Genomic DNA, 56844 nt, shown 5'->3' on the forward strand with positions numbered 1-56844 from the left:
TCGACATGTCCAATTCCGACATGGTTCCCGACATTGACGCGTACGCTTCGGGCGTTTGCAAGTCATCGGTCGTTGGCATCAGGTCCGGGTGGGCCCAGACCGCCTCGCGCCCCTCGACGCCGTGTTGTTCGGTCATGGTCTCCCATAGTTTGGTCGCCGAGCGCAAGGTGGCGGGCTGCATTTGTAGCCCCACCAGCGCTTCGAATGTTTTCTCGGCGGGGCCACCGGAGGCGCGGCGGCGGTGAGCGGACTCCATGAGCTGGCTCAGCGTCGGCAGTCGGTCGGCCACGGCGTTGGTGACGACGACGTTGACCCAGCCGGTGATGAGCGCCAGCGCCGTCTCCAGCCGTTGCAGCGTGAGTTTTTGCTGTTCGGTGTCCTCGGGACGGAAGAGTTTGCCCAGGTCCATCGTCTGCATGGCTTCGGGGTCGGACGGGTCGAGGCCGCTCATGGCCTCTTCGACCGCATCGGAGTCGATCCGAATTTCGCGTGCGTATGCCTGAAGCAGGGTGATGACGTGTGAGCGTAGCCATGGCGCATGTGTGAAGAGGCGATGGTGGGCGGCCTCGCGCAGCGCCACGAACAGACGAACTTCTTCCACTGGTAGTTGCAGACCCTGCGCGTATTCGGCGACATTGGCCGGCAGCAAGGCGGCGCGGCCGATTTTGCCCAAGGGCAATCCGACCTCGGTGGAACTGAGGACTTCGGCGGCTAGCTTGGAGAGTGCTTGACCCATCTGCGCGCCGAACAGTGCCGAGCCGACTCCTTTCATGAGGTCGGCCATGGGGCCTAGCAGGCCCTCCATACCCTCGGGCACGAGAGTTCCCATCGCGGAGCCCATTTGGCTGGCCAGCGGTTCGGCCATCTGCTTCCAGGAGTCTTCGGTGTAGCTAATCCACTGCTTACGGGTCCAGGCGTCGGGTTGCGTGACCCCCGATGGCCAAGCGGAGGCGGAGTCGAGCCACAGGTCGGCCAGGCGCAGTGCCTCGGCGACCTCTGATTGCTCGGCTGGACCCACGACCGGTTCACCGGCCAGCTCTCCCTCGGCCAGTTGCTGTGCTAGCTCCCAGTTGACTGGGCCAGCCGATGCCATTGACTGCGACATCATCTGCTGCAGTTGTTGCATCATCTGTTGCATACGTGGATCGTTCGGGTCCGGCATACCACCAGGTAGGTTGCCGAAGCCAAAAGGAATATCGGAGCCCATAGGTATAAGGTACGTCAACTTTGCGGACAATGCCTGAGTGAGTGGCACTCAATCACTTCGCTCATTGCGAAAAACTTCCGCTTCGGGGTGAGTTGGCATGGCGCGCCGGTAGGTTTCGGACCCGGTGAAGCTGGTTGGCCCCTCGCCGTCAGCGGTGGGGAACCGTTGAGGACGCGTGCTCGTGTGGTCGGGCCTGACCGCCTCTTCCGCGTTCTCTCACCGCCACCGAGTAGGCTTTCGAACATGAAAAGGCGCGGACTCACAGTACTGCTCGGCATCGTCATGGTGGCTGTCCTGTCGGCGGTCACCCTGTCCATGTCAGTGGCCTATGTCGCACTTGGCCCGGGTCCAACCAGTGATCTGCTCGGCACGGCCGAGGACGCCGAGGGTAACGAGCGTCCCATCATCACCGCTGATGTCGACCACGAGGGCGATGGTCAAATCCACCTCACAACGGTGCGGGTGCGTCAAAGCGTCAACCTTGGTGAGGCCCTGCGCTATTGGTGGGACGACAGTTATTCGGTGCTGCCCCGCGAGTTGATCTATCCTCCCGACCAGACTCCCGAGGAGATCGAGGAACGCCAGGCTCGCCAGTGGAGTGAGTCCCAGACCAACGCCGAGACTGCCGCCTTGGGTTACTTGGGGGAGCCCGCTCAAGCTCAGGTCATGGTCGATGTGGCCCAACTGCAAGCCGGTGATGTGATTGTGTCGATCGATGGCACCGACATCGCCGACGCAGCGGATTTCACCGATTTCGCTCAAAGCGAACAAGACTCTCCGACGTACTCCATCACAGTCACGCGCGACGGTGACCAACTCGTTCTCGACCTCGATGACCTGGACGACCTGGACGTTGTCACCACCCGGGAAGATCCTTACAACATTGCCATCGACACCGAAGCCCTCAACATCGGCGGCCCCTCGGCGGGGCTCATGTTCACCCTTGCCATTATCGACCGCGTATCACCCCAAGACATCACCGGCGGCGTTAATATCGCTGGTACAGGCGAAATCGATGTGCTTGGAAACGTCGGCGCCATCGGTGGCGTGCAACAAAAAGTAGTCGGCGCGAAGGCCGCGGGAGCCGAGTATTTCTTTGCCCCCACCGCCAACTGCGCCGACGCGGTCGCAGCCGCACCGGAGGGCTTGGATATCGTCGGGGTTGACACTCTCGATGATGCAATGTCGGCCCTGGCATCGATTGCGGCGAATGAGCCCGTTTCCGGTTGCTGAGGCTCTTTCATGATGCGCGGCAAAAACGCATCGAAGAAAGCCTGAGTCTGTGACCGAATCTATATAGTTCGGTTACTACTCTGGGCTGACACCCTTCTCGCATACCCGCACGGATATACGAAGGAGCTGCTTAACTGTGGCGACCCGGACTCCCGTCCCGCCGCGCATGAGTAAACGAGGCCGCTATGTCCTGGTTCTACTTGTTGGCGCAATAGCCCTACTATCCATGGCCGGCTGGCTGATCAGCCTGCGTGCCGAATACCTGTGGTACGAATCGGTCGAGTTCACCTCGGTCTTCACCACCATGGTCTGGACGAAGATCATCTTGTTCTTCGCCGCTCTACTGGCCATGGCCGCCTGGGTTGGCATCAACCTGTTCGTCGCCTGGAAACTGCGACCAGACACTACTCCCTATACGCCAGAACAACAAGGGCTGGAAAAGTACCGCGAGTTCCTCAACCCCAAGATCGGCCTGTGGATCGCACTGGTCGCTGTGGTGGTCGGAGTCTTCGCCGGTATGTCCGCCCAGTCGCGTTGGCAAGACTGGCTGCTATTCCGCGAAGGCGGAACGTTTGGGTGGTCCGACCCTGAATTTGGCCGTGACGCCGGATTCTATGTCTTCCAGCTGCCGTTTATCACCTTCATGCTCAGCTTCGGCTTCGCCGCGATCGTGGTGGGTCTGCTAGCCGCTCTGGGGGCGCACTACCTATATGGTGCGGTCCGTATGTCCGGCGACGGCGAGCGCATGACCAACGCCGCCCGCGTGCACCTGTCGGTACTGGTCGCGCTGTTCTTGCTGATGAAGGCCGTGGCCTACTACTTCGACCGGTTCGCGTTCACCACGCAACATAACGAAGTCACGGGCATCACCGGTGGTGGTTACACCGAGATGAACGCGCTGATGAACGCGAAGGTGGCCCTGATCTGGGTGTCGGTCATCGCCGCCGTTGTCATCGTGGTCTTCTCATGGGGCTTCACGCGCTCCCTCCTTCTTCCCGGTGCCGCCTTGGGTTTGGTGGTCGTGACAGCGATCGCCGCTGGCGGTATCTACCCGACCGTGGTGCGCAGCGTCGACGTTGAGCCCAACCGTCCACAGCGCGAAGGCGAGTACGCCGAACGCACTATCGAAGGCACGTACTTCGCCTACGGCATGGACACCGTCGAGACCGAGCAACTGAGGCTGTCCGGGAACCCCAACGCGGAAAACCTGGACGAGGACACCGGAACCATTCCGTTCATTCGTCTCATCGACCCGTACATCGTCTCGGACGCCTTCACACAGCGCCAGCAGCCGCGTGGTTTCTACGACTTCAACCAGAAGCTCGACATCGACCGCTACACCTACGAAAACGACGAGGGTGAGACGATCACCGAAGACTTCGTGGTGGGTGTGCGTGAGCTGAACCCAGACCGGCTGACATCCGAACAGCAGGACTGGACGGTGCGGCACAACGTCTACACGCACGGTTGGGGATTCGTCTCCGCCCCGACGAACGTCAACTGCGAGGGCGGACCGTACTTCATGTCCGGTTCCATGCGCACCTCGGGCGACGACGACGGTTCGTGTCAAGACGATGTCGACTTCATCGAAGTGGAGCGGCCGCAGATCTACTTCGGCCTTTTGAACAACGACTACGCGATTGTGGGCGCGCCTGACGGCGAGAACCCGCGCGAGTACGACCGGCCCACTGACGTCGAGGTCACCATCGAGGAAGAGGAAGACGAGGACGAGGCCGTTGAAGAGGGCTCGGACCGTTACACCACATTCCAGGGTGACACCGGGGTCGATGTCTCCAGCCTGTCGCGCCGGATGCTCTACGCCTGGGAGTTCCAGGAGATCCGCTTCCTGCTGTCGGACATGTTCAACGAGAACTCTCAACTGCTGTATCACCGCAATGTGCGTGACCGCGTCGAACTGGCGGCCCCGTTCCTCAATGTGGACACTGACCCATACCCGGCAGTCGTAGACGGCCAGGTCGTATGGATCATGGCCGGTTACACCACCTCGGCGGACTTCCCGTACGCCGACCACGTGAACCTCGCCGCCGCGACCGAGGACACCTACACCGGCAACGGTGTGGCCCAGCAGCCGCAGGAGAACATCAACTACATGCGTACGGCCGTCAAGGCCGTCGTCAACGCCTACGACGGTGAAGTGACGCTCTACGAGTTCGACGAGAACGACCCGATCCTGGGGGCGTGGAACAACATCTACGGCGGTGACTTGGTGGTGCCAAAGGAGGAGACTCCCGAAGCCCTCGAAGCGCACTTCCGTTACCCGGGCGACCACTTCAAGGTGCAACGCGAAATGTTGCAGCGCTACCACGTCAAGGAATCGCGTGCCTTCATCGAGGGCTCGGAAGCCTGGCAGGTGCCCAACGACCCGACCTCTGGCGCGTCGTTGAAGCAGCCGCCCTACTACGTGATGGCGACCTACCCGGGCCAGGAAGAGCCGAAGTTCCAGTTGACCAGCACCTACACGCCGCGAAACCGTGAGAACGCGATGGCGTCGATGATTTCGGGTTGGTACGACAACGGATCACCGCAGCTGACGATCTATGACATCGCCACCGGTGACGCCGAGTCGCCCGACCAGATTCACCGCATCATCACCTCCACCGACCAGGTGGCGCGAGACTTGCGTCTGTTCCAGCAACAGGACCAGACGGTCGAGTGGGGCAACTTGCTGGCACTGCCGATCGGTAACGGCATCATGTACATGGAGCCGATGTACCTGCGGCGAGAAAGCGCAGGTAGCGCGGTTTCGCTGCCGGTGCTGCGGAAGGTCGCGATCAACTACGGGCCGTATGTCGGCTACGAGGACACGTTCGAGGACGCGCTCGAGTCGGTCGTCGAGCAGTACATCACGGGGGCTCCGCCCGCCAGTGACGACTTCCTCGATGAGGACTTCGACGATGAAGACGCGGCCGAGTTGCCTGACGACGAGGACCCGATTGACCCGCCGCCAGCGGTGGACGAGACGGTCTACAACGACCCGGCCGTGCAGTCGGCCATGGAAGATGTGCGTAGCGCGATGAGCGACTACAACTCGGCCGTCTCCAGTGGCGACCATGCTGCTATGGGTCAGGCCTTGGCCGACCTAGACGCGGCGTTGCAGGAGTTCGACGACGCGATTGCCGCGGCCTCGGACTAGCCAGTCACGGGCAACTGAATATTTACATGTGGGGTGGGACCCGAAAACCAGGTCCCACCCCACAATCGTGTGTCAACGGCTCAACGCCTACTGCTTCCAGGCTCCGGACTTGGCGGCCCGTCGAGCCCAATCAGCGAACGTGACCGCTTCGCGGTCGAGAACACGCCCGACTCCGTCGGCGACATCGCTGATGAGTCCCTTGCGCATCACCTCATACATATCGTTGAGGAAGTCGGCCAACTCTTCTGACTCGCCTGCGGCCAGCACAGCGGCGTGATAGGTCTGCGGGTCTACATCCACATAGGTCACTGGGGAGCCGATTTCGGACTGAAGTATCTGGGCGACCTGTGCAAACGAGATAGCTTCGGGCCCGGACAGCTCATAGGTGATTCCCTCATGACCCGGTTGGGAGAGCACCGCTGCGGCGACCTCACCGAGATCCTCCAGCGCGATGAAGGGCTCTGGTGTGTCACCGACAGTTGCGTAGATGGTGCCCTCCAAGACCTCGTCGCGATAGATTCCCTCTGAGAAATTCTCGTTGAAGTTGTTTGCCTCCAGCATTGTCCACGGAAGGCCGGATGCCTTGACGTGAGCGGCCAGCAGGCTGGAGGGCGCCTTGGGCAGCAGGTGCTGACGGCGTCCGGCGAGGCCGACCAGCTTGCGAACCCCGCAGCGGGTGGCGTGGTCGATAAACTCCTCCACCTCAATGTGTTCATCCGGGATGGCGACGAAAACGGTGTCGATGCCTTCCAAGGCGGGCCCCCAGGTTTGGGGCTGATGCCAGTCGAAAGCCGGGTCATTGCGGCGGCTGCCGAGGCGGGGCTCGATCCCGCGTTGGCGCAGCGCGGACACCGTGCGCCGGCCGGTCTTTCCTGTGCCGGTGAGGACGAGGACGTGTGGTGATCTCTGGTTCATATGCCAATCCAAGCCCGGCCAACGTCGACTTCCAATGATGTGGGAGCTCGATTTCATGTGTTAGCGTCTAATGCTCTAGGTGGAGTGTGGATATGGATGTTTTCGGAGACCTACTCAGCAGTATCCGAAGCGAAGGGGCGGTGCTGTCGCAACAAGAACTGAGGCCACCCTCGCACTTGCGAATCGAGGACGTGACTTCTCTGCTGCTGATGACGGTGGTTCGAGGCGAGGGGCGTCTGTTGCTGGACGAGGGTTCAGCCTGGGACTTGTGCAAAGGTGACTCGGTAATTGTCAAGGAGGGGTATCCGTTTACCTTTACGGGCTCCACCTCTCCAGAGGGGAACATCGACGGGACCTCGGTTGTCATCGGCCGCTATGCGGCCTCCGGAATCCGGCATCGGCGGCTGCTGCGGGCGCTACCGCCGGTGGCGCAGATTACCGAGGACGACGATGCTTGCCGCATGATGGAGAACGCGGTTGCTGACTGCGTGCGGAAGCGTCCTGGCTCCCAAATCGTGCTAGACCGGTTCCTTGACTGGGGCCTGGCCTGCACATTGCGTACCTGGTTTGACGAGGCAAAATCCGCGGCACCGGATTGGTATCGCGGGATCAGTGATGATGTCGTAGGTCCTGCCTTGCGTGCCATGCACGAGCGCCCGCACGAGAGGTGGACGGTCAAGCGGCTCGCTGCCGTCAGCGGTGTATCGCGCGCCTCGCTGGCGAAGCGCTTCCGCGAGGTCATGACGCAGCCACCGCTGGCCTACTTGCGCGACTGGCGGCTGACCCTGGCCGAGGAACTTCTTAGCGAGACTGACCAGCCGCTTTCTGTTATTGCGCGCAGCATCGGCTACGCGGACGCGTTTAGCTTTAGCGCTGCCTTCAAACGTGCCTATGGATGTAGTCCGAGCCGGTTCCGCGCTGGCCTACCCATCGCGCCACCAGTGGCCGCCGGGCTTTGAGCACCGCACGAGCAGCGCGTGGTTGGCTATCGAGGGCCAGCGTCGCGGCCGAGCGCGACCAGACTGCGCGGGCGGAGGACCTTTGCCGTACCGGCAGCGCAGTCGAGCCCTGGATCTAAAGGCCTAACAGTCGTCCTCGTCCTCAGCGCGTTTCACGGTGACCGAGACTGACGTGTCCTCATCGACTTCGGTTCCGGGGCGCGGATACTGAGTGACGACTGAGCACTTGACGTCCCCTTCGCCCCGGTAGTGCACACGCGGGTTCAAGGCGGCTTCCTCAATGCGCTGACGAGCTTCGCTCTCGGAGCGGTCGACGACGTCGGGCACTGTCGTGGTCGGGTCTGGTTCCTCACTGGGCGTGGGTGAGGGGGTCGGAGAGCTGGTGTCGCTATTGGAGGGTGTGGGCGACAAGTCAGGGCTGGTGGTGGGACTGCTTTCGTCACTGGGCGTGGGTGAGGGAGTTTCCGTCGGGTCGTCTCCGGCGATTTCCTCGACGCTATCGGTGGCGACGGGAGGCTGTGGGTTTTCCTCCACCGAGGCCGGGTCCCCTTCGGTGTTCTCTCCGGTCTCCCCGCTGGGTTCGACTTCGGTTCGTAGTGGACGTTCCCACGGTGCGATGGCCGCTATGGTTCCAGCGCCCCCCAACAGCGCGATAATGATGAGGACTATCAGCCACAGTCGCCTTTTGGGCGGTGGGGCTTCTTCGTCCTCCTCGTCGTCGCGAGGAGTGGTGACCGGGTCGGCGAGTGTGGACAGAGTCTCGGTGGGACCGCTGGGAAACGCGGTGGTGGTGCGACCGGCGGCAGCCACCGGCACCGCCTTCGAAACCTCGGTGAGACTGGGGCTGGCTCCCGTGACGTCCAGCGGAGTCTCACCGGTCTCCCATGCCGGTGAGCCAGTGGGCGGGGGCGAGGGATAAGGCGGGTTGAATAGTGGGACGTTGCCGGTGGCGGGCCCTCTGCCGCCGTAACCATCGAGATGAGCGTTGCTGGGCGGGGCGGAGGGATTGAAACTGGGCTGACTGTGGTGGGGGAGGCTGTGGGCAAGTACGCCGCTAGCTGGCGAATTGTGGCCGCCAAGGGCGTGGCTGGATGGGGATGCGCTGGCTGGAGTGGAGTCGTGGTCGGTCAACGGCCCGCTTGGAAGACCTCCATAGGGCGCGTCGATGGGCACGTTGGGGGCGGAGTGATAGCCGCTGAGATCGCGGGCGTGACGACCGGGCGACGCCAGGTGAGACGGGGCGCTGGGGTGGCCTTCAGGCAAGTCGCTGTGCATACCGGAGTGGCCACGGCCATGGGGGGCCGATGGCGCGTAGCCGCTCACCTGCGGTGTGTTCGTTGCGGGTGTGGGCATCGAGCTACTTGAGCCCAAGTGCGCCAAAGTCATCTGTGGGCCGTTCAGCGCGGCAACGGCGTCGGACATGACGGCGCGGCAGGCGGCGGCGAAAGAGGCGGCGTCGGGCCAGCGGTTGCTTGGCTCCTTCATGAGCGAGCGGCGGATCACGGTACCGACCTGAGTTGGTACGTCTGCGGGCAGCGCGGGCGGCTCGTTACGCAGGTGGGCCGACAACACACCCAGCGGCGTGTCGGCGCGGAAGGGAGGCGAGCCCGCGAGGCACTGGTGGGCCACGACCCCCAGCGAGTAAATGTCGGAGTGGGGGGTGAGGTTTTCGCCGGCGGCCTGTTCGGGGGACATGTAGGTGACGGTGCCCAGGACGACACCTGTCGTGGTGAGGGTGAGATTTTCGGTGGAGCGGGCGATACCGAAGTCGACCAAGACGACGCTGCCGTCGTCGCGCACGAGAATGTTGCCGGGTTTGACATCGCGGTGCACGATTCCGGATTCATGGGCGGTGTGGAGGGCGTCGGCGACTCCGGCGATGATCGGCAACGCTTGGGATTCGGGGAGTCGTCCCCACATGCTGAGCAAACGTGACAGCGGTTTGCCGTCAATGTATTGCATGATGAGGTAGGCGATAGTGGAGTCTTCGGTCTCGATTTCCCCGTAGTCATAGACTTCGACGATGCCCGGGCCCTGCAAGATGGCGATCGCGCGGGCCTCGCGGCGGAATCGTTCCCGGAAACCGGAGTCGTCGGCGAGGCTGGCCAAGAGGACTTTAATGGCAACGGTGCGCCCCAGGAGGGTGTCGACACCCTCCCAGACATTGCCCATCCCGCCGCCTCCGATGCGACGTTCTATGCGATAGCGTCCGTCAAGGACGTCGCCGACTTTCACACTCCCCGAGCCCGGCATGATTACTTATGACCCCCCAAGCCGCGTAGTTCGGCTTGACATTTCGCCGCCAAAAGATACGGCCGGGCTGACCGCAGTGGACCCGGCGTATGTTCAACGAGCCTGGAGTTGATCGGCTACGCCCTGCAAGGGGGAAAGTTGCGGAATTTTGCCAGCGTTGTGACTAGGCAACGCCTGCATATGAGGCGAATTCATTTCTTCGCTTCGGTGTTCGCCTTCTTCTGCGGTGCTAACTGAATCGGGCTATGCGCGGTATTGCCCGACAGCCGAAAGCCCTGCGTGACCTAGCGGCCACTGGTTGTGGCCGTCGTTCGCGCAGGGCTGTATCCTTCGCACCGACAGTGTCGGTTCTGGGTTAGACGACTTCGAGTTGCCGCTCGGCCGCAGTTGCTCGACGCGACATTTCGTCGTGGTGGCAGGCTTCGCCGATCTGTCCGTCCCAAGCGGCCCAAGAGTGGCATGGCCACACTTGCTTGCAGTCACGGCAGTTCACCGGCTTGCGGCCCGGGCGCTTTTCTGGCGTATGGCGTTTCCACCACCGCACTTGGACGCGCCACAAACTCGGGACCAGGACGCCCTGAGGCGGTTCTTCAGGTGGCGGGTTATCCAACGTAAACGGGCTTCTCACCGTCGTATGCCTTTCGTGCAATCTGAGTGGGACTCGATCGGTTGATTCCTGGTTTTGTCGGTGGGGCCGCAGCGCGCCGACATGGATGGTCGGAAGTCTGTGGCGGGTGGTCCGAGGGTGTTGGCTTCGGGCCGTATCCGGGACCTGGTATGTCTACTGGTCAGGGTCGCCCTCAGGGTGTGGCCTGAGTTTGGGCGGCATGGCCGGATGTGATCAAGTTGTAGGCGGTGGCGTCACTGTGCGTGGCGACGCTTCCGTCATAAATATTGCACATGCAAGTTTCGGATGCAATAGGGTTGACCGGATTGGGTTACAATAAAAAGAGAACTCGGCCCGGATTGCCGCTGACCGACCAGGCCTGAGTTTTTAGCGGTACCAACGATATGAGGGTTATTGATGGTGAAAAAGAGCAAGGCCGGCGAGGCCGCAATCCCCGCACAATCCGCATCGTCAGCGCCCCCGTCCGCAAACGTCGCTGATTCTCAAAAAACCTCCGGCTCCAGCGGGGCCGCAAAATCCACTAAGGACCTTGAGGGAGGTGTCTCCCCCTCCTCCAATGGCGCGAAGACATCGAAGTCAGCACGCGGGCAAAAACACAGCGGCGCAACCTCCAAGGCCCCCGCTCGCGAGGCCCGCGTCGTCAGCCCCACCATTCGCCGTCGTCGGGTGGGAACCGAGCTGCGGAAGATCCGCACTGAGTCGGGAACGTCGGTAGAAGTCATCGCCTCGGCCCTGGAAGTCACCACCTCCACTGTCTACCGTATGGAGTTGGGGCGCGTCGGTATCAAACCTCGCGACGTCAACGACTATGCCGAGGCTTGCCATTATCAAGACGACGAGCAGATTGCCTATCTGAAGTCGATGGCATCCGAGGGCCGTCAACGTGGATGGTGGGCCCGCTACTCCGACACGATCGAGCCTCTCTACCAGACCTATGTGGGCCTGGAAGCCGACGCCGAACAACTGCGCATGTATGACGCGATCATGTTCAATGGTCTCTTGCAGACGCGCGAGTACGCGCTGGCGACCTTCGAACACGTCGTGCAGTCCTCGCGGGAACACATGGAGAAACGCATCGAGCTGCGCATTGAGCGTCAGAGTCGACTCTCTGAGGACCTGGAACTGATCAGCGTTATGGACGAGGCCGTCATCCGCCGCATATTGGGCGATCGGGATGTGTCGCGAAATCAGCTCGACCACGTCTTGGAGATGTCAGAAAACCCGAACGTGCACTTGCAGGTCTTGCCGTTTAGCGTGGCCGCTTACCCGGGCATGTTGGGGTCGTTCACGGTCATGAGCTTCCGGGCTATGGATGACCCGAAGGACGATGGTTACCGCCATCCCGACATTGCCTATGTGGAGGGAGCCGGTCTCGACCAATACGAGGAGTTCGATCGCGTCTCCCAGTTCCGGAAGGTGTTTGCCACCCTCTCGGAGCGGGCTCTAAGTGAAGAGGACACCCGAGATCTCATCAAAGAGGTCCGCGACAACCTTTGATGCCACGTTCGGGTTCTCAAGGCCCGATATTGGCCCTTTCGGGGTTACTGTTTGACAGCATCCCAGCTGGGCGGAGGCGGCATCCCATGCTGCGCTTGAATGTCGCGAGCATCGTTGGATCTAGTGGCCATTGTGGCTGGAGGGCTTGGGCTAGATCCAGGTTGGACAGATCAGGGGTGTACCAATAATGGCGATGGACACGCAAAAGTGGGGCCTTCCTTGGTTCCGAGGGAAGACCCCACTTGAATACGCTCTATTTTGTTTGCGGCACTCGATTAATCGTGGCATCTGGTCAGTGCCGGGTTAGAGGCACCGATCCAGGGGGCCGCGTTGTAGGCACGTGGTTGGAGGTTGTGTGTGCTACCGGCTGGAGGAAAGCAGGGCTTTCCAGTCGCCGGGGCTCGCCCGCAGAATCGGACCATTGACATTTTTTGAATCTCGGACCTGGACGTGGCTGTAGTGGAGTCGTGCTTCCACACAGTCGCCTGTGGGTCCTGATCGGGAACTTTTTTTCCATGTAGTGGTAAGCATTGCCCCATCCCTTCATCGTGGATGCAAGTTGAAACTGCAATCTTCCACTTCCCAGTTGCGCCAGTGTAACAGCGAGTAGATCGATGATCTTGACGGAAATTTGTCACTGTCGGACTGCTGACAAACCCGTAACCTTTCTTGTGCAAGCGGCTCCGAGCTGGGAATCTTTGTGATAAGCCCTCGGGTTTCTAGTATGGAATTGACTCGCATTTGGGAGTTTCGGAGCGTGGCTCGGCTTGCAAAGTGGCGTGCGTGATCCCAAAATCGTGTTCCAATGTCCCCCGTGCGATGGACAGGACGTCCTTGAGATTGGCTCGCTCCTCCTGGAGCACCAGATGCACCGTGGCGACGTCGAGACCCGAGGTCAATGTCCACACGTGCAGGTCGTGGACTTCCTCCACGCCGTCGATGTCGGATAGCGAGCGCTTGACCTGGTCCATGTCGAGATGCTTGGGCGCATTCTGTAGCAGAATGTGCAAGGCGTCTCGCCCGAGCCTCCAGGCTCGGGGAAGGATGAAGAGGCCCACGGCCACGGCCATGAGTGAATCGGCGTAGTACCAGCCGGTAGTCCAGATAATGATGGCGGCGGTGATAACGCCGATGGAGCTGACCGCGTCCCCCAGTACCTCGAAGTACGCTCCGCGGATATTGATGCTTTCCTTTGCGCCTGCGCGCAGCATCAACAGGGAGACAACGTTGACCACGAGGGCCCCAATTGCCACGGCCAGCATGGGAAGTGAGTTGACCTCCGGCGGGTCGGACAGCCGTTTGGCCGCTTCGACGAGTACAAATATAGCCACACCGAAAAGCAGCAAGGTGTTTCCAAGCGCGGCGAGGACCTCTAGGCGGTACCATCCGAAGGTCTGACGGGAACGGCCCAGAGAACGTTGGACGGCGATAATCGCGGCCAAAGCCATGCCAATGCCCAGTGCGTCGGTGCCAACATGTGCGGCATCGGACAATAGGGCGAGGGAACCGGTCATGAACGCAGTGATGAGCTCGAAAGTCATGACCGTCAATGCCAGGCCCAAGGCAATCCAGAGTTTATTGCGGTGTTTGGCGCCCATAGTGGCCGCGGCGGCGACGCTGGGGGCGTGGCTGTGATGGTCATGCCCGTGTGGGGCCCGGCGAGTGGACCCAGAGCGATGAGTGGAGCCACCCATGACGGGTTCGCGCCCTGGTGCGTGAGAGGTCACCGGCTCATGGGGTCGGAGATTTCCACGGTCCTGATCGTGGCTCATGAAATGCCTGCTCCTGTTGTCGTTGACGGTGCTTGATGGTTGTGGCCCTCGGCTCAGCGCTGACGTTGTCGCAGCTATGAGCAGTGGTGCGTGTGGTGCAGATGTGTTACCCACTGGCCTCATGTCAACGATAGTAACATGCGCACGTATGCATATGAGGATGAAGCGTCATCACGGAGCGTCCTGGGCGGTGGTGGTGCGGATGGGTAAATCGTGCCGGATGAGGAAAATCGGATGTGAAGTTCTGGCTGTTTTCCGGCAGTTGCGCAATGGGCAATTACGCGTTGATAACGATTTTTTCGCGCCCGAGGTCAAATGGGGGTCTCAGGGCGTCATAAATATGGGTTTGGCTTCGGAAAATGGCCTCTGATCAGCGCTTATGCCGCAAAGAAGGGGAAATTTCACAAAAGCCACCAGGTAATGAAATAATGAATGTACTGGGAGAGGAAGAGATCAGCCACCCAACTGATCTCTAAGACGGCGGGCACTGCGCGGGGGTGACGATGGAAACAGCAATTTATGTAGCACTGGCGTCCTTTGGGGCGGTAGTGGGTATTGTGGTGATCTTTGCGACGGTTCTGGGACTTTTGTCCTGGCGTGACAGTCGCAAACGGAGGCGGAACAGGGCCAAGGCTGATGCGGAGGCCTGGTGCCAACTTCTGACCAATCAGCTGGCGATAGCCCCAGTCAGCAAAGATTCAAAGGTCAACGAAGCCACGAAGCGGGCAGAACAGCTCCACACCCTATCGACAGAACAAATGGCGAAGGCGAAGAAGCTGAAACACTTCATGCGAGCCCGGGCCCTGGCCCTGGCTGGCTTGCACAACCTCAATGTGGCGCGACGCGAGGTAGGACAGGAACTAGGACCGGAAGGGCCAATGCCCATCAATCCGAGCAAGAAATCCGCTCGAATCGCACGGGACATCCCAACCGGACCATCCCTGGGCACCTGGTAGTCAACATGCGCCCACCGGCATTAAGGGGCCGTCGACATTTTGTCGACGGCCCCTTAACCAACTGTGGACCCGTCATGCCCCAGAACGACTAAGCCTGCAAATCCTGCCTGCGAGGCAACGCCAGACTCATAATCCACGTGACGATCGAGACGACCAGAGCTCCCCAAAACGCCGGCCAGAACCCATCGACCGTGAACGGCAACGAGAAGACCTCCGCCAACCACGCCGTCAACCAGAACAACAAGGCATTCGCCACCAACGCGAACAGCCCCAACGTCAGCACATAGAGACTGCACCCCACAACGAGGATCAACGGCTTCAACACGGCGTTGACCACACCAAAGATCAACGCCACCAACACCAGCGTCAAAAGGCTCCGAGCCGAACTCTCCCCTGCGAGGCTGATCCCCGACACCAAGACTGTCGCCAGCCACAACGCAAACGCGACCACAATGGTCCGCACCAAAAATGCCATGGATTCGATTTTGCCACCGAACGTCCCACCAACGAGGCATTTTCCGCTCTAGCTGCGACTCAATCGCGTCAGCCTGTTTACTTCTCCTTCACTCAACGCCGGGCTTCTGGCAACCCCCGCTCCGTAACTTCTCTACTGCCACCTTCGGAAAAACAACCCGGGTGGCAGCTCAGAAGCACCTAACAAGGAGTCGAAAAGCCCGATGTTCACCAAACGCCGGCTGGCTTGGACCACGTCCATTGCCCTCACCACCGGACTCGTCCTCACCGCATGTGGCGCTGGCGACGACAACGCAGACACCACCACCTCTGCGGACTACGAGACCATCGACGAAGCCAGCGCCGAGGCGCTGGAAGCTCTCGCCGAGGTCAACTCCCTCTCCGGCAACATCAACGGAGCGGGAGCCAGCTTCCCTTTCACCGTGTATGAGGACTGGCGCGTGCACTACGAGCAAAACGTGCAAAGCGATGTGCGCATCAACTACCAGAGCGTGGGCTCAGGCGCTGGCATTACCCAGTTCTTGGAAGACACCATTGACTTTGGAACTTCCGAGGCATACCTGCGCGAGGGCGAACTCTCTACCGCCGAGGGCAACCGCGACTGCGAGGCTATTCAGGTGCCGATGCTCTTTGGCTCGGTCGCCATCGCCTTTCAAGACGAGTCGCTAGACGGCCTCGTGTTGGATGCCGACACCATCGCCAAGATCTTCACTCGCGACATCACCAACTATTCCGACGATGAGATCGCCGCCCTCAACCCGGGCCGGGATCTGCCCGACCTGGAGATCATCCCAGTTCACCGCTCCGACGGCTCTGGAACCACGTCGGTGTTCACCACCTGGCTCGAAGACGAGTCCGGCCACTGGGTCGACAACATGGACCCGGCCTCGGGCACCGAAGTGAACTGGGCCTCCGGAACCGTTGGAGGACAGGGCAACGAGGGTGTCGCCGCGAACCTCCAGGCCGAAACGGGCGGCCTGGGCTATGTCAACCAGTCCTACGCCTACATCGAGGGTCTACCGCAGGCCGAGGTCATCAACGCCGACGGTAACGCCGTCTACCCGACGCTCGAAGCCACGACCGCCGGAATCGAGAACCTCGAAATCCCGGACAACTACCAGTTCGACATCCTCGGCATCGGTGGCGACGGCTACCCGATCACCGGAACGGTGTGGAACTTCTTCTACACCTGTGGATACGACGACGAGACTGCCGCTGTTCTGAAGGACTACTGGATCTGGGCCACCCAGACCCCCGAGGCCGACCAGTTGGCCATGGAACTGGGCTATGCCCCGATGGGGCCGGAGCTGAAGGCCCGCGTGCTCGACGAACTGTTGCGCATCAACGAGAACAACTGATCTAGGTACCGCAACCGCTCATTCGGTTGGTCGACCGGCGACATAGGCCGGTCGACCACGGCCGCCGGTGGGTAGTTGCCAACGGTGGCGATTTCCTTCCCATCAGGGTTCTCGCCGCACCGGTTTCCCGGCCACCAGGTGGCGGATGAAACCAATTCTCTCGACCGACGACCGTCTCTAAAGGAGCCGACTGTGGCAACCAATGCCACGAAAAAACCACTGCCGCCGCTGCGCGACCAACTTCGCGGTAAAGGCTTTTCCCGACTGGCCGACCCCATGTTTCGTGGGGCCGTCACCATCGCCGGAGTCTCGGTGCTTGGCCTGTTGGGTTTCATGATCGTCCACACCACCGCCGAAGCCTGGCCCATTCTCAGCCATGAAGGCGTCTTCGGGTTTCTCTCTGGAACCCACTGGCAGTCGGGCCAACACGACGCGGCGCATCAAGAAGGTGTCTCGGGCACGTATGGGGCCTTGCCGTTCATGTACGGCACCCTCATCACCAGCCTTATCGCCATCGTGATCGCGTTGCCGCTGGCCCTGGCCTCGGCCATTTACATCACCCAGATCGCCCCGCGCAAGGTCCGCTCAACTTTGTCCTCGGCCATTGAGATGTTGGCGGCCGTCCCCTCGATCGTGTATGGACTGTGGGGTCTGCTGTTCTTCATCCCGTTTGTCATGCGGCCATTTTTCTTCGAACCGATGGAACGCTTCCTTAGCCCGATTCCCATCATCGGCCCGCTATTCGAGGGACCGGTTCGACTGGGTTCGTATATGTCGCTGGGCGTCATCCTCGCGATCATGATCTTGCCGATCATCACCGCGATTTGCCGGGAGGTGTTCTCGGCGGCCCCCCTCGACGAACAGCAAGCCGCATATGGGCTTGGAGCAACGCGCTGGGAAGTCATCCGCAAGGTTCTTCTGCCCCGCAGCCTTTCGGGCATCACCGGAGGCACCATGCTCGGCCTCGGCCGGGCGCTGGGGGAGACGATGGCCGCGGCGATGCTCGTGGGCGCCAGTCAACAAATGGGGCTGAGCCTCTTCACCGGCGGCGACACCATGGCCGGGCACATCGCCAACACCTTCGCCGACGCCACCCAAGAGACCGTCACGGCCCTCATGGCGATTGGGGTGGCTTTGTTCGTGTTCACCACATTCATCAACCTCGCGGCCCGCTTGTTGGTGTGGCGCATGGGCCGGATCACGGGAGACGCAGCCGTATGACGACTATATTGGACAATCCAAGCCAAGCCCGGCCGCCAAAGAGCCTGCGTGAGGTCTCGACTCACACCAAGACGCGACACCGGCGCAATCGGGCGACGACCTGGATTCTGGCCTTCGCCACCTATGTGGCTTGTGTACCACTGATTCTCATCGTCACCACCGTGCTATATCAGGGCGTCCAAGTGATGACCCCGAACTTTTTCCTCACTGACCCGCTGACGGCACGCTCCAGCGACGGCGGTTTCCGGGTTGGCTTCGTCGGCACCTTCTACATCATGTTCTTGGCAGTGCCCATGACCTTGATCGTCGGCATAGCCACGGCCATCTACCTAACCGAGTACGGCAAAGGAAGGACCGCGACCCTGGTCCGATTTGTCACCGACATCATGACCGGTGTGCCCTCGATCTTCGTTGGTCTCTTCGTGTACGCGGTGTTGGTTTTGGGAACTGGCCCGGCGGCACTCAACCTAGGTTTTGGCACCTTCGTCGGGGCCGTGGCGATCTCGATCATCATGTTGCCCATCGTTATCCGCTCGAGCGAGGAAATGCTCAAGTTGGTGCCGATCAACCTGCGTTCGGCGGCTTTCGGGCTCGGCGCGCGCCGCTACCAGACTGTTTTCCGGGTGGTTCTCCCCGCAGCGGGGCCTGGCTTGACCACGACGGCCTTGTTGGCCATCGCTCGCGGCATCGGTGAAACCGCTCCTTTGCTGCTGACCATTCTCGGAACAGTCCACATGACATTCGCATTCCAAGGAGAGCCGCAGGGCGCCCTACCCATGCTGATCCACAACAACGCCGTGCAGCCGTTCCTCGAAGGGCAAATGCGGGCCTGGGGAGGGGCGTTGAGCCTGATCCTCATTTGCCTGTTGCTCACCATCATCGGCAAGATCTACAGCCGTCGACGCGCAAAGCTGCACAACAATGCCTAAGGAGACAACCATCATGAGCGACCCGACCTCGATGAGCTCGCAGCCCGCGGCGACTATGCATGGCCTCGGTGACATTGCCGGAAGTGCACGCGCATCCGACCCGAGCCAGGAAACCGTGTTCGAGCTGACCGACGTCAGTGTTCACTATGGGTCCTTCCGCGCTGTGCGGGATGTGAACTTCGGCGTGGTCAAGAACGAGATCACGGCCCTCATCGGCCCCTCGGGCTGCGGAAAATCGACGCTTTTGCGCTCCCTGAACCGCATGAACGACCTGATCCCGGGGGCACGAGTGGAGGGGACCGTCGCCTACCACGGCGAAAACCTCTACGAGGATGACATCGACCCCGTCGAGGTGCGTCGCCGCATCGGCATGGTGTTCCAAAAACCCAACCCGTTCCCCAAATCGATCTTCGACAATGTCGCGTTCGGGCCCAAACTACAGGGCACCCCCAAGAGTGAACTCGAAGCGATCGTGGAGGACTCACTGCGCAAAGCCGCGTTGTGGGACGAGGTTAAGGACGACCTGAAGAAGTCCGGACTAGCGCTCTCTGGCGGGCAACAACAACGTTTGTGCATAGCCCGCACGATCGCCGTGGAGCCAGAAGTGGTGTTGATGGACGAACCATGTTCGGCCCTCGACCCCATCGCCACCGCGAAGATCGAGGAACTAATGGAGGGGCTGGCCGAACAGTTCACCATCATCATCGTCACCCACAACATGCAGCAGGCCGCTCGGGTCTCACACCGCACGGCTTTCTTCTCCACCGAAGTGAGCGAAGTGTCCGACACTCGCACCGGAGTTTTGGTGGAGTTCGACGACACCGCGAAGATCTTCACCACCCCCGCAGACGAACGCACCGAACACTACGTCACTGGCCGATTTGGCTAGCGTTACGCCATTGACGTCGATACCACTCTGGCGGCTGAGCCAGAGACACCTCGGGGCCGCATGGTTCCGCGGCCCCGCTCAGAGTTCTTGATCAGGATGGGTCGTGATCAGAACTTTGGGTAGAGAGAAGGGAGGGCCCGGCTAAAGCCGGGCCCTCCCTTTTGCCTGGTCGCAGCGGCCCCAAGAGGTGCTAGACCTAGATGGTGACTACTGCCAACTTCTACGGTCGAGGCGTACATCGCCAGTAATGAGATACACCAGCTGGTGGGCCACCCGGACCGAGTGGTCGCCGAAACGTTCGAAGAACCGTGCCAGCAAAGCCGCGTCGACTGCCGCCTGAGCTCCGTATTCCCATTCGGCGAACGTGGCGTGGATGCGGGCTTGAATCTCGTCGATTTCGTCATCGTCGAGGCTCAACTGCGCGGCCGTGAGCTGGTCGTGGTTTTCCAATATATGGACTGTCTTCTCCGATAGACGCACGGCCGCTTGGTGGATTGCCTCGAACTCTGAATGCAGCTGCTCGGGAATCGGTGAGACCGGCGCGCGCAACAACACCGACTTCGCGATGTGTTTGGCGTAGTCCCCGGCCCGCTCCAGATCAGTCGTGATACGAGCCGCACCCAGGACGAACCGCAGGTCAGTGGCTACCGGCTGATATTGAGTCATCAGCTCGACCACCCAATCATCCACCTTGAACTGGATCTCATTGATCTTTTGGTCGCCCCTGACCACCCGCTGGGCGACGTCGGCGTCGACAGTGAGCAGGGCATGGCCCGCCCGTTCCATCGCCGTACCCGTGCGTCGCGCCATTTCGACCAGCAGGTCGTTGAGGTCGTCCAGGTGCTGGTGAAAAACGTTGGCCATTCAAGGCTCCTGTCCCAAATCATGTGCGCATGCGGTAACCGCAGTGAGGCCTGACCAGTCCGAGTCTAGTGCCGTTCGCTGGTGCTTCCGAGGGCCGCCGGGTTACCACCAGGTGAACAGCGCGGCTCAAAACCGTCCAGCCTTCGACTCGTTGGTGCTGGTTAGGACTTGGCGAGGAGGGACATCAGGTGTGGTGCGGCCTGGTCAATCGGCAACGGTGAGGTGGTTGCGGTACCTCGCTGGGTGAATTCGACCGTCCCCTCCTTGGGTCCACGTGCGCCGATGGTGAAACGGTAGGGCAACCCGATCAGTTCCACATCGGCGAATTTCGCTCCGGGGCGCTCGTCGTGCTCGAGGTCTATGATGCTAGAGCTAATCAATTCCGTGATCGTTAAAGCAGCACGTAGAGCCCCGCGCTGCCGAGGAGGAGTGCGGCATAGACACCTACCGATGTCATCAGGCTAAAGCGCACCAGCTGAGTGTCCTCCCCTTTCTTGCCCTCGCCGGCAATCGCGAGAGTGAGCAGAACTATCGGCATCGAGGCAAAAACCGTGTGTCCTGCCGCGGAGTTCTGGACGGCGGAGAAAAGCAGCGGATGCCCCATCTGTGCTCCGATGCCTGACTGCATCGGCAACATCAGTGCGTTACCTCCGACTCCGGAGCCGGTCAAGTATCCCGACGCCATGCCGATGAGCACGGCCACGAAGAGATACAAGAGCGGATTGTCAACGGGCAGGCTTTCGCTGATGGAAGTAACCATGCTGCTGGCGACCATTACCTGTGCCATGACAGTGAAGGTGGTAAGCGTCAGAATGGGCTTCCACGCCCTTAGAGCCGTGGCGTGTACATGGTCCGTCCGTAGACGACCTCGTCCGAGAATGAGGACTGTGGCCACCAGGGCGATGCCTGGAGACGTTAGCGGATTGAAAGCCACGTTCCCGGCATTGAGAGCAGCTGCGTCGACGGGAATTCCGACCAGCGGCGCGACTCGGAGGAGGACGACAAGCGAAAAGATAAGCGCATATGGTCGCATTGCTTCCCGCGGGGGGAGAATGAGTGCCTTACTAGGCGCGAAGAGCCACAGTCCGACCAGAACAGTGGCTATTCCGGCGCATACTCCCGCCAACTCGACGAACCCGAGCCAGTTCATCCCCAGTAGAGCCAGGGAAAACACCGATCCGAGCATGGAGCCGGAGACGATGGCGCGACGTCGTTCGCTTGAATTGTTGACAACGGCCATGGCAGAGCTGAGCGCCCCGAACAGGGGGAACACGAGCATGCTGACGACCGCAGTGCTCAGCGCGAGCGCGCCCAACTCTTGACCAGACAGGGTCGAACCGACCAATGTGGCCAGCCCAAGAGTCCCCCACGGCATGATGTTCATGCTCAATAGGGACTGCCGCAACGCAGTCTCGCGTCGGGTGACGGCCATGAGTAGCGGCACGGTCACGAGCAGGGACATGCCGAAGCCTGTCATCGATTCCAACGCGGGGGCGACGCCCACGACAATGAGCGCGGATTTCTGGGGCGCCCGCAATGGCAGAGCATCGGTCCATTCGACCAATCGGGTGTGTATATGACGTTCGGTGAGCTGTTGGTTGAGATAGAGACCGGGAACGATGACGGCCGCAGCGCTCAACGAAATGAGTCCGGCGGCGGCGAGCGCACGGGTCAGTTCCGTTGCGCTAGTGGTGAAGTTGGGTACGAACACGACCACGGCGATGGTGACTGCGATGCCAAATAGGGCAGCTAGGTGCGCGGGTCGGCGGAAAACCGCAGTGGCCAGTAGAGCTATGACCAATGGACTTACCGCCGCCATCGTGACTATCAAACTGAGCTGTCCTTGCCTTTGTACAATGGCTGTCCGGTGAAGAAGGACAACCAATGATCGTACTGGATTCGTCCGGCCTCGGCGGCAAGGTGTGCGCCTTGTACCACTTTGTGGATTTCCTCAGGTGTCATTCTTGGTCGTTGGAAGCGAAGCCCATCGGCTAGTTCTTCGGCATGACGAGGGTCTACGGCTACGTGAGCGGCGAAGTAGATTCGAATGTCGTCGTCGTGGATATGGAGGCGGTCCATGGCCGCCAGAATCTTTCTAAAATGCGGCGCGACCCAGCTTTCAAATATGAGGAAGCAGCCATATGCCTGCTGCACATAGGCCGGCCTAGTTAGCAGCATCGCGTTGGTATTGGAGGTGATCTTGGCGAACCAAGGGTGGCTACTGCGATAGTCGGCGAAGCCCTCCCATCCGCCGGGTGAAGCCTCGATGAGGCGGCGCAGCCAGAACGTATGGAAGTTTTCCAGCTTGCCGCGCCCGCATTCGTCCCACAGATTTGCGGCCACGACCGCTTTCTGTGTTCCTTGCAGCCCAACGGTAAGCAGGGCGACTTCGTCGTCGACGATCTCGTTGCGAATAGTTTCTCCTCTCAGGAACATATCCAGATTCTCGCGGGGCGCATCGGTGGCGAGATAGTCGAACAGGGGGTGATGAACGCCAGCGTTGGTGTCGGCCAGCTCGTCGAGGTAGTCGGCGGCAGTCTCTTGATTTTCGAAGCGGGGGACATCGGGGAATGGCAGCCAATGGGTGAGGACTTCGCGCTCTAGTTGGATGCGGGCTGAGAACATCGCTACCTCGAGGTCGTCGTCGGGCACGGAAGCGCTGGGACCGTCGTGGTAACCGAAGATATTGGTGTAGATCTCCCCGAGACAGCTGTGTAGAAAGCGGCCGTACTCCTGGTGATTGCCGCGCAGCTCGTTCAGCTGCTTGCGACGGCTTTCCGTATCGGTGTGGACGAAGGCATGCAGCTCGCTGGGCAGCCCCTCATAGGCGGGAACTGGCGGAAAGTAATGCTCGTAAAGCTGGTCGACCGATTCCGTTACAGGGGAGGAGAGCCTTCCGCCGAGGACACTGCGGGCCTGCTGTTGTGCTCCACTGTCGAGCGAAGTATTGCTGGTTTTCATAGGAGTGGTCTCCTTCTAGTGCGCGGCGAAACTTACGGGGCTAGGAAATCGGGGACGCTCAAGGTCGCATTACGGGCGAGGGCCTGCTCGAGGACGTATGCCGCGACTGCAATATCAAGGACGCCTAGACCGAAGGGGGAGAAGACGATGGGGCGGTCATGGTCGACTTTCAGTTTCTTCCCGACAACTTCGCCGATGGTCCCAGCTATGAAGTCGCGGTGGCCCAACTGTTGTTCGAGTAGGTGAGGTGTGGTGTTGGCTTTGAGACAGTGCTCGACGTCGTCGACGACGTTGTGCGAAGCAATCAGAATCTCGGGCGCTAGGTCGCGCAACGAGACATTCAAGAGCACTTGCCCGGGTTTGAACAGATCCATCTCGGCCGTCACGTAGGGCCTGGCAGCCGTGGTGGCAAATATGACCAGGTCTGCTCGGCATGCCTCGTCCAAGTTCGCGGCAACTCGCGTAGGCACGGTCATTTCGGTAGCGATGTCCTGGGCGAACGCACTTGAGCGTTGGGCGTTCACATCGAAGCACGTCAGTTCCTTGACTCGGACCTTTGTGGCTAGTAGATGCCTGACGATGGTGCGAGAGATGACTCCCGCCCCGATAACACCGACAGTGCGGGCGGGGCTTTGCTCGTCGGTCCTGAAGAGGACCTCGGCTGCGAGGGCAGCGGAGGCGGCTGTACGGGCCGCGCTAATCGCGGAAGCTTCCAGACACGCGATCGGGTGTCCGTTCGTATAGTCGTTGAGTATCACCACGGCCGAGGCGCGGGCGGCTCCGGCTTGAACATTGGACGGAAAGCTGGAAATCCACTTGATGCCGAAATTTCCATTGTGATCGTCAAGGAAGGCCGGGAGTGCGATGGCGCGACTGTCGGGCTTGGCGGGGAATCGTAGGAAGTAACTGTCGGGATTGACAGTGGAACCGGACTCATGTGCCTGATAAGTGTCCGCAACGAGGTTGCGGACATGGTTGAGGTCTTCATTGAGAATATCGGCTGCTGTGGGACCGGATACGAGGTGGAAGGTAGACATTGATTGCCTCCTGTTTGGATAGTGGTGGATACGAATAGCGTCGGCGCGAAACTCTCGGATTTCAGGAAAGCCGGTTCCGGTGGTTTTCGACCCATTCATTTGAATAAATGGTGGAGAGGTATTTTTCGCCCAGATCGGGGGAGATTGCGGCAATGCGTGTGCCGGGGGTCGTTAGGCACCGAGAATTCGGACTGCCTCGAGTACAGTGCCAGTTGATCCGCCGACGAGGATGCCGTAACGGCGGGCGAGTCGACGGCATTCGACTACAGTCTCGGTTTCGGAGATGAGAATCTGCTCGAATTTTTCCGCTTCGGAATAGATTTCTGGACGCCGACTTGTGCCTAGTCCGGGGATGAACCGGCGGCGTAAAGCTCCGCCGAAAGTGACCGACCCAATTGCGTCGACAGCTGCGATCTCGTGGTCAAGTCTATGTTGGCGTCGGTATTCCAGACAGCCCATGAGAGTGCCGGTGGTCCCTGCGCCGACCACCAACAGGTCGATCGGGCCTAGTTGCCGGTGCAAGTGCATGGCGGTCGTGTCACGATGTGCATGGACATTGGCGGGGTTGCGGTACTGATTGAGCCGTATCAGCTGGGGGTCGGCCTGAAGGGCATCGTTGATGTAGGCGATGCGCTTGTGGAGAAAGCCCCCGCTTGAGTCGGGCGATTCGATCAAAACAACTCCGTCCCCAGTGCACTCATCGCTTGGAGCGCGGGTTTTTGCGTGTTGGCGTCGGTAACGATCGTTAGCCGGTAGTCTCTAGCGGCGCATACCATGCTCAATGCGATACCGAGGTTCCCCGAGGAAGATTCGATGACGCGCCCAGAGCCCGGAGCTAGCGTCCCAGTGCGTTCGGCCGAGGCGATGAGAGCTGTGGCCGTTTTGATCTTTACTGAACCGGCCGGGTTGAGTCCCTCCAGCTTGAGATAGACGTGGGAGTGGGGGATGAAGTCTTTTAGTTCGAGAAGAATATCGTCGGTAACGATGTCCGATGCGTCTTGGAAAATCATCCAAGATCCCTTCAAGAATCACAGCACGTCAAAGACATGGACTGTGGAACGCTTCGCCCAGGTTTTGGTGCGCGGAGTGGGGCGCGAACGAAAACTTTCCAGTGTGGGGCTGGGAAGGCGATGCAGCGTATGTGGGGGTGTTGGGTGGTGCCTGAGGAACACCTATTGGCCTCAGTAGAGGCTGATTTTTTCTCAGGTTGCTCACTCACGACGAGTGGGAGCCGGTCAGGTCCTGGTGTTAGGGGCATCGTATTTTTGTGGTCTCCAGATGCGCCTAAAATTTACTGTAACGAGACAAATGCATTGAAGCAAGAGAGTTGCCTGGGAAACCATCCGTATTCTCGGGTTGGTGGTGTGGAATTCGTTTGCAGGAGAATAAATCCGGCTTCTCGCTTAGTAACGAACGCCCCAATTATATTAACTGTCCTCATAAGAGCGAAACTGCCTTTGTGTTCACATTAGAAGATCTCACTTGTTGAGAGTTCGGGCCGTGATGGAGAATTGAGCGAATCGTTTTTCTGAGACCGCTACAGACTTCCTTGGGCTACCAGGCACAAGATTTAATTGCACAGTGACGTGAACTATTGTTCGTGGTGTGTTCCGGTTACGTCATCTCTTGCCGACTTCATATCGGGTGCAGCTGCGTCCGCCGGGCAATCTCGGGGCTTTAACGGAGCATCAGGGGAGGAGTTGGCGAAATTATGGGCCGCCCCGATATCACCAAGGTGGCAACCCTAGATTAGTTATTGGGTAGCCCGAATGCCTGTCGGTATCGCTCCCCAGCTGCGGTTTCACGAGGCGACTGCGTCGAGGAGCCGGTCTAGGACTTGGTGAGCGCTCTGCCTGGCTGTGTCGTTCTCGGGCTGTTGCCCGACCCAAAGTGCAGCCTCGTTCATCGCCCCGGAAAGCTGGGCGGTCATCGCTCCGAGCTGGCTAGCACTCACGCCCGCCTGGGCGAGTACCTCCCGGAGGAGGGCCGCTGAATTCTCCGCGTCGAGTTTGCGCCACTGGTCCCAGCCGATCACCGACGGCGCGTCCACTAGCAGCACCCGAGCGGCTGGCCCGACCGTGATGGCATCCAGGAATGCGTGGCAACCGGCTCGCAACTGGGCGTGGGGCTCCTTGCCAGCCTCGTGCGCCGCAGCTTCGACTTCAGCGGCGATATTGGACTGAAGTTGCGCGGCGACGGAACGGAACAGGCCTATTTTGCTGCCGTAATGATGGTAGATCGCTCCTCTGGTCACGTTGGCGGCCTGCGCGACATCATCCAGGGAGACGTCGGCATAGCCATCTGATGCGAATAGCTCGGTCGCCGAGGTGAGGATCTGGCGTTTGGTGGCGGCCGCGGCGGCGGCGGAGGCTCGGGGCATGACTCTTCCTTTACGTACGTTGTGTATGTATACTGGAATTTGTTACATACTCAGTGTACGTAAAGGAGTCGATCATGTCCGTCACCAGCTTCTACCCGGTCCTCATGGCAAACGATGTGGCTACCACAGCCGCCTTCTACCGGGACAAACTTGGATTCCACGTCACTTTTGACAGCAGTTGGTACGTCAGCCTTCAACTGGGCGCATTCGAGTTGGCCATCCTTGACCCCTCGCATGAGACAGTTCCGGCGGGCTTTGGAACAGGAACCCAGGGACTGGTTCTCAACCTGGAAGTGGACGACGTCGACGCGATGTATACGAACTTCAGCGGCGAAGACGGCCCACGCCTGGTCCTGCCATTGCGAGACGAGGATTTTGGGCAGCGGCATTTTATTGTGGAGGGTCCCGGTGGCGTGTTGATCGATGTGATTCAGCCAATCCCGCCCACAGCGGAGTTCGCCGATGCCTACGCGCCCGGAGTCGCCGCCAGCTGAACGCAAACCGCTTGGCGTGGTGAAAAGTCGACGCACCCGAGCGGGCCTGATGATGCTCGGCACGACCGGCTCAAGCGGCACTGCCCATATGTCAAATCCGATGGGGAGTAGCACAGTGGACTTGGCTAAGTGGCCCGCGCCGATTGGCTTCGGGGAAATGACGCTCAGGCGCTGGCGATGGCTCAAGTTTGCGTGTGCGCCTACGATTGGGGAGCCCTCTGTCTCGTTGGCCCCCAATCGGTTCGGGAGATCGCGTGAGTTTCTGGGAAATAATCGGAATTGCCTGTGGGCTGATATGTTGCCTGGCTGTCCTGGGTTTGTTGTTCGCCGGCTGGTTGATGCTGGCTCGACAACGATTCGTTCTCAAGCGTCAGAAAGCCACGTTGAGCAACTGGGCCTCGAAGCGCGGAATGCGTTACCTGGGGCGGGATGACTCTCGGCTGCGGATCGTTGATATGACCGGCCACGAGTCGCCGACGATGCTGGCATCCAGCATCGCGCCGCCGGAGAAGAACGTCGGCCTCATGTGCCATGTTGACGAACGCATGCGGACCGAACACGTGATCACAGGCCGCATGGACAATTTCGACCTCGTGGTGTTCCAACGGCATTTCCCTGGCTCCCTCGATAGTCTCCTCTATCCCGAGGCGGCGCAGCTTCCGGAGAAGGCATCCCGGCAAGAACTTCGCCATTCCTATGTGGCGATACGTTTGCCGTCTGAAGTTCCACTGACGGTCATCTCCTATGCCGTGCCCGACATCATGCGGGAACAGTTCGTCAAAGTCCTCCTCACCACTGGCGAGGAGGACTTTGACGCCAAATTTACCGTTATGTCGGAATCGCTTCAGCTCGCCACGGCGATCATGGACCCACAGGTCCGGCGTGCCTTGCGTGAAGCGTCGATACCGCTGGGTACACGCATTGTGTTCGCCAACGGCTGGTGTTTCATTCCCGAGGCTGGATTGCTGCGGCCCGGCCGAATCGAAAAGCACCTAGCCGTGCTGCAAAAATTCATCCCGCGCATACCAGCACAGGTATGGGAGCCTCGGAACACGTAGCGGGGCGGGAAACCGCGCTAGTTTTGCGACACCGCCTCGACAAGTTCGCCCAAGCGGCGGTCATCCAGGTGCCGGGCGAGATCGGAAATGGCGATCATTCCGACCAAGGTCCCCTCGTCAATGATGGGTAGCCGCCGGATCTGGTGGGCGGTCAACGTTGAGATGACCGTGTCCACGGTATCGTCTGCCTTGGCATAGACGAGCTGACCATTACTCAGCTCCGACACGGAGCACTCTGCGGGGTTCTTGCCAGCGGCCATGACCTTCAGCACGAGGTCTCGGTCGGTCACCATGCCTTTAAGTTTGTCGTCGTTTCCGCAGATGGGAAGCGAACCCACATCCAAGTCCGCCATCATTCGGGCAGCTTCGGCGGCGGTCTGGTCGATGCCTACGCAGGTGGCCCCTGCATGCATGATGTCGCGTGCGATCGTCATGTTCTCCTCCTTGGGTCGATTTAGGGGAGTACCCAATCGTGGCGGTTTTATTCACCCCAGGGCGATCGCATCAGTACCCACGGTGGCGGGCGAGTCTAGTGGGCCGCACCTCCAAAAATTGGTGACATGAGTCTCAATTCTCTGCTTTGAATGATGCTCGGACAATCTCGTACGAGGCTGGGCAGTAGAGCCGATCGCGTTGCGCTCGGGGACGGCTAGGCTAGGCGCCCCTCATCATCGGACATCGCGCATCAACGCCTCCAGGGATGCTGGTCAACGAGCATTAAGGCGGGATACGAATGATAGATAGATGCCAAAAGCTCAAACGACGTGCGCACTCGGCCCGGTACGAGCACCTCAGGCCCCTCTTCTATGAACTGGCGGGACTCCCACCAGAAGACCCCCGGCGCTCGCGATTGAGAGAGGAGCTGGTCACCGGATTCATACCGGTAGCCGAGAACATCGCCGGACGATTCGCAGGTCGCGGAGTTCCTCGCGATGACCTCGAGCAAGTGGCGGCAGTGGGCCTCATTCACGCCATCGACCGATTCGACCCCCACCGAGGCACTAACTTTCTCTCCTACGCGATCCCCACCATGACCGGAGAAGTCCGGCGGTACTTCCGTGACTGCACATGGACTGTGCGCGTACCCCGGCGCGTCAAGGAGCTATATTTGCTCCTCAACCAGGCTGAACAAGAGCTAACCCAGCGGCTGGGGTACACCGCGAACGTCTCGGAACTGGCCCGATATCTGGATATCAGCGAACAAAGCATCACCGAAACCCTCGCCGTGTGTCTAGCCTGCCGGGCCGAATCGCTCGACGCGCCGCCCCGCTTTGGGCGCGAAGGAGCCACGCTCGCCGACCGGTTGGGCAGCGCCGACCAGGCCATTGAAGATGTGGACAACCACGAGACGCTGATGCCGCTGCTGCATCGGCTCCCGCAGCGCGAACGCCGCATCCTGGCTTTGCGGTTCGTGCATGAGCTAACGCAAACCCAGATCGCCGAGCAGGTTGGCCTATCACAGATGCACGTATCCAGGCTCCTTGAGCATGCTTTGAAGAACCTACGAGTGGAAATGGTCGACGCCTAAACCCTTCGATCGTTCTCGTGAGGTCGCCGCCGAATCCCACACTTGTCGCGATCTGTGAGGGCTTCACGATGGTGGAAGAGTCCGGGTGAACAGGGATTGGGATATTCCCCGTTTCGCCTGGATATCGCGAGGAAGGAGGGCCAGTTTAGAGACGTGCCCGGCCAAGTGCCTCACTTTCGTGCGTGAATGTGGGGCAACCCGATGCCTATAGGTGAGAAGAAGCAGCGAAGAGATGGGCCACAACATGGGTAGCGCGCACAACTGGGCCAGCCTGTATCGGGCTACTTTGTCTGGCGCTGCTGGATGGCTAATTTCGTCCCGCACGCCAACGGCCTCACAACGGCCTCAGCGGGCCGTGAAACAGTTCGAGGCCAACCGAAGTTGGCCTCGAACTGGTAATTTATTGGTACTCCCGAGCAGATTCGAACTGCCGTTTCCGCCTTGAGAGGGCGGCGTCCTAGGCCCCTAGACGACGGGAGCTTGTGCCAAATCTCCGAACTTGGGCTTTAGCCCCAAGTTGCGGCGACGTCAAGAATCGTACCTGATGCCATGCCACGCCTTCCAGCGGGATACCTCGTGTGACGCCCATCGCAAACGCCCACCGTTCATGCTGAAAAGTCGCCCTCGCCGGTGCGGATTTCCCGCAAGCTTATCCACCCTGCGGTGGCCGACCCTACACATTGCTGTGGCCAGCCACATCCCGATGCCACTTTCAGCCCATGCATCCCGTTGATGTTCATCCGTCACACATATGAGGATCGATTCCAGTGCCATTGGCTCCCCGGCCTCCTGGCGGCCACCCGCGCCTCAAGTTCGCTGACTAGGGTCGCTACAGTTGCCGATGCAACCGTGATTAATGGAGCTCCCCCCAGTGTCAAGTCCTTCCTCCACTGTGAATAACTCCAGCCAAGAACCGGGCAGCCAAACCGGTTCCGTCCTGTCCAACTCCGACGAACCTCGCCTTCCAACCCAGCGTGCGCCGGAGGGCATTGCCACGCCCAAACGCTTCCACATTCCCGAAATCGAGGGCCTTCGCGGCATCGCCATCGTCCTCATCGTGATCTTTCACGTGTGGTTCAACCGGGTCTCTGGCGGCGTCGACGTGTTCTTTCTGCTCTCGGGTTTCCTCATCACCCTGAGCCTGATCCGGGCCGCCGAACGCCCCGGCGGCACCGACATTGGCCGCTACCTCAGCCGACTAGTTCGACGCATCACTCCACCAGCATTGATCGTGCTGGCCGGGGTCGTGGTCATGGCGATCATCTGGCTGCCTAAATCCCGCTGGGGCGACACCTTCGGCGATGTCCTCAGTTCGGCCTTCTTTATCGCCAACTGGCGGCTGGCCGAAAACTCCGTGGACTACCTCGCCTCGCAAAACAGTGCCAGCATGGTGCAACATTACTGGTCCCTAGGCGTCCAGGCCCAGTTCTACCTCCTGTGGCCGTTGGTGATCTCAGCCGCGATTCTGGCGGTGAAGTTGCTGGGCGACCGGGTACCAGGCTTGACGCTGCGTCGCGCTGCGGCAGTGACGATCGGACTGGTCTTCGTCGCCTCCTTCGCCTGGTCGCTCCACCAGACGGCCACCGACCAAACCTATGCCTACTTTGACACCCGAGCCCGGCTATGGGAGTTCGCCCTTGGCGGGCTCTTGTTCCTAGCCTTGCCATACCTGCGCTGTGGCCGCCGCTGGGCCGCCATATTGGCCTGGCTCGGCATAGCCGCCCTGGTCAGCTGCGGCATCGTCTTCACCGGAGCTGAGTTCCCCGGATTCGCCGCCCTCGTCCCCACCCTGGGCGGAGCCGCGATCATCGCCGCCGCAGTCGCCCAACCACACACCACCGCCGGTTCGCTGCTGCGATCCGCGCCGCTACAGCGCCTGGGCCAACTGTCATTCTCCCTCTACCTATGGCACTGGCCGGTCCTGGTGACATACCTCGTCATGACTGGGGAAGAACGACCTGGACTACTCAGCGGCCTCGGCATAGTCGCGGTGTCAATACTGCTGGCACAAGGCACCCACCTCCTGCTCGAAGTGCGGCTCCCGGCAACAGGGATCGGGCAAAAAACCGTGCGGGGCGGATTCGCCCTCGGCGCAACCTGCCTCGTTGTCGTCATGCTTGCCGTCACCGCATGGTTCTCGATCATCGAAGGCGAACGCAAACGCATCGAAGCGCTGTCAGCCGATGCCGCGAACTACCCGGGGGCCCAACAACTAGCCAACACCGCCCAAACCACGAGCAACGCCCCCCTCATCCCCTCCTTCCTCGACGCGCACCTAGACGACGAGCTGGAGTTGCGCGACGAATGCAGTCAGAACATCGTCGGTAAGGCCGTCAAATTCTGCGAACTTGGCTCCGAAGACCCCGAATACACCATCGCCATCATCGGCGCCTCCAAGACCTGGCAGTGGGTACCCGCCTTCCTCCAATTCCACGAAGAACACAACTGGCGCATCATCCCCATGACAAAGAACGCCTGCCACTTCAGCGCCTACGAGCAGATCTATCGCGGCGAGGTGTACGAGGACTGCAACGAATGGAACGACCGCGTCATGGACGAGCTGGCCCAGCTGCGACCCGATGCCGTGTTCGCCACCGCCAACCGGGTCGACGAACACGGTGAATACACCGACGAGGGCTATATCGCCCGCTGGGAGCAGCTCGATGACATGGGCATTGACGTATTCGCCATCCGCGATACGCCCCGGCCCGGATTCGACGTCCCCGAATGCGTCGAGGCCAACGGGATCACCTCGCTGGAATGCGCCCGCGACCGCGACGATATCTACCCGCTCCAAGAGCCAGAAGTCGCCACGGAATTCGACGTACCCGACAACGTGCGGTTCATTGACCTCATCGACTACGTGTGTGGAGATCAGGTGTGCCCGCCAGTGGTGGGCAACATCCTCGTCTACCAAGACACCACCCACATCACCGCCACCTATATGCGCACCCTCGCCCCCTACCTGGAAGCCGAACTCGTGGCCACCATTGACGGTCAAACAGGCTGACAAAGCCGCGCGTGACTCATTTGAAATCGCGCGCTGAAGCGGTCGGGGCCGGGAGCCGCAACGGCGTTAGCTTGTCCGCCATGAGACTGACCGCGCCCTCGGCATGCTCCACCGTCCCTCGCACAAGCAGAGCCTTCGCCGACAACGCCTCTTGCTTCCACCGCTTCCACAACCCCTGTGAACACACCACGTTGAGGATGCCCGTCTCGTCCTCGATACTCAAGAACGTCACTCCACCAGCGGTCGGAGGGCGCTGGCGGTGCGTAATGACCCCCGCCACCTGAATCCGGCCGATCTGGTCGCTGACCTGTGTTGCGGCCGGTTCCCGCTGGTCTTGTCGCTGGGGCGCCTTCCTCACCGCATCATGGACTCCCGATACCGTCAGCACCTCTGGTAGGTCGGAGCGCACCAGCTCCATCGGGTGACACCGCAACGAAAACCCCAGCCCGGCATAGTCGGCCCCCGCCAGTTCGGCTTCGCTCATGCCCGGCAGAGTCGGGGCTGCGGAGGTCGGTCCCGTACTGGCCATCATCAGTTCGTCTTCGCGCACCATGCCTGCTGTCCATAGCGCGCGCCGTCGATCCGGCTGTAGTGAACCCAGCGCACCGGCCAGCGCGAGCGCCTCCAATTGGGAGCTGCTCAATCGTGCCCGCCGCGCCAGGTCGGGGATGTCTCGATATGGCCGGTTGGCGGCGATGCGTTCGGCCGATTCTCTGTGTAGGGAGGCGACATTGTCCAGACCTAGGCGGATCGCGGCGGTGGCTTTGACCGGCGGGATGGGTTTTTCGTCGGTGGCTTCCAAACTCGCGGCGACGCGCGAATAGTTGACGTCGGCGGCGCGTACCCCCACGCCGTGACGTTTCACATCGGCGATGAGAGACGCCGGGGAGTAGAACCCCATCGGTTGGCTAGCTAGCAAAGCCGCACAGAACGCGGCGGGATAGTGGCATTTGAACCAGGCGGAGGCCCATACGAGATGGGCGAAGGACGCCGCGTGGCTTTCGGGGAATCCGAAGTCGGCGAAGGCCGCGAGTTGCCGGTAGATCTGGTCGGCCTCCTCGGTGCTGATGCCGCGTTCGGCCATGCCCGCGTAGAGGCGCTGTTTGAGTGCCTCCATGCGTTCGGTGGACCGTTTGGCTCCCATCGCTCGGCGCAGCTGGTCGGCGTCGGAGCCGGAAAATCCCGCCGCGTCGATGGCGATTTGCATGAGTTGTTCTTGAAAGATCGGCACGCCGAGGGTTTTTTCCAAAGCTGGCCACAATCGCCGGTGAACCTTGTGTTTCCACTTCTCTCCGTTGCGGCGGCGCAGATAGGGGTGAACCGAACCGCCTTGCACGGGGCCGGGACGGATCAGGGCGACTTCTATGACGAGGTCATAGAAGTTCTGCGGCTTCAACCGGGGCAGGGTTGACATTTGGGCGCGTGACTCGACTTGGAATACCCCGACTGTGTCGGCCGCTTGCAACATGGCGAAGACTTCGTCGTCTTTGGAGGGCAGTTTCGCCAGCTCGACGGTGACGCCGTGGTGGTCGGCGACGAGGTCGCAGACGCGGTGCAGTGCCTCCAGCATTCCCAGCCCCAGTAGGTCGAATTTCACGAGCCCGGCTGAGGCGCAGTCTTCCTTGTCCCATTGCAGGACCGTCCGGTCGGTGGCGCGGGCCCATTCCACGGGAACGATCTCGGACACCGGTGTTTTACAGATGACCATTCCGCCCGGATGCACGCCCAAGTGCTGCGGAAGCCGCAATAGTTGGGCGGCCAGCTGCCGTACTTCGGCGGGCAGGTGTGAGGAATCGTCCGGGTCGAGCGCTTTCGGCGCGTCGGGGAAGGCGGGGGTGGCGGCGTGAAAATGCTGGAGTTGTTTGCTCCACCTTGTGGCCTGTTCATGGGAATACCCCAGTGCTTTGGCCGCGTCGCGCACCGCCGAACGGGGACGGTAGGTGATGACGTTGGCCACCATCGCGGCGCGAGTGCGGCCGTACTTCTCATAGGCGTACTGAATCACCTCTTCGCGACGACCCGACTCGATGTCGAGGTCGATATCGGGAGGTCCGTCGCGATCAGAGGAGAGAAACCGTTCGAACAACAGGTTGTACTCGATCGCGTCCACATTGGTGATGCCCAGGGCATAGCAGACCGCGGAGTTTGCCGCCGACCCCCGACCCTGGCAGAAGATGTTGTTGTCGCGGCAGAATCTCACCAAATCGGCCACGATGAGGAAGTACCCGGGGAACTGTAGTTCCTTGATCAGCTGTAGTTCCTTGTTTAGTTGCTTCCAGGCTCCGCGGGGCCGCTCGTTCTCAGGGGGCCCGTAGCGTTGCCGTGCTCCTGTGAGAGTCAGCTCCGCGAGGTGTGAGAACTCGTCGTAGCCTTCCGGCACCTCAAAGATCGGTAGTTGTGGTTCCAAGAGTTTCAAGTCGAAGGCACACCGTTGGGCGATGGCCACCGAGGTTTCGACCGCGCGCGGATAGTCGCCGAAACGCTGTGCCATTTCCTGCCCGCTGCGCAGGTGCGCCGCAGCGGCTGTCGGCAGCCAGTTGGCGATGTCTTCGAGGCTGGATCGGGCGCGGGTGGCGGCAAGAGTGTTGGCGACCTTGGCGCGCTGCGGGCTGGCGTAATGGACGTTGTTGGTGGCCACGTAGGCGACCTTGGCGCGGTCGGCGATCCGCACTAGCGCTTCGATGCGATCGAAGTCGTCGGGGAGGTCGTGGCAGGTCAGTTCCACGGCCACGTTGTCGCGGCCGAACAGGTCCATTAGCTGATGCAGCTGTTGTTGGGCGATGTTTTCCCCGGCCTCCAAGGCGCTCGACAGCGGGCCCTTGCGGCAGCCGGTCAGAATCTGCCACTGCCCGGCCGCTTCGGTGGCCAGCTTCTCTAGGTCGTATACCGGCAGCTCTTTATCCCTGTTGACGGTGTGGGCCTCGGTGATCGCGCGCGATAGCGCCCGGTAGCCTGCGGCGTTGCGGGCCAAGACCACCAGGTGCGTGCCAAGCGGGTCGACTTGGCCCCGCCGGGGTTGGCTCATATTGAGGTTGAGTTCCGCGCCAAAGATTGTGGGTATGGCCGCCTGCCGTGGTTGAAAACCGCCTGCCGTGGAAGATTGGCCCGCAAGTTCTTGTCGTTGCGTCGACTCCGCAGCAGCGGAATCTCTCCCGGTGTTCCTGGCGGCCTCGGCGAACTGTGCCACGCCGTAGAGTCCGTCGTGGTCGGTGATCGCCAATCCTTTGAGCCCCAGCTGTATGGCTTGCTCCACCAGATCAGCTGGTGAGTCGGCCCCGTCGGCGAAGCTATAGAACGAATGGCAGTGCAGTTCCGCGTAATCCACGACGCCTCCTGGCCACGGTGGCGAAGGGGCACGCGCGGTGGCGGACCACTGAGGAGATGCTTTCGGGGCGTTCTTCGGTATCGCCCTGTCGTCGAATGCGCGCATCTTGGATCGGCGGATAGCCCGGCTCGCAGACCGGCCACGATCTGGCGATGCCAGAGGGCGAAGCGTCGGCCTCATCGATGTGGCCCGGGGGCGATTCGCGCGCGGGCCGGTCTGGAAGAGACTGGGCCCGAATCACACGATTGATGACCCGATCGATGAGGTCATGATCGACACTCCCGCCTGGCCTGGGCTCCATCTCTTGGTCGGTCGAGATAATGGGACGGGCCGCCTCATTCGTGCTCTCGCCGAGTACCGGAGGGCGCTGGCCCCTCCCGTCGTGCCCGTCGGCGAGAACGTTGTTCTCGAAACCGGTTGGGCCACAGGATGTTCCCAGAAAGAACGCCTCGATCGCGGCTCGTTTGGGGTCGAGGCCAGCCTCTTGGCCCTCGACGTCGCTCGGCGAGCTTTCAGCCGTATCGTCCTCGGCCGGATATAGCCCCAGCCGCGCGACCGCTCGGGAGATCATCGTCTCCCACAGACGCAAAATCCATTTAGTCATACCAGCCACTAACCCTCCACTGTTGACTTTCACGAACGAGAACACCTGCTCGACCATCGGCCAAAACCACCTGCAACCGGGCAAAACGCCGAGGCGGGAGGTCATCCTCTGTGGACCACCATCGTTCGATTACCGGCCACGGCCCTGCCCAGCCGTACACCTGGAGCCGTTGCCCGGCCCACCGCAACTCCACCGGCGCCGCCGAGAGCAGGCCACGGGCGCTGGCTTCAATGTCCGCGCCGTTGGCGTCCAGCAGCTGCGCGGGTTCGTTCCAAGGCACTGCGGGAGTGGGTTTGGGCAAAGCGCCGGGTCGCTGCGCCGGGTCGTCTTTGGTGGCCTCCACTTGGAACAATGTGGCCGGATTCTCCGACGGCGCTGTCTGGGGAACCCCCGATTCTGGCGAAGTGGAACGCCCGAGGTCTGTGGCCGCGCGGGACACCGCCTCGTCTCCCAGCAGGCTCTGCACGTGGAGGATGGCCGCCTGAGCTCGCTCCCGCGCTTCCTGTTCGGAGCGTTCGGTCGAATGTGCTTCCCAGAGCGACAGCTGTGCTTCCAGCTCCCCGTTGACTCCGTCGGGCCGTAGCTCCAGGCGCCGGATCGGGCCGGTTCCGACCCGGTGACCTGAGAGCCACCCCTCCAATTGCCAACGGATGCGTGTCGTCAGCTGGTTGCTGCCCGGTTCGACCTGCCAGGTACGCCTGCGAGTCAATCCGGTGGTGGTGTGCGCGGTGATGGTGACGCGAGTGCAGATCAGTGAATGCGCCTCCAGCGTGGCGTGCAGGCGGTCAGTCAGGGGACGGGCGGACAACAGGGCGGTCTCGATCGATTCCAGCGGAGGGTCATAGTCGGCGGTGACGCTGAGGTCTGGTGGGATCTTGCGGGCGACGATGGGACGCAGGCTTTCCCCCGCGCTCAACCGTTGGGCTTGCCGCATGGTGGGGCCGAAGCGTTCGACCACGGCGGCGGGGTCTAGGCGGGCGAAATCTCCCAGCGTACCCAGGCCCAGGTGGCGCAGCAGCGCGATGGTGTCGCCGTCGACTAGCTGGGTGAGGCGCAGATGCGCGATGTCGAGCGGAGCCAGAAAGTCCGCGTCGCCACCGGGTGGGACGATGATGCCTCTTCGGGCGGCCAACAGCGCCGCGTAGAGGTCGTCGGCAACCCCGGTCAGGCAGTCGAGGTCGCAATAGGCGTGGATCGTGTCGATGAGCAGCTCGCAGGCGGTCTCCTCGCCGCCTTCCAGACGGGCGAACCCACGGGCGGGCAGGGCGATGAGGCCGGGGCGGAGGACTTCCAGATGAGGAGTGAGGGTCTCGACCACTTCGCACACCGGCTCGAAGCTGGCTTCGGACCGGGGCTTGGCATCCGATGAGCCCGTGCGTTTCGCTGGCGACGGGGCATCCCAGTCGGGCAGCCAAGCCACCAGAACGCGACGATCACTATTCACGACCCGGGCCCCCCTTCGTCCGTGTAGAGCCGCAAGGTGGCCTGGCGGGAGCGCCCGGTACGCCAGAGGGCCGAGACAGCTAGCTCACAGGAGCGAATGCGACCCGACCCGTACTGGCGGTCGGCGTGTCTACGTAGCCCCGACCAGCGGGCGGAGGTGATACGCAGACGAGTGTCGAGGCCGGGCCATTGCCGCTGGGGGCTGCCCCACCACAGGAGGATCGCACCCAGGTTGCGGGCGCGAGTGGCGAGGCGTGCCGCCTGGTTGGTTGTGACAGAGGCTGTGGAAACGGCGACCACGGCAAACCCGTCCATGAGGGCGGCCGCGGCGTCGGCGACTTGCGGACGTGGCGCGGTGACGGACACGAGGTGCTCCACGTTTACGCCAGCTTCGGCGGCTGTCCCCAAGTGGCGTCGGGGGAGGCCGACTAGGGCGCACCAGTGGGTGGCACTTGGTTCGGCGAGAATCCGCCACAGCAGGGACGTAGCGCCGGTGCCCGGATGTACGAGAGTGCCAGTGGTAAGGCCCTCACGTGGGAAAAGACTGTGAATGTCAGAGGCGAGTGGCAGTATGCGGGTAGGGGTGAGGCTAGGCCACGTCGTCAGGTCTAGACGCCGTTTCGTCCCTCGGGTGCTGAAGGACGTGGCGACTTTGGCTTTGTAGTCGGCCAGGTGGCTGGAGTTCTCCTCGCTGGGTGTGGCCTCGGGGGTGGTCAGCGCAAAGTCGGCAAAGGTGGGCTCGGCAAGTTGGCTAGCGGGGATGAGACCAGGGATGGAAGCAAGATCTACCTGCTGTTTTGCCATTATCAGTCCACCTCCCGTACTAATTTAAAACATATGTACTATACACGGTAGTACAGCAGGACGACGCAAAAAGATCAACTATTTACGCACGTGTGTTCGATAAATCTCACGATCGAGTGAACAGCGCGTCATCCGCTCGGTGGCGGCCGCGAGGTGCCACCGGCCAAGGCGGTGCGGGTAGTGCTCAGATGGGGCGACGTGGGTTACAGCAAGCCCGGCCCCCGGGTGCGGGCAGACACCGGCATCCGGTAAAGTTTCATCCCGTTGGCCCGCTAGAATTTGCGTGGAAAACAAGCCATATCAATGGGGTATGGTGTAATTGGCAGCACGACTGATTCTGGTTCAGTTAGTCTAGGTTCGAGTCCTGGTACCCCAGCCATAACAAAGACCACCTTTGGTGGTCTTTTTTTGTGCTGCGGGCAGCACGACTGCTGGGTTGTGGGGCGCGCAGAGCGCGCGTGGTTCAGTTGGTCTGGGTTCGGGTCTTGGTACCCCAGCCAATTTGGTCTTTTGTTTTGCCCTGATCAATTCCCGCGCGACTCCGCATCGCCGAAACCAGCGGCTCCAGCAGCTCAGTGACTTGGTTGTCAATAACCCGAGGCACCCGATCCCCGTCCTCTACCGCGACGAAGAGCCGCCCGAAGAACCCGGTGTGAACAGCCCGGTGCTGCGCCTCCGGCAGCACTTCCTGCACCCGATCGAACAGCTCCTGACTCACCAGCGGCTCATGCCGCCCCTGGTGCTCGACGCCCTTGAACGTGACTCGTCCGAAGTAGTAGCGGTTCCGCAGGATCGTGCCGACGGTGTACATCGGGACCTCTCGCCCGGCTGGGCACCGCTTGCTCGGCCGGGTTCGAAGCCCCGCATCGGTGACGGCCCGCTGCAACTTCTTGAGCGAGTAAGTCCCGCTCGCGTACAGCTCGAACATGATCCGGATGAAGGGTGCGCGCTCCTCATCCACGGACACGGTCCGAATCTCTCGGCCCTCGACGGTCTCGCCAGCGTTCCGGAATCCGATGGGCGCCTGATACGGCGTACCGCCGTTGGCTGCCTTCGTGCCCATCTTGTAGGCCACTTCGGCACCCGAGGCCCGCGACTGGTACTCGTTGACCCCGTCCAGGATCGCGGTCACCAGATCACCGACGTGGCTGTCGTCGATGTAGTCCATGATCGAGACGAGTTGGGCCCCGAGCTTCTTGAGCTCGCGCCGAGTGATCACCGCATCCGCAATGTCCCACCGCATCCGCAACCGCGCGTACACGATGATCGCTCCGACATCCTTCTCGTTCCGGATGCGCGCCATCATCTCCAGGAACTTCGGCCGCCCATCTACCGTCAAGCCGGACTTCCCCGGCTCGACGTATTCGTCTACGACCTCCATTCCAAGCCCCTCAGCCCGGCGCTGGCACGCCTTCCGCTGCGCTGGGATCGAGTTCCCCTCCGGGTCGTAATCCGCCTGCACCTGCCCCCGCGAGGACACCCGCAGATAGAGCACGGCACGCTTCGCCCTGACTTCCTGACTCATGATCGATCGGCCTTCCGACTGGATGATTCGGTCCGACCCGCCGTGTCGGCCTGCTCAGGCTTGACCTCGGCACTCCGCTCCGACTCCAACACGGCATCGATCAAACTCTCATCGATCAGCCGAACATCAACGTCATCCCGAAGCGCCCCGGTCACCCGCACGCGAGCCTCTCTGCCATCCATGAGGCCCACCGCCTCACCAGGGAAAACAGCAGGTCAACGCCAAGATAGACCCACTCCGCGACAACGTCGAGCGACGCGAATTATCCGACTCCGGAGCACGAACCTGCTTCCCGCAGCCAGGAGGGACTTCGAGAAGGGCACCAAGAACGGAACCTTTGGCAATCAGCAAGAGAACGATCAAGCGGGATGTCTCGCCGCGATCGATCGATATGACGTGGACCTAACAGTTCTACCGTTCGCCCAGATAGCGGCACAAGGTCTCCGATCGCGGACTGAAACCGAGGTGACAGGAGCCCAACTCGATCGTTACGCTTGGTCCGCCGCATAGGAAGGGAGACAGCGCATGGGACGTAACCTCACGAAGTTCGTTGAGGCAGCTCAGCCTGTCAAGTACATGGGCGGCTTCGACTACGCGCTGGTGCACTGCCCGCGATGCGACGACATGGCGATTCGCCGAGAGTGCCACGTGACCTGCGGGTCATGCGCATACACAGACAGGTTGAAGCGAAAACCCAAGGTCAAGCCGGTTGAGCCTTCCCAGACCGTCATGTGCCCCGAGTGTAACCGCTATGTGGGCACCTATAGATCGGACCTGCGGCTGCATCGACTGCGCTGTCGAGGCTGCGGTTGGGCCAAGGAACCGACCGCACGCCAGTGGCCGGTGCCGAAGCGCCATAAGCGAGCACCGCTCTGGCTCGATATTGATTTCCGCGGCAATTCGCTGTGGGCGTGGAACGATCAGCACCTGAGCTTCATGGAGGCGTACGTCGCCGCCGGGGTGCGGGACGTCAGCCCGTCTAACAGCACCATCGCGAGCAGGCTCCCGGCATGGATCAAATCCGGGAAGAACCGTGAGGACCTACTCCGGGCGCTGGCGAAACTGCGGGCACGACTGCCAGAGAACATGCCTCCGACAATCTAGGAGCGGAGGTTTCCCCTTGCGGACTAACGTTCTCGGTGCAGCAAACACGGTGGCGCCTGCATTGAAGGACGCTTCGGCGTTTTCACTCGTCTCGAAGTAGTAGACGCCGTCTCGTTCGTGCCCGTTGTCGACGGCGTAGATCCATTCGTTGAGGAGCCAGAGATCATTGAACTGGTTGATACCAACGTCGGGGCGCACATCGAACGCGAGGTAGTCGCGGTCGAACATCAGCCCGATTGCTTGGCGGACCGCCGGCCTGAACCCCAGGTCGCCCGTGAGGTACTCACGTGCGGCCTCACCCGACTTCCTGAATACCGATTCGGGAAGGGCTGCTACATCGATCGAGAGCTCCTCGACGACTGTCGGTACGAGTTCGCGGATCTTGTATACGGAGTCCTTCGATAGACCCGCCAGTTCTGCCAGCGCCTCGGAGTCGACGCCGCAGGTCAGCGCGTGAGCGGCATCGAGTTCGTGGAGGTAGTCCTCGATCGCGCGTCGCAGTCTTTCCACCGTCTCATCCTGGCCGGGGGAGGACCGTTGCCGCCACCGATTGATGGGATCAGCCCGTACGAGAGACTGCAGCGATGAGCCTCCGTGAGACAGGTGCCGATCCTAACTGACGTACGTCATTGATCCATCGCGCTTCAGCCAGCTTGGGGGAAAGTGAAACCTTCTCGCCTGAAACAACCGCACGCAAGATCGTCGAGGTGTCTCGTTTGCCCTCCAGGGTTGTGGTCAACCTGTCCAGGACCGTGAAGGTTTCCGCAGGGAGCGAGAGGGAAAGTTTCTCATCTTTCTACCGGGAAATGGCCTATTCAGGTGTTTCCCCGGCGGGTCGATAACCGCCGTCGGGCAGGCCCCAGCGGCTGGGATCGCTGGAGGAGTGACGGACCACGAGAAACCGCCCCGACCCTTCCGGATGAAGCAGAAGCGCCTTTACTCCGAACGTCGCCGGCTTACGGATCTTCCACCACGGCCGTATCCCCGGCGCGATCGCACAGAGGATCGGGGCGGGGAGGCAGCTGTGTCTTATTGGGCGATTATGACGGACTTGAAGTGCGGGTCGTCGTAGCGGTAGCGGACCATTCGGCGCGTGCCCGCGAACGTGGATCATCGCTCGGTTGTCGACGACGAGCAGGTCCCCAGGCCGCCACCGGTACACCACCGCAACCGCTTCGGAGAGAACTGCTTCCACCTCGGCGTACATTGCTGCCTCCGACAATGAAGGCGGGAGCGGTCCGCAGACCGTATTGGTCGCAAATCCAGATCGAAACCGCAGGGTCAGCCCGTGCGCTGGATCTTCGACGATTAGGGGATGAATCGTGGACGTCGGCCGCCAATTGGTCGAGTACGCGATGCGGACCTGGGCCAGCTCAGTCGCGACTTCATCAGAGCGCGGGCAGCGATCCGGCCGTCGTAGAGGCAGGTTGTACTGCCGCTGGCTGATGTGTCCAAGCATCCGAGTGCGAAGTGCCGCAATGGTTCGGGCTCGTCCAACTGCTCGGTGTGGCGGGGCAGCCATTCCTGGGAACCATGCGCTTCAATCACGCGAACTCTCATCCATGCAGCTCCGACGTGCGCACCGAACCGGACTGCGGCTTCGATCATGCTGGCGGTCATGATCTTGTGCCTCTCGAGGGCTTCGAGGATGTCGAAGTCTCGCCTGGTCAGGCGGTTGGTTATTTCGTTGAAGCCGCCTGTGTTCGTACCGGGGGTCCGCTTCGCGCACATGCTGCTTTTCACCGCCTTCCCGTTGCGGCGGAGTCGGTCTCGGCGATGAGGGGTGCTGTGAGACGGGCGTGCTGGGCTCTTCCCTGGGGGTATAGGTGCCCGTACGTCTCCATCAGGCCAGCCATGACAAAGACCACCTTTGGTGGTCTTTTTTTGTGCTGCGGGCAGCACGACTGCTGGGTTGTGGGGCGCGCAGAGCGCGCGTAGGTGGCCTATCTAGGTTCGAGTCCTGGTACCTCGCTCATAGCAAGGACCGCTGAGGGTGGCCTTTTGTGCTGCGGGCAGCACGAATACCACCCCTACCCAAAACACCGAGCCCGTTCGACCTACATGAACCCGCGGGCTCGGTCGTGTTCTGGTGCCACCCCGCCCACTGGCGGCACATAGTGCATCTCGTCGGTGCGGTCGATGCAGCCGGTGTAGACCTCGAAACCCACTTTGCCACCGGCGAAGAACGCGATCGCGAGCCCGTCGTCGCGTGTCAGACCCAGTCGTGAAAACTCCCCGGTGCCGTCGGTGCGGTCTACATCGACCTCGTAGCCAAGGTCGTTCCAATGTTCGCGCAAGACCTCGGCGTAGCCTTCGCGCTTGCTAGCCTCGTCCCAGTCTTCGGCCACCAAGTAATACGTCAGCTTGAGTTCGACGAATTCCTTGTGTTCGTCGAGGCCCTTGAGCCCGCCATAGCAGCCACTGATGCCCCAGACACGTTCGCCGAAGCCGGGAAAGTCCGGCAGCGGCTCGATCGCTTCGGCCACCAGGGATTCCATGACCGGGATCGCCTCGGTTTGGTTGTAATCGGAGCTGCGCTGCGGGGAATCGTCGAAGAACCCGCAGGCGCTGGCCGTCGTTACCAGGGCTGCCGCTGCGGCCGCGCCTAGGAGGCGTTTGGGGAGGAGTCGCATGAGATCAGTTACCTCCACTCAAGTCGATGCCCTTGGAGACAGTCAGGTCAGCCGAGTTTTGTTTGACGGTCATCCACACGTCCACCTCGGGTATGTCGTATCGCAGACCGATTGGTTCGAGGTCTTCACCTTCGGGGTCCCAGTTCTGAGCGAGGTTGTCGCTCACCCAGTCTCCTAGGGCGGCCGCGTCAAGCCCGTCGATGCCCGCCCCTGCTGCGCAGTCGGTCAAAAACGTGGCGATCTGGTCGATGGAGGAGGGCTCCGCACGCATCCCCCTACCCGCGATATGGCGGCAGTTAATGGTCAACATGTCGGCGTCTTCGGTGGTGGTGGCGTGTGCTCGAAACCGGTCGCCGCCGCCGTCGCCTTCTTCCCACACCCAGTACAGGCGCTGGGCCCCATTCAGCCCGGTCAGGGCTTCGTCGCGTTCGGCCAACCAGTGCGATCCGTAGGTTGCAACCGCGTTGCGCCATTGCTCGATGTCGGACCCGGGCAAGGTCTCGAATGGGGGTGGGTCGGGGATGTCGTAGCGCTTGAATTCGCCGCCGGTGGCGCAACCCGACAGAATCCCGGCGATGATCGCCGCCATGGGGATTGCCAGGCGGGGATGCCTGGCGTGGCGGTGTGAGTGGTTCTCCATAAGCACAGGTTAGTCCAGCTCGTCCCCTTGAGGTGAATCCAGCGTGGAGAGGCTGGCCAGCCGCAGTCCATCAAGATTGTGAGCGTTACTCGCCCATCCGGGGTGGTACCTGTCACGAATACCTAGTGAACAACATCGGCCGACCCGGAAGGGCGCCCCCGGTCGGCCATTGACAAAACGCATTCATGTCAGCTCCCCGCGAGGGCGCTGACCGCACCGTTCACACATGAGGTCGGGCATCGTGCCCTGACCCAGATGGGTAGGAGATTCCCGTGCGTACAAGTATTAAGAAGCCGCTGGCGATAGCCGGTGCCATCAGCCTGGGCGTTCTGTTTTCCGCAGGCGGGGTAGCTCAGGCTCAAGAGGATGACTGGGACGACTGGGCGGTCTTTCAGGCCGACTTGCAGCCGCTCAATAACCAACAGGGATGGGGCGAGGCCTGGATCGAGTTCGACGGCGACCAGAACGAAGCCACGATCTCGATTTCCTACGAAGGGCTTGCTGAGGAATTCGACGGCGGACCCTTCCCACACGCTCAGCACATCCATATCAACGGAAATGGGGTCTGCCCCGACGAATCCGCTGACGAAGACGGCGACGGCCTCATCTCGACCACTGAGGGGCATCATGCCTACGGCGACGTGGGGACCTCGCTGACAACCGAAGGCGATACGTCGCCTGACTCCGCCTTGGCGATCGACCGCTTCCCGGGCGGTTCCAACGCTGACTATGAGCGCACCATCGTTCTCGATGATGAGAACGCCGCGCAGGTGTGGGAGGAGAACGCCGTGATCGTCATCCACGGTGTCGACCCCACCCTCATCAGCGAGGAGGCCGCCGAGAAGGAAAGTGACCTGGACCCGGACCTGCCGATGCCGGCAACCGCTCCGGCTCTGTGTGGCTCGCTGTTGGCCTCACAGATGGGACAGATGCCCGAGGGTGCTCCTGACACCGGTGGTGGGTTCATCGCCGAGGGCAATGCGGGTCTGATGTTCGGTGCCGCCGCCGCGACTTTCGTCGCCGCCGTGCTGGCCGCTGGCTATGCGCTGCGCACTCGTAGCGTCACTGGCTCCAAGTAGAGAGGTCGCCATCATGACCGGAATTCGACGGTGGTGTCGCCACCATGAGTGATTCCAGTTTCATGGCTCGCCTCAAGGAGAAGGGCCGTCGGCGCAGTGTCATAGCTGGCGCGGCGGCCCTGCTTCTCCTTGGACTTACCGCGGCTCTGGTGGGGATCGCGGTGAACATAGACGGCGACATATCTGGGGAAGCCCGCAGTGACATCACGGCAACCGAGGCTCCGGGCCCAGATGCCCGTTCTGATGCGGGCCAGGCGGATGCGAGAGATACCAGTTCCAGCGGCGAAGTGTTGGGGGCTTCGGCCCCGATCGCTCTTGACATCCCCGCCATCGATATCACCGCTTCCCCGTTGATGCGGCTGGGCCTGCTACCGGACCGGCATGTGGAGGTGCCGCCGTACGAGCGAAATTCTCGCGCCGGATGGTATGAGCACTCGCCGTCCCCCGGTCAGTTGGGGCCGTCGATCATCTTGGGCCATGTGGATTCGCAGGAGTTCGGACCGGCCATTTTCCACGATCAGCATGAGCTGGCCAAAGGGGACGAGATCCGCATTGAACGTGAGGATGGGATCACGGCTGTTTTCGAAGTCGACCGCACTGTCCAATACTCTAAGAACAATTTCCCAAAGAGAGAGATTTACGGAAATCTGGATCACGCGGGTCTGCGTTTGATCACGTGCGGGGGATCGTTCGACTTGGACGCGGGAAGCTATGAGGACAATGTGGTCACGTACGCGACATTGGTCGACTCTTTTAAGACGTGAGTGAATCCGGCGGCCGTTGTCTATCCGATGATGCCAGTTGAGCCTGTAGCCGACGGCGAGTACTCCTGTGGGGCAGGGTGTCTGTGTCTCACAGGAGTACTTTTGTGTCCGTTTCAGGGGTTGTTCCGCACGATGGGAAGAAGCGATCTTTTTGCTTAAGTATATTTACAGTAATGAATCTTTCGAGTTAGACTGAGGTCGACTTCAGTCCGGCGTCAATGCGGATGCGCGGTGCCGAGTCGGGGTGTTCCGCACCTGCTGGCATCGACGGTGATGCCATCGACTCTCGGTGCCACCGCAGTCTCGCGGCCCGGGCCGAAGTTAGGGTACCCTTCCTCAACCCTGCTCGTGGAAGATCACGCCTATGACCAACACCTCTTACCCCCTGACCTCTGCAAACCCCCTCGACGAAGACATCTCGGCGGAAAAAACCGACCCCGAAGCCGACCGGGCCTCTCAGCCGCGAAGACCCGGAGGGCGCGTCCTGGCACTCGTACGCCTCGCTCTCGGGTGGCTGTTCCTGTGGGCCTTCCTCGACAAGCTGGTCGGCCTCGGCTATGACACCGCCTCAGGCTCCGCCTGGCTGGACGGAGTCAGTCCCACCGCGGGGTTCCTCGGCAGCCGTAGCGGTCTGCTCGGAGAGCAATTTCAATCCATGGTGGGCAGCGCATGGGCCGACTTCGCCTTCATGGGCGCACTATGTGGCCTGGGCCTAGCTTTGATCCTGGGGATCGGGCTGCGCATCGCCGCCATTGGTGGAACATTGCTCATGCTCCTCATGTGGGCGGCCATGCTTCCGCTGGCCAATAACCCCTTTATGGATCAGCACATCATCTACGCGCTGGCGTTGATCGCCCTCGCGGCCACTAACGCGGGGCACACCTGGGGCCTGGGGCGCCCCTGGGAGAACAGCCGTCTGGTGACGACCCTGCCCGTGCTGAAGTAAGGACATGGCCGCGGGGGAGGAGGGACGGCCATCCGTCGCCTTCCCTCAGCGGGTGGGGTCGGTCCCTTGGCGCCAGCCGCCCCATCGCCAATCCAGCGCCCATAGCGTGATGGGGCCCCGCATCTAATGCGGGGCCCCATCATCGCGTCCTTATGTGCGGCCTGGTGCCTGAGCTCATTGTCGATGATGTCTATAGCGTGCAGCTAATGTGGTGAGTTGGCCAGGTGGCCTCATTACAGGCCCGAGAGTTTCTGCCCCGCGCGAACGACGGCCATCGCCAGGCGCTCGCCTGGGCGCCGGCCCAGCCGCTCCAGCGGCCCGGAGACCGAAATCGCGGCCACCACGCGACCGGTCTTGTCTCGCACAGGGGCTGAGACACTCACGACACCGGCTTCGCGTTCGGCTACCGACTGCGCCCAGCCGCGTCGACGTACTTCGGCCAGCGTCTTGGAGGAGAACCGGCACTTCGGAAGCATCGGGAGAATCGCCTCGGGCGGCTCCCACGCCAACAACACCTGTGCCCCTGATCCGGCGGTCATAGGCAGTACGGCTCCCACTGGCACAGTGTCACGCAGCCCGGAGGCTCGTTCGGCGGCGGCCACACAAATGCGCTCGTCGGCTCGCCGTCGGTATAGCTGGCTGGATTCGCCGGTCTGGTCTCGCAGCATGTTCAAGGCCGGTTCGGCCGAGGCCAAGAGGACATCCGCAGTGGCTCCAGCCAGCTCGGAGAGCTTGGCACCGGGCCTCCAGCGGCCCTCGTGGTCCCTTTGTAGCAGTCCGTGGGCTTCTAGGGCTTGTGCGAGCCGGTGCGCGGTCGCGCGCGGTAGACCCGTCTCGTGGACAAGCTCTGCCAGGCTCGCACCGTTCGTACAGGCAGTGAGGATCAACACGGCCTTGTCGAGAACCCCGACCCCGCTGATATTATTTCCCATAACTTGAACCTTACCGTCCATTATTTGAGAAGCAAAGGGAATGGTACTAGAAATGTCATCTACACCACGCACCCTGGCTGAAAAAGTTTGGGACGCCCACGTGGTTCCCACGCGAAGCGGTCCCGTGGGCACTTCCAGTGACCACGCCACCGACAGTCGTCACCTCGCCGCGGACACCATCCCAACTCAGGACAGTGCTGCCGCAGCGGCTGACGTCGCCGGTGACCGGGCTGAACCCACGGGGGATAACAGCCATAACGGACCCGATCTGCTGTATATAGATCTGCATCTGTTGCATGAGGTCACCAGCCCGCAAGCGTTCGAAGGCCTGCGAATGTCCGGACGCGATGTCAGGCGAACGGACTTGACCATTGCCACTGAGGACCACAACACGCCCACCGACAACCTCACGACGATCGCCGACCCCACATCGCGCACTCAGATCGAGACCCTGCGCGAAAACTGCGCCGAGTTCGATATCCGCCTCCACCCACTGGGAGACGCCGAACAAGGGGTTGTTCACGTCGTAGGACCGCAACTGGGCTTGACACAGCCGGGGATGACCATCGTCTGCGGCGACTCGCATACCTCGACGCACGGGGCGTTCGGGGCGCTGGCGTTTGGCATTGGCACCAGTGAAGTCGAACATGTGCTGGCCACCCAGACCTTGCCTCAGCAACGTCCGAAAACCATGGCGGTCACGGTCAACGGGCGGCTGCGACCCGGGGTCAGTGCTAAGGATCTTATTTTGACGCTCATCTCAACGGTTGGGACGGGGGCCGGTCGTGGTCACATAGTGGAATATCGGGGGGAGGCCATCACGTCTCTCACCATGGAAGAGCGCATGACGGTGTGCAACATGTCGATCGAGTGGGGTGCCAAGGCCGGGCTGATCGCACCCGACGACACGACATTCGCGTATCTGCGCGGTCGTCAACACGCCCCCGAAGGCGCCGCATGGGACACGGCCGTAGAACACTGGCGCACCTTGCGCACCGACCGCGATGCCCAGTTCGACGCCGAAGTGGTCCTCGACGCGACCCAGATCCGTCCCTTTGTCACCTGGGGCACAAACCCAGGCCAAGGCATCGCCTTGGACCAAGCCGTCCCGGACCCGGCCGACTTCACCTCCGAATCCGAACGGCAAGCGGCCGAACAGGCCCTGAAGTACATGGACCTCACGCCCGGCCAACAGCTGCGTGAAGTAGACATCGATGTTGTCTTTGTCGGCTCCTGCACCAACGGCCGCATCGAAGACCTGCGCGAGGTCGCGCAAGTGTTGCGCGACCGCAAGGTCAGCGACAGCGTCGAAATGCTGGTCGTTCCGGGTTCGGCCCGGGTACGCCTACAGGCTGAGACCGAAGGGCTGGACCAAATCTTCCTCCAAGCAGGTGCCCAGTGGCGTTTCGCGGGCTGTTCGATGTGTTTGGGGATGAACCCGGATCAGCTGCGACCAGGCCAGCGTGCCGCGTCCACGTCGAATCGCAATTTCGAAGGACGCCAAGGACGCGGGGGACGCACGCACTTGGTCAGCCCGGCAGTCGCGGCGGCAACTGCCGTTGCGGGACACCTAGCCTCACCCAGTGACTTGCCGCAGCGGCAACCTCTCGCCGCCTAAACAGTGACCGGTCCTAGACGGGCGCACCAGGCCGCGCCCCGCAGACAGTGCGCTCGATAGCGCAGAGGAGTTCATCATGCAAAAGTTCAATGTGCACACTGGGCAGGCGGTGGCCCTACGGCGTTCCAACGTCGATACCGACCAGATCATCCCGGCGGTCTACCTCAAACGAGTGGCCCGCACCGGCTTCGAGGACGCCTTGTTCGCCTCCTGGCGCGACGACCCCGAATTCGTGTTCAACCGGCCCGAATCGGCTTCGGCGACGATTCTGGTGGCGGGAGAGGAATTCGGCACCGGCTCGTCGCGCGAGCATGCCGTCTGGGCATTGCAGGACTGGGGTTTCCGCGCCGTGATAGCCCCATCGTTTGGCGACATCTTCCGCAATAACGCCCTCAAGGGTGGTCTCTTGACGGTGGAACTGCCGCACGAGGCAACCGAACAACTATGGGAGGTGGTCGAATCGGACTCTGAGCACCGGATCACCGTTGACCTTCTCGAGTGCCTGGTCCGTGCCGCAGAGCGGTCGTGGTCGTTCACGATCGACAACTTTGCCCGACAACGGCTTCTCGAAGGGCTAGACGACATCGCGTTGACGCTGCGGCGGCAAGGCGACATCGATTCCTTCGAACAGGGGCGCGCTCCGTGGTTGCCTCAGACCCTCCAGAGGGCCTAAGAGCTCCTAATAGGTTTCGCTTCCTACTGCGGTGGTGTGCTGTCGCGCCTGGCCGCGTTGTCGGCCCTTGTTTAGATCCAGCGGGTACGAACAAGAACCTCCGCCTCCCCAGGCACTGACAACACACCATCCTCGCTGCGGCTCAAACCAGTGAGGAGCTCCAAGACACACACACCTAACCGGGAATTCCGCAGGCGGCCCACGATGGACACGCCGGGCCGAATCCCCTCTCCCAGACCCGCTTCTGAGTCGGGTCCCACTCGCCTAATCGGACCCTCCCACGCGGCAAAGACAGTGCGTGGGAGGGTCCGTTATTGCGAGAAATACCGCCCCACAGGCACTTTGGCGAACAGAAAAGTCGCATTAAATATAAAAATCTTTGCGACACAATGGTTTTTTTCTCGATATAGTTGCGTTCCGAATATAAACGCCATAACGTGCGCAATGAGGCGTGTTAAACGCCATCGCAGTATCGGGAGGGAAGTACACGTGAACAAGGCAGAATTCGTAGCCAAAGTGGCTGCGCGAACCGGGGACAAGAAGGCGGCGCAAGAGGTACTCGATGTTGCGCTGGACGAAATTCAACGCGCCGTTTCCAAAGGACAGAAGGTTTCCTTCGCCGGATTCGGAGTCTTCGAGAAGCGCGCCCGTGCCGCACGTATGGCCCGCAACCCTCGAACGGGGGAAGCTGTTCGTGTCAAGAAGACCAACGTCCCGGCCTTTAGGCCCGGCCAGAACTTCAAAGAACTCGTCACCGGGCAGCGCAAAGCCGCCAAGGTGGCCAAGAAAGCCGCCAAGAAAGCACCGGCAAAGACAGCGGCTAAGAAGACCACCGCGAAGAAGGCCACCAAAAAGACCGCTCGAGGGGCGGCCGCTGGCACCCGCAAGGTGGCCACTCGCAAGGTAGGTGCCACAAAGAAGGCCGCCAAGAAGGCACCGGCGAAGACCGCGAAGAAGGCCGCGGCCAAGAAGACCGCCAAGAAGGCCGCGGTAAAGAAAACCACTCGCAAAGCCGCGAAAAAAGCCACACGGAAGGTCGCGCGCAAGACCACAGCCACGAGTGCGGCGAAGAAGGCTGGGGCTCGCAAGAAAGCCACTCGCAAGACTGCCGCGCGTGGGCGTCGATGAACCTCGCACGGGTCACCAGAGGGCATTCACAAGCCGCGTGGATGCCCTCTTTTTATGTCTGAGAACGACTCAGAAACCCATTCGTGCCGACCCTTCTCAGCTATGGGCGGCCATTCTGCACGAGCAAAATGCGGCCGATAATTATCCCCTGATTGGGTGACAATTGATCTTGCGGAGCTGATGAAAAGAAGCAGAAAATGATCAATATCGACCTTCGTTGCTTCCCAAGGACTTCGCCATCCCAGACAGCATCGCCACCGACTGACTGTCGACTGACACGATTCAAACCCGGCAATGAAGTCACCGCGAGGCCTCGATCAAAGCAGCTCTTATCAGCCCGAGGCATCCATAGAGGCTTAGGCACAAGACGCCTTCGGCGTTCTCGTCGGTCCGTTTACCTGCGTAAACTTCGCCTCTTGCGGACTTGAACTCGCGCCTTTGCCTAAGCCTCATAGATTGCCCAGAAGCAACCGGCCGGCTGGAATGCATGCGCGAGCCCATGTCCACACTCAGCGGCCGCGACGACATGCGGATCAGCAACGGCCCACAGCTGGCCATCAAAGCCCAGCGCGCGATCCTTCTAGCGGAGCCGTTCGGCCCTGATGAGGCGCTGGCCGGCGAACGACAGCACCCAAGCCCCGCCAGGAGGAGTGGAGACATTCGGAACCTCGAGCCCGTCCTCATCGGCCAAGATCGCCAGACTATCGGCGATAGTGGCCGGCTCGGCGCACACAAACGACGAACCGCCCACGACCGCCAGTTCCCGAATGCGCTGTCCTGAGCGTTCCGGATTGCGTGAGTGTGCCTCGGCGTCAAAGATCGAGTCCCCATTGACCGAATAACGGTCGGTGGCGGCGGCTTCAGTGGTCTGCACGCACGCCCGTGCCGTAGCTGTCAGGGCCATCCTGGGCCGGTAGAGGTTTGCCAGTGCCGCCAACGCCTGAGCGCTCTTCTCTCCTTCGAGACTCAGCGGGCGTGTTACTTCCGGTCCTGGGAAGTTCGTTTCGACAGCGGCGGGAGCGGCCACGATCACCGTCGCCGTCACGGCCGGGATCGCCCCGAAGGCAGCCAATGCTTGTTGATCACGGGGTCGGGTGAGAATGTGGCGGGCGCGGGCGAGACTGACCCAGGCGCGTTGGCCGATTTCCTCGTCGGCGACGAATTGGGCGTGTGGTTGTTCGGTGCGCATGGACCAAAAGTCGACGGTCTTGAACACGTCGGGTTGGTCGGGATTTTGCAAAATGTAGCTAGCTTGGGTCAGCCACACTTGCGGGATGACCGGGACTCCGGTCTCCTCTTCCACTTCGCGGCACGCGGCGGTCAGCGGATGTTCGTCGCCATCGAGTTTGCCTTTGGGCAATGACCAATTGCCCACGCTGGGCCGCCACACGATCGCCACTTCAAGTTCGCCGCCTTTGCCTTCGCGCCACAGAAGGCCACCGGCAGCTGCCACATGCCGTTGTTTCGATCTCACCTTGTAAACGATAATCGAGAGTGATCTGCGCCGCATCCTTCACACGGGCGATTTTCAAGGGAATGTGGGTAAAAGTGGCTAGTGTGTCTGGTCGGGGTGGCTTGGGATCGCTTACCTCAGGGCAACAGGCAACGGCAGCTAGACAACCTGTGTCGGTCAGCCTTCGGTGCGTTCATCAGTGGTGAGGACCCGATGGGTGAGCCGTTTAGCCGATAGTGGGCACTCTCACGGCGCTCACGTCCCCGTGTGAGTCCAGTTCGAGATCAAGGCGCTGTCCTGGGCGCAAAAGTCGGAGCCCGGAGGCGGCGAAGGCCGCCGCGTCGAAGTCGACTTGGCGGCCGTCGTCTAGGATCGCGCTGCCGATGAGGGCGCGCGAGGGGTCATTGCTCGCGGTGCCTTCCGGCACATGGGGTTCGAAGCGGGCTACGGTGCCTTGCACGATGCGCGACATGTCGATGCCCTACTGGTAGTCGATGCGCTTCTTGCTGTTGCCGCCGCCGATTTTCTCCTTGGCCTTGTAGCCGATGAAGACGATGCCGCCGACGATGAGTGCGACCCAGGCGAGCCAGACAATGGCTCCGAGGACAGCAGAGAGAATTTTGAAGACCAGCCAAGCCGCAACAATGATCCCGGCTACCGGGAGAACGAGCCAGGCCAGGAGACGCAGGTTCATAAGAACTCCAATAATTTCGACGTCATCGTGACTACATTATGACATCATTTGGTGGGGCATGCAAACCAGTTGCCATCGCGGATCGCCCGAGGAGCTCCCACCATGGCGCCGAAGGCAACGTCGGCAAGCGCGAACGTGTTCATGTGAAGTATGACGGTTGATCCCCACCTTAGCCGCCGGGAACTGTTCGGCGCAGTATCTGACCCAGTAGAGTGCATCGAGCAGGTGGCTAATGCGAGAGGCACCTTCGGCGTACTCGGCGGTTTGTTCACCAGCCGTGAACTTCGTCTCCGGTGGCCTTGACTGTGCACTTTGCATAAGCTTCCAGGTCAAAAGCTGACGGGCTCGCGCTAGCGAGCACGCACTGCGGTCGGCCGGCCCGCGCCGCGCCGTCGGCGCGCACGGGCCCAGGGGTGCTTCACTCGTGTGGCCGCAGCTTTGAGACCGATGCGCGCGGCTTAGCCACGTCGCTGTCACAGCCAGTTTTGAGCAAGGAGAGACAGGTGCCCGACACCCCAACCGCCCCGGGGAACGACGCCAAAAAGTGGAGGCGTCCCCGAGGGTCTGAACGCCGCAGCTTCTGGCTGTGCTTCGCCGCCGCTATCGTGCTCCCCTCAATGAACATCCTCACTAGGCGACAGTGGCGCGGCATGGAAAACATTCCGCTCCAAGGACCGCTCATCTACGTGGTCAACCACTATTCGCACTTCGACCCGATGGTCATCGCCCACTTCGTCTACAAGAGCGGACGGAGCCCACGTTTCCTGCTTAAGGAAAGCCTGACCCGCGTTCCGGTACTGGGCAAAATCATCCGCAACACCGGCCAGATTCCGGTGCATCGAGGCACTGTCGACGCCACCAAGGCGCTACAAGCGGCCATTGACCAACTGCGGGATGGCAAAGCCATCATCATCTATCCGGAGGGCACCACCTCCAAGGAACCCAATCACTGGCCCATGCGCGGCAAGACCGGGCTCGCTCGCCTCGTGGCCGAGACCGGCGCGACAGTGGTTCCCGTCGCCCAATGGGGTTCACTGGCCTTTATCAACCCGCTGGCCAAGAAACGCCGTTTCAAGTTCGGTTTGCGTCGACCGGTCACCGTAGTGGCCGGAGAGCCGCTCGACCTGTCGCCGTGGAAAGGCAAGGAACGCACCTCGCTGACCGAGATCACCGATTTCGCGATGGAGGCGGTCCGCGACCAGCTTGCTCAGATCAGGGGAGAGGAAGCGCCAGCGCTCTACGAGTATCACCGCAAGCGTTCCGCAGCGGGCTCCGGTGAGTCTTCAGCACCCGCGTCGCCGCAGACGGTGGAATCGGCTGCGGAGGACGGCGAGCGCGCGAACAATGAAGGCAACGACTCAGGTTCGGAAGGGAAGAGCGCCGAGTGAAAGCCGCTGTCATGGGTGCCGGTTCCTGGGGCACCATCTTCGCCAAGATTTTGGCCGACGCCGATACTCCGGTGACCATGTGGGCGCGACGCGAGGAGGTCGCCCGCTCTGTCAATGAGGAGCATCGTAACCGTGAATACTTCCCCGACCTCGTTTTGCCGCAGGGCGTGCGGGCCACCACCGACGCTCATGTGGCCCTGAGTGACGCCGACTTGGTCGTCTTCGCCATCCCCAGCCAGAGTTTGCGCACCAATCTGCCTGAGTGGAGACGTCACTTCGTCGCCAAGAGCGATCAAGGGCCGGGCACGACGTTGCTCAGTCTCATGAAGGGGGTCGAACTGGGTACTCTCAAGCGCATGAGCGAGGTGATCGTCGAGATCTCGGGCTTGCCCGCGGATCAAGTCGCGATTGTCACCGGCCCCAATCTCGCACCTGAAATCGCCATGGAACAGCCCACCGCTTCTGTCGTGGCCTGTACCGACCACGCCCGGGCCGTGGCCGTCCAAGAGGCTGTCACCACCTCCTACTTTCGCCCGTACACCGACACCGATGTTATCGGTTGTGAACTGGGTGGAGCGATCAAGAATGTGATCGCGCTCGCCTACGGGATGGCCAGCGGGCTAGGCTTGGGCGACAATACGAAAGCCACCCTGATCACTCGTGGCCTCGCCGAGGCGACCCGTCTCGGGGTCCACCTGGGTGCCGACGCCGCCACCTTCGCCGGGCTCGCGGGTCTGGGCGACCTCGTCGCCACCTGCTCCTCGCCACTGTCGCGCAATCACACGTTCGGAAAGCAACTGGGCCTAGGCCGCGATCTGGCGCAAGCCCAGGCCATCACCAAACAGACCGCCGAGGGCGTCAAGAGTTGTCGTTCTATTCGCGGCCTTGCCGCCAGTGTCGGCGTCGAGATGCCAATTTGCGAGCAGATCGAACGGGTCTGCTACGAAGGTGTATCTCCCAAGCAGGTCGTCGCCGAACTCATGGCCCGCCAAACCAAACCGGAAAAAGAGTTAGCACAGGTATGAACTACCACACCGATTCCCTGGCCGTCGCCGTTTTCATGGGTGGCCGCAGCGTTGAGCACCCGGTCTCCTGCACCTCTGGCACCGGCGTCGCCGACGCCCTCACCGAGGTGGGCCATGAGGTCCACCGCATCGGGATCACCCGCGAAGGCGCTTGGGTGCTGCTGGACAAAGAGCATTCCCGCCTCGTCATCAGCGATGGCGTTATGCCCGAAGTCACGCTCGATTCCGGTACGCCCGTGCGGTTGTCGACCGATCCGGCCGGGCCGCGCCTCATTGACGCCCAGGGGCG

General features: G+C 61.4%; 51 protein-coding genes, 2 tRNA genes and 1 pseudogene (2 of these 54 running past the window's edge). 24 read left to right on the forward strand and 30 right to left on the reverse strand.

The window, feature by feature from the left end:
• Nucleotides 1-1207 carry the 5' portion of a zinc-dependent metalloprotease gene (locus JQS30_RS03855; RefSeq protein ID WP_246498038.1) on the reverse strand. 71 nt of this gene lie to the left of the window's left edge, so the window shows 1207 of its 1278 coding nt (coding positions 1-1207); the start codon lies at nucleotides 1205-1207; its stop codon lies beyond the left edge, outside the window.
• A 243-nt stretch (nucleotides 1208-1450) separates the two neighbouring features.
• Between JQS30_RS03855 and JQS30_RS17500 the strand changes: the two genes are divergently transcribed.
• Both JQS30_RS17500 and JQS30_RS03865 read left to right on the forward strand, forming a co-directional pair.
• Nucleotides 1451-2440: a YlbL family protein gene (locus JQS30_RS17500; RefSeq protein ID WP_213172075.1), complete on the forward strand. Its 990-nt coding sequence runs from the start codon at nucleotides 1451-1453 to the stop codon at nucleotides 2438-2440.
• Nucleotides 2441-2576: 136 nt separating this feature from the next.
• Nucleotides 2577-5594 carry a UPF0182 family membrane protein gene (locus JQS30_RS03865; protein ID WP_213172076.1) on the forward strand — a complete coding sequence of 1006 codons (3018 nt, stop codon included), beginning with the start codon at nucleotides 2577-2579 and terminating at the stop codon, nucleotides 5592-5594.
• 87 nt (nucleotides 5595-5681) lie between these two features.
• On the opposite strand, the gene JQS30_RS03870 is transcribed toward JQS30_RS03865, so the two are convergent.
• A complete protein-coding gene (locus tag JQS30_RS03870; RefSeq protein WP_213172077.1) occupies nucleotides 5682-6509 on the reverse strand; it encodes an NmrA family NAD(P)-binding protein in 828 nt (275 codons plus the stop codon).
• 92 nt (nucleotides 6510-6601) lie between these two features.
• Here JQS30_RS03870 and JQS30_RS03875 point away from each other — a divergent pair, with 92 nt between their 5' ends.
• Nucleotides 6602-7468 (forward strand): AraC family transcriptional regulator, encoded by an 867-nt coding sequence (locus JQS30_RS03875; protein WP_213172078.1) that lies wholly within the window; start codon nucleotides 6602-6604, stop codon nucleotides 7466-7468.
• A gap of 123 nt (nucleotides 7469-7591) precedes the next feature.
• Here JQS30_RS03875 and JQS30_RS03880 read toward each other — a convergent pair whose 3' ends face one another.
• On the reverse strand, nucleotides 7592-9703 hold the full coding sequence (locus JQS30_RS03880; RefSeq protein WP_213172079.1) for a serine/threonine protein kinase: 2112 nt from the start codon (nucleotides 9701-9703) through the stop codon (nucleotides 7592-7594).
• A gap of 373 nt (nucleotides 9704-10076) precedes the next feature.
• Nucleotides 10077-10349, reverse strand: coding sequence for a hypothetical protein (locus JQS30_RS03885; RefSeq protein ID WP_213172080.1), 273 nt, complete (start codon nucleotides 10347-10349; stop codon nucleotides 10077-10079).
• Nucleotides 10350-10745: 396 nt separating this feature from the next.
• Between JQS30_RS03885 and JQS30_RS03890 the strand changes: the two genes are divergently transcribed.
• Entirely contained in the window at nucleotides 10746-11846 is a 1101-nt protein-coding gene (locus JQS30_RS03890) for a helix-turn-helix domain-containing protein (RefSeq protein ID WP_213172081.1), read from the forward strand.
• A gap of 360 nt (nucleotides 11847-12206) precedes the next feature.
• Here JQS30_RS03890 and JQS30_RS03895 read toward each other — a convergent pair whose 3' ends face one another.
• Both JQS30_RS03895 and JQS30_RS03900 read right to left on the reverse strand, forming a co-directional pair.
• Nucleotides 12207-12377, reverse strand: a complete 171-nt coding sequence (locus JQS30_RS03895) for a DUF397 domain-containing protein (RefSeq protein WP_213172082.1) — start codon at nucleotides 12375-12377, stop codon at nucleotides 12207-12209.
• Between the two features lie 188 nt (nucleotides 12378-12565).
• The gene (locus JQS30_RS03900; RefSeq protein WP_213172951.1) at nucleotides 12566-13540 is read right to left on the reverse strand and encodes a cation diffusion facilitator family transporter; all 975 of its coding nucleotides are present in this window, start codon (nucleotides 13538-13540) and stop codon (nucleotides 12566-12568) included.
• Between the two features lie 581 nt (nucleotides 13541-14121).
• Between JQS30_RS03900 and JQS30_RS03905 the strand changes: the two genes are divergently transcribed.
• Nucleotides 14122-14574, forward strand: coding sequence for a hypothetical protein (locus JQS30_RS03905; protein WP_213172083.1), 453 nt, complete (start codon nucleotides 14122-14124; stop codon nucleotides 14572-14574).
• Between the two features lie 88 nt (nucleotides 14575-14662).
• On the opposite strand, the gene JQS30_RS03910 is transcribed toward JQS30_RS03905, so the two are convergent.
• Nucleotides 14663-15049 (reverse strand): phage holin family protein, encoded by a 387-nt coding sequence (locus tag JQS30_RS03910; RefSeq protein WP_213172084.1) that lies wholly within the window; start codon nucleotides 15047-15049, stop codon nucleotides 14663-14665.
• 202 nt (nucleotides 15050-15251) lie between these two features.
• Between JQS30_RS03910 and pstS the strand changes: the two genes are divergently transcribed.
• From pstS to pstB, 4 genes are all read left to right on the forward strand, one after another.
• Nucleotides 15252-16406, forward strand: a complete 1155-nt coding sequence (gene pstS, locus JQS30_RS03915) for a phosphate ABC transporter substrate-binding protein PstS (RefSeq protein ID WP_213172085.1) — start codon at nucleotides 15252-15254, stop codon at nucleotides 16404-16406.
• 192 nt (nucleotides 16407-16598) lie between these two features.
• Nucleotides 16599-17627, forward strand: a complete 1029-nt coding sequence (pstC, locus tag JQS30_RS03920; RefSeq protein ID WP_213172086.1) for a phosphate ABC transporter permease subunit PstC — start codon at nucleotides 16599-16601, stop codon at nucleotides 17625-17627.
• Nucleotides 17624-18556, forward strand: a complete 933-nt coding sequence (gene pstA, locus JQS30_RS03925) for a phosphate ABC transporter permease PstA (RefSeq protein WP_213172087.1) — start codon at nucleotides 17624-17626, stop codon at nucleotides 18554-18556. Before pstC ends, pstA begins: the two co-directional genes overlap by 4 nt.
• Before the next feature lie 13 nt (nucleotides 18557-18569).
• A complete protein-coding gene (pstB, locus tag JQS30_RS03930) occupies nucleotides 18570-19445 on the forward strand; it encodes a phosphate ABC transporter ATP-binding protein PstB (protein WP_281398653.1) in 876 nt (291 codons plus the stop codon).
• A 207-nt stretch (nucleotides 19446-19652) separates the two neighbouring features.
• On the opposite strand, the gene phoU is transcribed toward pstB, so the two are convergent.
• The 7 genes and pseudogenes from phoU to JQS30_RS03970 all read right to left on the reverse strand — a co-directional run bounded on the left by phoU (nucleotide 19653) and on the right by JQS30_RS03970 (nucleotide 26687).
• Nucleotides 19653-20309 carry a phosphate signaling complex protein PhoU gene (phoU, locus tag JQS30_RS03935; RefSeq protein WP_213172088.1) on the reverse strand — a complete coding sequence of 219 codons (657 nt, stop codon included), beginning with the start codon at nucleotides 20307-20309 and terminating at the stop codon, nucleotides 19653-19655.
• Between the two features lie 161 nt (nucleotides 20310-20470).
• A complete protein-coding gene (locus JQS30_RS03940) occupies nucleotides 20471-20689 on the reverse strand; it encodes a His/Gly/Thr/Pro-type tRNA ligase C-terminal domain-containing protein (RefSeq protein ID WP_213172089.1) in 219 nt (72 codons plus the stop codon).
• Nucleotides 20690-20700: 11 nt separating this feature from the next.
• On the reverse strand, nucleotides 20701-22128 hold the full coding sequence (locus tag JQS30_RS03945; RefSeq protein ID WP_213172090.1) for an L-lactate permease: 1428 nt from the start codon (nucleotides 22126-22128) through the stop codon (nucleotides 20701-20703).
• Between the two features lie 8 nt (nucleotides 22129-22136).
• Nucleotides 22137-23270 (reverse strand): iron-containing redox enzyme family protein, encoded by a 1134-nt coding sequence (locus JQS30_RS03950; RefSeq protein ID WP_213172091.1) that lies wholly within the window; start codon nucleotides 23268-23270, stop codon nucleotides 22137-22139.
• A gap of 32 nt (nucleotides 23271-23302) precedes the next feature.
• Nucleotides 23303-24307 (reverse strand): 2,3-diaminopropionate biosynthesis protein SbnB, encoded by a 1005-nt coding sequence (sbnB, locus tag JQS30_RS03955; RefSeq protein ID WP_213172092.1) that lies wholly within the window; start codon nucleotides 24305-24307, stop codon nucleotides 23303-23305.
• Between the two features lie 171 nt (nucleotides 24308-24478).
• Nucleotides 24479-25317: pseudogene (locus JQS30_RS17775) on the reverse strand (pyridoxal-phosphate dependent enzyme).
• A gap of 791 nt (nucleotides 25318-26108) precedes the next feature.
• Nucleotides 26109-26687, reverse strand: a complete 579-nt coding sequence (locus tag JQS30_RS03970; RefSeq protein WP_213172095.1) for a TetR/AcrR family transcriptional regulator — start codon at nucleotides 26685-26687, stop codon at nucleotides 26109-26111.
• Nucleotides 26688-26761: 74 nt separating this feature from the next.
• Between JQS30_RS03970 and JQS30_RS03975 the strand changes: the two genes are divergently transcribed.
• Together JQS30_RS03975 and JQS30_RS03980 are read left to right on the forward strand one after the other, a co-directional pair.
• Entirely contained in the window at nucleotides 26762-27181 is a 420-nt protein-coding gene (locus JQS30_RS03975; protein WP_213172096.1) for a VOC family protein, read from the forward strand.
• 254 nt (nucleotides 27182-27435) lie between these two features.
• Nucleotides 27436-28239: a hypothetical protein gene (locus tag JQS30_RS03980; protein ID WP_213172097.1), complete on the forward strand. Its 804-nt coding sequence runs from the start codon at nucleotides 27436-27438 to the stop codon at nucleotides 28237-28239.
• A 17-nt stretch (nucleotides 28240-28256) separates the two neighbouring features.
• On the opposite strand, the gene JQS30_RS03985 is transcribed toward JQS30_RS03980, so the two are convergent.
• On the reverse strand, nucleotides 28257-28673 hold the full coding sequence (locus tag JQS30_RS03985; RefSeq protein ID WP_213172098.1) for a CBS domain-containing protein: 417 nt from the start codon (nucleotides 28671-28673) through the stop codon (nucleotides 28257-28259).
• Between the two features lie 299 nt (nucleotides 28674-28972).
• On the opposite strand from JQS30_RS03985, the gene JQS30_RS03990 reads away from it, so the two are divergent.
• A complete protein-coding gene (locus tag JQS30_RS03990; protein WP_213172099.1) occupies nucleotides 28973-29767 on the forward strand; it encodes a SigB/SigF/SigG family RNA polymerase sigma factor in 795 nt (264 codons plus the stop codon).
• Nucleotides 29768-30171: 404 nt separating this feature from the next.
• Here JQS30_RS03990 and JQS30_RS03995 read toward each other — a convergent pair.
• Nucleotides 30172-30247, reverse strand: a tRNA-Glu gene (locus tag JQS30_RS03995).
• 391 nt (nucleotides 30248-30638) lie between these two features.
• Between JQS30_RS03995 and JQS30_RS04000 the strand changes: the two genes are divergently transcribed.
• Complete coding sequence (locus tag JQS30_RS04000; RefSeq protein WP_213172100.1) at nucleotides 30639-32777, forward strand: acyltransferase family protein; 2139 nt, start codon at nucleotides 30639-30641, stop codon at nucleotides 32775-32777.
• Between the two features lie 16 nt (nucleotides 32778-32793).
• Here JQS30_RS04000 and JQS30_RS04005 read toward each other — a convergent pair whose 3' ends face one another.
• The 4 genes from JQS30_RS04005 to JQS30_RS04020 are packed head-to-tail and all read right to left on the reverse strand — an operon-like array spanning nucleotide 32794 to nucleotide 38953.
• Nucleotides 32794-36102: an error-prone DNA polymerase gene (locus JQS30_RS04005; RefSeq protein WP_213172101.1), complete on the reverse strand. Its 3309-nt coding sequence runs from the start codon at nucleotides 36100-36102 to the stop codon at nucleotides 32794-32796.
• The gene (locus JQS30_RS04010; protein ID WP_213172102.1) at nucleotides 36065-36706 is read right to left on the reverse strand and encodes a hypothetical protein; all 642 of its coding nucleotides are present in this window, start codon (nucleotides 36704-36706) and stop codon (nucleotides 36065-36067) included. Before JQS30_RS04010 ends, JQS30_RS04005 begins: the two co-directional genes overlap by 38 nt.
• On the reverse strand, nucleotides 36699-38150 hold the full coding sequence (locus tag JQS30_RS04015; RefSeq protein WP_213172103.1) for a DNA polymerase Y family protein: 1452 nt from the start codon (nucleotides 38148-38150) through the stop codon (nucleotides 36699-36701). Before JQS30_RS04015 ends, JQS30_RS04010 begins: the two co-directional genes overlap by 8 nt.
• On the reverse strand, nucleotides 38147-38953 hold the full coding sequence (locus JQS30_RS04020; protein WP_213172104.1) for a hypothetical protein: 807 nt from the start codon (nucleotides 38951-38953) through the stop codon (nucleotides 38147-38149). The genes JQS30_RS04015 and JQS30_RS04020 overlap by 4 nt, the downstream gene beginning before the upstream one ends.
• 304 nt (nucleotides 38954-39257) lie before the next feature.
• Between JQS30_RS04020 and JQS30_RS04025 the strand changes: the two genes are divergently transcribed.
• A tRNA-Gln gene (locus JQS30_RS04025) sits at nucleotides 39258-39332 on the forward strand.
• An 84-nt stretch (nucleotides 39333-39416) separates the two neighbouring features.
• Here JQS30_RS04025 and JQS30_RS04030 read toward each other — a convergent pair.
• Both JQS30_RS04030 and JQS30_RS04035 read right to left on the reverse strand, forming a co-directional pair.
• The gene (locus JQS30_RS04030; protein ID WP_213172105.1) at nucleotides 39417-40478 is read right to left on the reverse strand and encodes a recombinase family protein; all 1062 of its coding nucleotides are present in this window, start codon (nucleotides 40476-40478) and stop codon (nucleotides 39417-39419) included.
• Complete coding sequence (locus tag JQS30_RS04035) at nucleotides 40475-40660, reverse strand: hypothetical protein (protein ID WP_213172106.1); 186 nt, start codon at nucleotides 40658-40660, stop codon at nucleotides 40475-40477. Before JQS30_RS04035 ends, JQS30_RS04030 begins: the two co-directional genes overlap by 4 nt.
• Before the next feature lie 343 nt (nucleotides 40661-41003).
• Between JQS30_RS04035 and JQS30_RS04040 the strand changes: the two genes are divergently transcribed.
• On the forward strand, nucleotides 41004-41582 hold the full coding sequence (locus JQS30_RS04040; protein ID WP_213172107.1) for a hypothetical protein: 579 nt from the start codon (nucleotides 41004-41006) through the stop codon (nucleotides 41580-41582).
• On the opposite strand, the gene JQS30_RS04045 is transcribed toward JQS30_RS04040, so the two are convergent.
• From JQS30_RS04045 to JQS30_RS04060, 4 genes are all read right to left on the reverse strand, one after another.
• Nucleotides 41520-42092: a hypothetical protein gene (locus JQS30_RS04045; protein ID WP_213172108.1), complete on the reverse strand. Its 573-nt coding sequence runs from the start codon at nucleotides 42090-42092 to the stop codon at nucleotides 41520-41522. The genes JQS30_RS04040 and JQS30_RS04045 overlap by 63 nt on opposite strands.
• Nucleotides 42093-42393: 301 nt before the next feature.
• Complete coding sequence (locus tag JQS30_RS17780) at nucleotides 42394-43104, reverse strand: TauD/TfdA family dioxygenase (RefSeq protein ID WP_213172109.1); 711 nt, start codon at nucleotides 43102-43104, stop codon at nucleotides 42394-42396.
• A 535-nt stretch (nucleotides 43105-43639) separates the two neighbouring features.
• Nucleotides 43640-44215, reverse strand: coding sequence for a hypothetical protein (locus tag JQS30_RS04055; RefSeq protein ID WP_213172110.1), 576 nt, complete (start codon nucleotides 44213-44215; stop codon nucleotides 43640-43642).
• A gap of 4 nt (nucleotides 44216-44219) precedes the next feature.
• Nucleotides 44220-44855 (reverse strand): hypothetical protein, encoded by a 636-nt coding sequence (locus JQS30_RS04060; protein ID WP_213172111.1) that lies wholly within the window; start codon nucleotides 44853-44855, stop codon nucleotides 44220-44222.
• Between the two features lie 272 nt (nucleotides 44856-45127).
• On the opposite strand from JQS30_RS04060, the gene JQS30_RS04065 reads away from it, so the two are divergent.
• The 3 genes from JQS30_RS04065 (at nucleotide 45128) to JQS30_RS04075 (ending at nucleotide 47644) form a co-directional block, all read left to right on the forward strand.
• Nucleotides 45128-45934 carry a hypothetical protein gene (locus JQS30_RS04065; RefSeq protein ID WP_213172112.1) on the forward strand — a complete coding sequence of 269 codons (807 nt, stop codon included), beginning with the start codon at nucleotides 45128-45130 and terminating at the stop codon, nucleotides 45932-45934.
• Nucleotides 45935-45978: 44 nt separating this feature from the next.
• Nucleotides 45979-46698, forward strand: a complete 720-nt coding sequence (locus tag JQS30_RS04070; protein ID WP_213172113.1) for a class F sortase — start codon at nucleotides 45979-45981, stop codon at nucleotides 46696-46698.
• A gap of 364 nt (nucleotides 46699-47062) precedes the next feature.
• Complete coding sequence (locus JQS30_RS04075; protein ID WP_213172114.1) at nucleotides 47063-47644, forward strand: DoxX family membrane protein; 582 nt, start codon at nucleotides 47063-47065, stop codon at nucleotides 47642-47644.
• Nucleotides 47645-47877: 233 nt separating this feature from the next.
• On the opposite strand, the gene JQS30_RS04080 is transcribed toward JQS30_RS04075, so the two are convergent.
• Nucleotides 47878-48564, reverse strand: coding sequence for an IclR family transcriptional regulator (locus JQS30_RS04080; protein WP_343076172.1), 687 nt, complete (start codon nucleotides 48562-48564; stop codon nucleotides 47878-47880).
• Between the two features lie 64 nt (nucleotides 48565-48628).
• On the opposite strand from JQS30_RS04080, the gene leuC reads away from it, so the two are divergent.
• The 3 genes from leuC to JQS30_RS04095 all read left to right on the forward strand — a co-directional run bounded on the left by leuC (nucleotide 48629) and on the right by JQS30_RS04095 (nucleotide 51995).
• On the forward strand, nucleotides 48629-50194 hold the full coding sequence (leuC, locus tag JQS30_RS04085) for a 3-isopropylmalate dehydratase large subunit (RefSeq protein WP_213172116.1): 1566 nt from the start codon (nucleotides 48629-48631) through the stop codon (nucleotides 50192-50194).
• Between the two features lie 76 nt (nucleotides 50195-50270).
• Nucleotides 50271-50867, forward strand: coding sequence for a 3-isopropylmalate dehydratase small subunit (gene leuD, locus JQS30_RS04090; protein ID WP_213172117.1), 597 nt, complete (start codon nucleotides 50271-50273; stop codon nucleotides 50865-50867).
• A 489-nt stretch (nucleotides 50868-51356) separates the two neighbouring features.
• A complete protein-coding gene (locus JQS30_RS04095; RefSeq protein ID WP_213172118.1) occupies nucleotides 51357-51995 on the forward strand; it encodes an HU family DNA-binding protein in 639 nt (212 codons plus the stop codon).
• Between the two features lie 580 nt (nucleotides 51996-52575).
• On the opposite strand, the gene JQS30_RS04100 is transcribed toward JQS30_RS04095, so the two are convergent.
• The 3 genes from JQS30_RS04100 to JQS30_RS04110 form a co-directional block, all read right to left on the reverse strand.
• Nucleotides 52576-53469, reverse strand: coding sequence for an NUDIX hydrolase (locus JQS30_RS04100; protein ID WP_213172119.1), 894 nt, complete (start codon nucleotides 53467-53469; stop codon nucleotides 52576-52578).
• Nucleotides 53470-53674: 205 nt separating this feature from the next.
• The gene (locus JQS30_RS17265) at nucleotides 53675-53920 is read right to left on the reverse strand and encodes a cold-shock protein (protein WP_246498040.1); all 246 of its coding nucleotides are present in this window, start codon (nucleotides 53918-53920) and stop codon (nucleotides 53675-53677) included.
• A gap of 9 nt (nucleotides 53921-53929) precedes the next feature.
• Complete coding sequence (locus JQS30_RS04110) at nucleotides 53930-54142, reverse strand: hypothetical protein (RefSeq protein WP_213172120.1); 213 nt, start codon at nucleotides 54140-54142, stop codon at nucleotides 53930-53932.
• A gap of 503 nt (nucleotides 54143-54645) precedes the next feature.
• Here JQS30_RS04110 and JQS30_RS04115 point away from each other — a divergent pair.
• The 3 genes in view from JQS30_RS04115 to JQS30_RS04125 are tightly spaced (at most 11 nt apart) and all read left to right on the forward strand, a layout consistent with a single transcriptional unit that may run on beyond the window.
• Complete coding sequence (locus JQS30_RS04115) at nucleotides 54646-55530, forward strand: lysophospholipid acyltransferase family protein (protein ID WP_213172121.1); 885 nt, start codon at nucleotides 54646-54648, stop codon at nucleotides 55528-55530.
• Nucleotides 55531-55541: 11 nt separating this feature from the next.
• A complete protein-coding gene (locus JQS30_RS04120; RefSeq protein ID WP_213172954.1) occupies nucleotides 55542-56555 on the forward strand; it encodes an NAD(P)H-dependent glycerol-3-phosphate dehydrogenase in 1014 nt (337 codons plus the stop codon).
• On the forward strand, nucleotides 56552-56844 hold the beginning of the coding sequence (locus tag JQS30_RS04125) for a D-alanine--D-alanine ligase family protein (protein WP_213172122.1). The gene runs 787 nt beyond the window's last position; only the first 293 of its 1080 coding nucleotides appear in the window; its start codon is at nucleotides 56552-56554; its stop codon lies off the right edge, out of view. Before JQS30_RS04120 ends, JQS30_RS04125 begins: the two co-directional genes overlap by 4 nt.

The sequence above is a fragment of the Natronoglycomyces albus genome (assembly GCF_016925535.1).
In the GTDB taxonomy this organism is placed as follows: domain Bacteria; phylum Actinomycetota; class Actinomycetes; order Mycobacteriales; family Micromonosporaceae; genus Natronoglycomyces; species Natronoglycomyces albus.

What these genes read in the sequence shown, in the direction of transcription:
- pstA (WP_213172087.1), top strand. Translation starts at nt 17,624, where the DNA reads ATGACGACTATATTGGACAATCCAAGCCAAGCCCGGCCGCCAAAGAGC.
- JQS30_RS03890 (WP_213172081.1), top strand. Translation starts at nt 10,746, where the DNA reads ATGGTGAAAAAGAGCAAGGCCGGCGAGGCCGCAATCCCCGCACAATCC.
- pstS (WP_213172085.1), top strand. Translation starts at nt 15,252, where the DNA reads ATGTTCACCAAACGCCGGCTGGCTTGGACCACGTCCATTGCCCTCACC.
- JQS30_RS03970 (WP_213172095.1), bottom strand. Translation starts at nt 26,687, where the DNA reads ATGCCCCGAGCCTCCGCCGCCGCCGCGGCCGCCACCAAACGCCAGATC.
- JQS30_RS04020 (WP_213172104.1), bottom strand. Translation starts at nt 38,953, where the DNA reads ATGGCAAAACAGCAGGTAGATCTTGCTTCCATCCCTGGTCTCATCCCC.
- JQS30_RS04030 (WP_213172105.1), bottom strand. Translation starts at nt 40,478, where the DNA reads ATGAGTCAGGAAGTCAGGGCGAAGCGTGCCGTGCTCTATCTGCGGGTG.
- JQS30_RS04110 (WP_213172120.1), bottom strand. Translation starts at nt 54,142, where the DNA reads ATGAACCTGCGTCTCCTGGCCTGGCTCGTTCTCCCGGTAGCCGGGATC.
- JQS30_RS03875 (WP_213172078.1), top strand. Translation starts at nt 6,602, where the DNA reads ATGGATGTTTTCGGAGACCTACTCAGCAGTATCCGAAGCGAAGGGGCG.
- JQS30_RS03905 (WP_213172083.1), top strand. Translation starts at nt 14,122, where the DNA reads ATGGAAACAGCAATTTATGTAGCACTGGCGTCCTTTGGGGCGGTAGTG.
- JQS30_RS17265 (WP_246498040.1), bottom strand. Translation starts at nt 53,920, where the DNA reads ATGTCGCGCATCGTGCAAGGCACCGTAGCCCGCTTCGAACCCCATGTG.
- pstB (WP_281398653.1), top strand. Translation starts at nt 18,570, where the DNA reads ATGAGCGACCCGACCTCGATGAGCTCGCAGCCCGCGGCGACTATGCAT.
- JQS30_RS03895 (WP_213172082.1), bottom strand. Translation starts at nt 12,377, where the DNA reads ATGCTTACCACTACATGGAAAAAAAGTTCCCGATCAGGACCCACAGGC.
- JQS30_RS03870 (WP_213172077.1), bottom strand. Translation starts at nt 6,509, where the DNA reads ATGAACCAGAGATCACCACACGTCCTCGTCCTCACCGGCACAGGAAAG.
- sbnB (WP_213172092.1), bottom strand. Translation starts at nt 24,307, where the DNA reads ATGTCTACCTTCCACCTCGTATCCGGTCCCACAGCAGCCGATATTCTC.
- JQS30_RS04070 (WP_213172113.1), top strand. Translation starts at nt 45,979, where the DNA reads ATGAGTGATTCCAGTTTCATGGCTCGCCTCAAGGAGAAGGGCCGTCGG.
- JQS30_RS03945 (WP_213172090.1), bottom strand. Translation starts at nt 22,128, where the DNA reads ATGGCGGCGGTAAGTCCATTGGTCATAGCTCTACTGGCCACTGCGGTT.
- JQS30_RS17500 (WP_213172075.1), top strand. Translation starts at nt 1,451, where the DNA reads ATGAAAAGGCGCGGACTCACAGTACTGCTCGGCATCGTCATGGTGGCT.
- JQS30_RS03950 (WP_213172091.1), bottom strand. Translation starts at nt 23,270, where the DNA reads ATGAAAACCAGCAATACTTCGCTCGACAGTGGAGCACAACAGCAGGCC.
- JQS30_RS04040 (WP_213172107.1), top strand. Translation starts at nt 41,004, where the DNA reads ATGGGACGTAACCTCACGAAGTTCGTTGAGGCAGCTCAGCCTGTCAAG.
- JQS30_RS04055 (WP_213172110.1), bottom strand. Translation starts at nt 44,215, where the DNA reads ATGCGACTCCTCCCCAAACGCCTCCTAGGCGCGGCCGCAGCGGCAGCC.
- JQS30_RS04075 (WP_213172114.1), top strand. Translation starts at nt 47,063, where the DNA reads ATGACCAACACCTCTTACCCCCTGACCTCTGCAAACCCCCTCGACGAA.
- JQS30_RS03975 (WP_213172096.1), top strand. Translation starts at nt 26,762, where the DNA reads ATGTCCGTCACCAGCTTCTACCCGGTCCTCATGGCAAACGATGTGGCT.
- JQS30_RS03900 (WP_213172951.1), bottom strand. Translation starts at nt 13,540, where the DNA reads ATGGGTGGCTCCACTCATCGCTCTGGGTCCACTCGCCGGGCCCCACAC.
- JQS30_RS04035 (WP_213172106.1), bottom strand. Translation starts at nt 40,660, where the DNA reads ATGGATGGCAGAGAGGCTCGCGTGCGGGTGACCGGGGCGCTTCGGGAT.
- JQS30_RS04010 (WP_213172102.1), bottom strand. Translation starts at nt 36,706, where the DNA reads ATGACTAAATGGATTTTGCGTCTGTGGGAGACGATGATCTCCCGAGCG.
- leuD (WP_213172117.1), top strand. Translation starts at nt 50,271, where the DNA reads ATGCAAAAGTTCAATGTGCACACTGGGCAGGCGGTGGCCCTACGGCGT.
- leuC (WP_213172116.1), top strand. Translation starts at nt 48,629, where the DNA reads ATGTCATCTACACCACGCACCCTGGCTGAAAAAGTTTGGGACGCCCAC.
- JQS30_RS04060 (WP_213172111.1), bottom strand. Translation starts at nt 44,855, where the DNA reads ATGGAGAACCACTCACACCGCCACGCCAGGCATCCCCGCCTGGCAATC.
- JQS30_RS03985 (WP_213172098.1), bottom strand. Translation starts at nt 28,673, where the DNA reads ATGACGATCGCACGCGACATCATGCATGCAGGGGCCACCTGCGTAGGC.
- JQS30_RS17780 (WP_213172109.1), bottom strand. Translation starts at nt 43,104, where the DNA reads ATGGCTGCCCCGCCACACCGAGCAGTTGGACGAGCCCGAACCATTGCG.
- JQS30_RS03910 (WP_213172084.1), bottom strand. Translation starts at nt 15,049, where the DNA reads ATGGCATTTTTGGTGCGGACCATTGTGGTCGCGTTTGCGTTGTGGCTG.
- JQS30_RS03990 (WP_213172099.1), top strand. Translation starts at nt 28,973, where the DNA reads ATGATAGATAGATGCCAAAAGCTCAAACGACGTGCGCACTCGGCCCGG.
- JQS30_RS04120 (WP_213172954.1), top strand. Translation starts at nt 55,542, where the DNA reads ATGGGTGCCGGTTCCTGGGGCACCATCTTCGCCAAGATTTTGGCCGAC.
- phoU (WP_213172088.1), bottom strand. Translation starts at nt 20,309, where the DNA reads ATGGCCAACGTTTTTCACCAGCACCTGGACGACCTCAACGACCTGCTG.